Below are 57,671 nucleotides of genomic sequence, written 5' to 3' on the forward strand. Positions count from 1 at the left end.
CCCCAAATACGACGGCGCCTCATGCGCCGAACCGCCCAAACATGGTGTCGGTGGGAACGATGGTGTGGCTCTCCAGCGAGCTCATGTTCTTCGCCGCCCTCTTCGCCATGTATTTCAGCCTTCGGGCTGCCGCGCCCGAACTATGGGCGACTGAAACTGCCAAACTTAACGTGCCGTTTGCGCTGGTTAACACCCTGATTCTGGTTTCCAGCTCGTTCTCGTGCCAGCTTGGTGTGTTCCGTGCTGAAGAATTCAAGCCTCGCCGTTCCGGCGGACTGTTCAACTTCAAGGAATGGGGAATGATCGAATGGTTCATTCTCACCTTCATCCTTGGCGCAATCTTCGTCTCGGTCCAGGCTTATGAATACGTAACCCTCGTTCACGAGGGCGTAGCACTGAACTCGAACTCCTACGCTTCGGCCTTCTACATGACCACCGGCTTCCACGGCATTCACGTCACCGGTGGCCTGATTGCATTCCTGCTGATCATTGGTCGTGCAATGCTGGCTAAGAAGTTTGGCCACTTCGAAGCAACGGGTTCCATCGTTGTGTCCTACTACTGGCACTTCGTTGACGTTGTTTGGATCGCGCTGTTTGCGATTATCTACTTCCTGAAGTAGCAACTTTTAGTCATTAGTTGCCTCAACGAGAAGTACGGCAACACCACACCAAAGAAACTAAGTGAGGAACCAGCAAGTGAAGGCTCTTTCGAAAAAGCGCCGCCACCCGCTCGCCGCTGTGGCCCTGCTTCTGTTTGGATTGCTGATTACCGGCAGTCTCTACACCGCAGCAGGAAACATCAGCGAAGCGAAGGCCGCTGAGACCACCGCAGCATCGCAGACCGATGTTGACGAAGGTCAGAAGCTTTTCGTCGCGAACTGCGCTACTTGCCACGGCATGCACGCTGAAGGTTCGGACTCCGGTCCTTCGCTGATTGGCGTTGGCGCCGCATCTGTTGACTTCCAGGTCGGTACCGGCCGTATGCCAATGCAGATGCAGGGCCCTCAGGCCCAGGTCAAGCCAGTTCAATTCGACGACAAGCAGATCTCCCAGTTGGCTGCGTATGTTGCCAGCCTGGGTGCAGGTCCAGCGATCCCGGATGAGGAATACCTCGATACCACCAAGGGCGATGCAGCTCACGGTGGAACCGTCTTCCGCGTGAACTGCGCAATGTGCCACAACGCGGCAGCAGCCGGTGGTGCTTTGACCCGCGGCAAGTTCGCTCCGACCTTGACCGGCGTAACCGAGAAGCACATCTACGAAGCGATGGCTACCGGCCCACAGAACATGCCAGTGTTCAACGACTCGAACATCACCCCAGAAGAGAAGCGTGATGTCATCACCTTCCTGAAGACCATTGAAGCCAATGGTTCCGCTGGCGGTGCAGCCCTGGGCTCCCTGGGTCCAGTTGCTGAAGGCCTGTTCACCTGGACCGCAGGTCTGGGTATCATCATTGCCTTCACCATTTGGTTGACCTCGCGTCCTTCCTAAGGCAAACCACGGCCACGGCCGTAACCATCACTACGTACATAAATTCCTAACAGAAGGATGAGAGAGAAACATGGGCGACCATAGTCACGGCAGTCCCGAAAACTCGGGCACCGTTGCTAAGGCTGACGATGTAGCTCAGGATCGTTTCCCCGATCCGGGCTTGCCACCCCATCGTCCGCGTCTCGCAGATCGCGATCCGCGCGCAGCCAAGCGACACGAGCGTCAAGTAGCGCTCCTATTTACCATCTCCATCATCGGCACGCTCTTCTTCTTCGTGGCCTACTTCGTCCTGGGCCGCCTGGGCGATATGTCCTTCGCTGAACTGCGTGTGCAGAACGCTGCACTGGGCCTGGGCACCGCATTCGCGATGCTCGGTATCGGTGTAGGTATTGTTCACTGGGCAAAGACCCTGATGCCGGATCACGAGCTCATGGAAATGCGCCACGAGATCCGCTCGGAAGAAGACCGCCAGGATGCAGTCGAGATCGTAGATACCGTTCTTGAAGAATCCGGTATCAAGCGCCGTCCGCTGATCCGCAACACCCTGATCGGTGCCATCGCTTTGGCCCCGATTCCGGCAATCTTCATGTTCCGCGATCTGGATCGCACCGGTAAGACCGCAAACCAGATGATCGATTCCCTGCGCCACACCATGTGGGACAAGGGCATCCGATTGACCCGCGATCCATCCGGCACCCCGATCAAGGCTTCGGACGTCCAGATCGGCTCCGCTTTCCACGTTGTCCCAGAGGGCATCAACGAAACCGAGAACCCGCTGAACGAAAAGGCCAAGGCCGTTGTTCTGCTGATGCGCATGGATCCAGCAGAAATGAACATCTCCGAGGGGCGCGAAGACTGGAACGTCGACGGCATCGTCGCCTACTCCAAGATCTGCACCCACGTTGGTTGCCCGATCGCACTGTATGAGCAGCACACGCACCACCTGCTGTGCCCTTGCCACCAGTCGACCTTCGACCTGACCCAGGAATGCAAGGTCATCTTCGGCCCAGCTGGTCACGCACTTCCACAGCTGCCAATTACTGTGGACTCCGAAGGCTACCTGGTCGCCCAGAGCGACTTCCATGAGCCTGTCGGCCCGGCCTACTGGGAGCGTGGTTAATCATGACGACTGCTAACGAATACCAGGCAACGACCTCCACCGGTCGTATCGCCAACTTCGTGGATTCACGCGTTGGCGCTTCGGCTATCGTCAAGGAATTCGGTCGCAAGATCTTCCCTGACCACTGGTCGTTCATGTTCGGTGAAGTAGCTATGTACACCTTTGTGCTGTTGCTGCTCTCCGGTACCTTCCTGACCTTCTTCTTCGATCCTTCGATGGCGCACGTGACCTACAACGGTTCGTACGTTCCGATGAAGGGTCTGGGAATGTCGACCGCCATGGCTTCGACCATGGACATCTCGTTCGACGTTCGCGGCGGCCTGTTCATGCGTCAGGTCCACCACTGGTCGGCACTGCTCTTCATTGCATCGCTGTCCGTTCACATGCTCCGCGTGTTCTTCACCGGTGCATTCCGTCGCCCACGTGAATTGAACTGGGTTGTCGGCGGCGTTCTGCTGATCATGGGTCTGGCTGCTGGCTTCACCGGCTACTCCCTGCCCGATGATCTGCTTTCCGGTAACGGCCTGCGCATTATCGATGGCGTTATGAAGGCACTGCCAATCGTCGGTACTTACCTCTCGATGTTCTTCTTCGGTGGCGAGTTCCCAGGCGAGCACGTAATCCAGCGTCTGTACTCGCTGCACATCATGATTGTGCCTGCAGTGATCATCCTGCTGATCGTAGTCCACCTATTCATGGTTGTGACCCACAAGCACACCCAGTACCCAGGCCCAGGTCGCACCAACGACAATGTTGTTGGCTTCCCTGTCGGCCCGGTCTACGCTGCAAAGGCCGGTGGATTCTTCTTCATCGTCTTCGGCATCGTTGCTTTCATCGCAGGCCTGTTCCAGATCAACCCGATCTGGAACTACGGACCATACGACCCATCCCCTGTTTCGGCTGGTACCCAGCCTGACTGGTACATCGGTTTCGTTGATGGCGCCCTGCGTTTGATGCCAGGTGTTCTTGGCAACTTCAGCTTCGAGTGGAACATTCCATTCCCATGGGGCACCAACACCCTGGTTCTCTCGGTTCTGCTCCCAGCCCTGGTTCCTGCAGGCGCACTGTTCGCAGTCATGTTCGCATGGCCATGGATCGAGCGTTGGGTGACCAAGGACAACCGCGAGCACCACTTGCTGGATCGTCCGCGTAACGCGCCATTCCGTACCGCTATGGGTGTTGCCGGCGTGATCTTCTACAGCGTGATGTGGGCAGCTGCATCCTCTGACTTGATCGCGACGCACTTCCACGTGGCACTGAATGACGTCACCTACTGGTTGCGTGCACTGTTCTTCCTCGGCCCAATCCTGGGCTTCTGGTTGACCCGCCGCATCTGCCTGTCGCTGCAGCGCAAGGATCGCGAGATCGTGCTGCACGGCCGCGAAGCCGGCATCATCCAGATGTCGCCAGAAGGTGGCTTCACCGAGAAGCACGAAGAGGTCGACGTTTACAAGCGCTACCTCTTGACCAACTTCGAGGATCGCCAGTACATCCCAGCAGAGCCTGACGCCGCTGGCCACATCTCCGGTTCGGAGAAGCGCCGCGCAATGATCTCGAAGTTCTTCTTCGAAGATCGCGTCGCCCCGGTAACCCCATCGGAACTGGAAGCAGCACATGCTGCCCACGGTCACCATGAGGTCGAGGGTGACAAGCAGGACTCGATCGAGAAGTAATTCCGATTCGCGTTAGTCACTAGAACAGGGACACACCACGGTGTGTCCCTGTTCTATTTAAGCTGTTGTACGGAGTCTTCAAGCGAACCTACTCCCCTGCGGAATCAGACTCGAACCCATTGCCAATCCTGCGAGGCCCTCACAGGGCCGTGAGAACGCCGAGAGCGCCACTTGTGTTCAAGGAGTGGCCAATGCAGCTCTAAGCTCCCCTATGCGTCGCCAGTGGCGCCGGAAGCGTCGATGAGAAAGACGGCCGCTCGCTCTGTGACAACTTCTTTAGATTCGGCAGCACTGTGCACTGCGCACAGAACAGCCAATGATGCCTAGAAGACCAGGAGCATCGGACCGGACGCCCAATATTGGGTATGCCGACGCGGCGATTCATATCAGGCTGGTGGAAGATGCCTGCCAAGAAACGGGACAGTTGAAACTGGAATCCTGTCCTCACTGTCCCATAGGTGCAACTAGGGAACGCCACGCCGAAACCGAATCGGTCCAACAGTGCCCGCCAACTTGAAACTAGTATCTGTCCGTCTGGACTGCCTGCGGAGCTGCTGCCATGCTGGCGTGGTCCTAAAAGGCCTCTGTGTAGCGCGGTGTACGAGTGCCAACGCGTTGCAGCGGGACAAAGAGCTTGTAGCGGTCCGAGCGGTAGAGCGAGACAGAGTAGTCGGCCAGCCGTTCGCCGATATAGGCGTAGCGCGTGATCTGCAACAACGGGAACCCTGGTTCAACGCCCAGCAAATGGGCCTGGCTCTTGCTTGCGGCCGTGCTTTCGACCTGATCCTCGCCCCATTCCAGAAGTATGCCGTAGCGCTCGTGTAGGGCTTGGTAGAGCTTGGACGGCGGCTCCGCGTCTACGAAGCCTGGGACCAGATCTGCTGGCATATAGTTCTCGTCCAGGCTCATCGGGGTTCCATCGGCCAGCAGCAGGCGTTTGAACTGCACCACCTGCGTCCCCTCCTCCACCATTAGCTGCAGGGCAAGGTTCGTATTGGCCTTGATTTCGGCAAACTCCAGAACATGCGCGTCCGGCACCATCCCACGGCGCATCATGTCCTCGGAGTAGGAATGCAGCCTGACCCTCAAGTCAAGTTTCTCGGGGACGACAAAAGTGCCGATGCCGACTACGCGCTTGAGCACCTGTTCGTCGACCAACGCGTCTATTGCCTGGCGGATGGTCTTGCGGGCCACCCCGAAATGTTCGGCGAGCTCGCGTTCTGGTGGGAGCTTGTAGCCAGGTTTGCAGGCTTCGCGGGTGTGGGCTTTGAGGATCTCACGGATCTGCCGGTACTTGCTTTGTTTGCTCGCTGGATCAAGATACGCCTCGACCTTGGGCTGGGGTGCGTGGCGCATGGTTGATCTCCTCGGCTGGTACCGGGCCGGCATTTCACTATGGCCCTACTGCTATTAAAAGACTAATGGGGTGACAAGCCAATTGCTTGTCACCCCATTAGGACCACTGCTTAGTGTGCGTGGTCTCCACGGCTGTATTCGTAAACCCAGCCAACCAGACCTACAACGGAAAGTCCTGCTCCGATGTAGAAGACCCACCAGCCAACTGCAATGCCCAAGAAGGCGATTGCAGCGGAACCGGCAAGTACCAGTGGCCACCAGCTCCATGGCGAGAACATTCCGATGTCGCCGGCGTTCTCGTGGATTTCACCGTCGACACGGTCCTCTGGGCGAGGGCCGATGCGCTTGGCGGTGAACAGCAGGTACCACCCAACCATTGCGGACAGGCCTACCAGCATCAGCAATGCCAGGAAGCCAACCCATTCGCTCCAGTTGGTCATGTAACCGTAGATCACGGCGATAGGGGCGAAGAAGAAGACGCCACCCAGGAAGATCCAGGATTCAATTTTCATCTTTACAGGTCCTTCTGATCAGCAGGGCCAAAGATCTTTGCAACCGGAGTTTCTGGGGTAACGCGACCGCTCAGTTCCGGGTGGTGCAGATCCAAAGCTGGACGCTCTGAACGGATGCGAGGAATCGAGTGGAAGTTGTGGCGTGGTGGTGGGCAAGAGGTAGCCCACTCCAGCGAGGCGCCGAAGCCCCATGGATCATCAACTTCAACCTTCTTGCCGTAGCGGAAGGTGATCCATACGTTCCAGAAGAACGGAATCATCGATGCGCCCAAGATGAACGCGAAGACGGTCGAGACCTGGTTCATGGTGGTGAAACCATCTTCAGGCATGTAGTCGGCGTAACGACGCGGCATACCCATGACACCCAGCCAGTGCTGGATCAGGAAGGTTCCGTGGAAGCCAGTGAACAGCATCCAGAAGTGGATCTTGCCCAGACGCTCGTTGAGCATCTTGCCGGTCCACTTTGGCCACCAGAAGTAGAAGCCAGCGAACATTGCGAATACCACGGTACCGAAGACCACGTAGTGGAAGTGTGCCACAACGAAGTAGGAGTCAGAAACGTGGAAGTCCAGTGCAGGAGCGGAGAGGATAATACCGGTCAGACCACCGAACAAGAAGGTGATCATGAAGCCGATGCTCCACAGCATTGGGGTTTCGAAGGTAATCGAACCGCGCCACAGGGTACCGATCCAGTTGAAGAACTTCACACCGGTTGGCACTGCGATCAGCATGGTCATGAAGCCGAAGAACGGAAGCATAACCGAGCCGGTGACGTACATGTGGTGAGCCCACACAGAAACCGACAGTGCAGCGATCGAGATGGTCGCGAAGACCAGACCCTTGTAACCGAAGATCGGCTTGCGGCTGAAGACCGGGAAGATCTCCGAAACGATACCGAAGAACGGCAGCGCGATGATGTAAACCTCAGGGTGTCCGAAGAACCAGAACAGGTGCTGCCACAGGACGGCACCGCCGTTCTCCGGGTCGAAGATGTGTGCACCAAAGCGGCGATCAGCACCCAGCGCGAACAGCGCAGCTGCCAGCGGCGGGAAGGCCATCAGGACCAGCAACGAGGTGATCAAGGTGTTCCACGAGAAGATCGACATGCGCCACATGGTCATGCCAGGGGCACGCAGGCAGATGATCGTGGTGATGAAGTTGACGGCACCCAGGATGGTACCGAAGCCCGACAGTGCCAGACCGAAGACCCAGAGGTCTCCACCGACACCTGGCGAGAAGGTGGTGTTCGACAGTGGAGCGTAAGCGAACCAACCGAAGCTAGCTGCACCCTGCGGGGTGAGGTAGCCGGCCAGAGCGATTACGGAGCCCATGGCGAAGAACCAGAAAGCCAGTGCGTTCAGACGTGGGAAGGCCACATCCGGGGAACCGATCTGCAAAGGCATCATGACGTTTGCGAAGCCAGCGAAGAGCGGGGTCGCGAACATCAGCAGCATGACGGTGCCGTGCATGGTGAACAGCTGGTTGTACTGTTCCTTGGTCTGCAGGATCTGCATACCTGGTTCGAACAGCTCTGCACGGATCAGCAGCGCCATGACGCCACCGATGCAGAACATGACGAACGAAGTGATCAGGTACATGTACCCGATCTTCTTGTGGTCGGTCGAAGTGATGTAGTCGACGAAAAGGCGACCCTTCGACTTCGGCACCACGGCTGGGGCAATCGACTTGACGTCGTCAGTTGCGTATTCAAACGTAGTCATAGTGATTACTCTCCTTCCCCGTGCTCTACTACTACACCGTTAACCGTGTCCGGCTGGCGGTCGTATTCTTCGCCGATGTGTCCATCGTCCATCTTCGCGAGCTGAGCCTTGAACTCTGCGTCGCTGACGACCTTCACGTTGAAGAGCATTTCGGAGTGGTACTCGCCGCAAAGCTCGGCGCACTTTCCGTCATAGCTACCTTCAACCTGAGGAGTCAGGTAGATGTGGTTGGTCTTGCCTGGGATCATGTCCAGCTTCTGCAAGAAGGCTGGGACCCAGAACGAGTGAATTACATCGCGGCTGTTCAGATCCAGCTGTACCGGCTTGCCTGCTGGCAAGTACAAGGTAGGCAGTTCTTCGCGAGCGCCTTCCGAGCCATCGGTGTGCAAGTGGGCCTGGGTGCCGGCGAAATGCTTCTCAGTGCCCTGGTAGGTGTAGTTGAAGTCCCAAGACCACTGCTTGGCTCGAACGTCTACTACGACCTCGGAATCAACAGGCTTGTTGATGCTCTTTTCCAGGGTGTTGTTGAAGCTAAAGAAGACTAGAACAAGGACCAAAGGAATGGCCGTGTAGAAGATCTCCAATGGCATGTTGTAGCTCAGCTGGCGGGGGTAACCGGTGTCGGTCTTGCGGCGACGGTAGGCGATGATGCACCAAAGCATCAAGCCCCAAGTCAAAATACCGATGACTACCACGGCGATCCACGAGTGAACCCAGAAATCCTGGATTGCAGCAGTGTGGTTAGTGGTGTCACGCTCCACGTTTGGGAGCCAACCGCGTTTAGCCTCCGCTGAACATCCCGTCAACAGCAGCGCGCCAGTGCCGACTAAAGCCAGAACTTTGGCTTTAGCAGACCCGCGACTGCCGGTTCGGTCTTGCGAACTCACAGACGGCCCTTCCTCTTTGTTGGTGCAGAATGTGGTCTTCATAAGTCACCTCGTGGTTTAACGAGTTGCACGGTGAGGTGGCTCACGAAGGGAAACATAGTTTTACTACTTAACGTAGAGCTTACCCTCTTCGGGGTCAGAATGCCGAAAAACGCCGCTGTTCTAACGAGAAATTTCTTCAACGTTTGAACAGCGGCGTTAGTTCCCTTGGGCCAGGTGGATCCTAGTGGAAGGAGTCTCCGCAGGCGCAGGAGCCGGAGGCCGAAGGGTTGTCGATGGTGAAGCCCTGCTTCGAGATGGTGTCTTCGAAGTCGATCGAAGCGCCAGCAAGGTAAGGAACGCTCATCTTGTCGACGATGACCTCTACGCCGTCGAAGTTGCGAACAGCGTCGCCCTCGAGCATGCGCTCATCGAAGTAAAGCTGGTAAATCAGGCCCGAGCAGCCGCCTGGCTGCACGGCGATGCGCAGACGCAAGTCGTCGCGGCCTTCCTGCTCCAACAGTGAACGCACCTTTTCGGCGGCCACGTCGGAAATGTTTACCTCGTGGGTTGGCAACTCGGTTGGGTCACCCTTGGTTTGCTCAACAGCTGCAGTCATGATTTCCTCCCATACTGCTCGTTGTGGCATCAGCCTCAAATTAGCTCCGAGACTTCGCCCCTGTTCTTGCTACTATCCTACGTCGCAACCGCGAGGATTTCTCCCCTTATGTCACGGCGTATGACACGCCTCATAGTCCTTCAGCGTTGATCCTGGCCAGCAACAGCGCCTCAGCTTCAATTGCATGCTTGAAGTCGCCCAGATGCAATGATTCATTTGCCGAGTGGGCGCGTGAATCTGGATCTTCAACTCCGGTCACAAGGATCTGCGCCTGTGGGAACACCTCCAGCAAATCGGCGATGAATGGAATCGACCCACCCAGCCCCATATTCACAGGTACAACTCCCCAGGCTTGTTCAAGTGCCCAGCGTGCGGTGTCGTTCGCCGAAGCATCCAAATTGGCCTTGTAGGCATTTCCGGCTTCGGTGGCTTTGAAATCTACCTGCGCACCGCGCAAGTCGACTCCGTTCACGTGCTCCTCCAGCGTTTGCAGTGCCTTAACAGGATCTTGTCCCGGCGCCAAACGCATCGAAACCTTGAACCTGGTTTGCGGAATCAGGGTATTCGACGACTGATCAACGTTAGGGATATCCATTCCAATGACGCTCAACGCTGGTTTATTCCACAAGCGATCGGTGATTTTCCCGGTTCCCGCCAATTCGAAGGAATCCAGTACTCCGGAATCGTTGCGGAACTGGGCCTCGTCGAAGTCGACTTCGGCGGAATCGCTGGCAACTAGGCCCTTGACGGCGACAGAGCCATCCTCATTGTGGAATGTCGAAATGAGCTTTGCTGCAAGCAAAGGGGAATCCAGGACCGGGCCGCCGAACATTCCCGAATGGACTGCATGCTTCAGCGAGCGAACAGTGATTTCCGCGGCGCACATGCCGCGGAGCGAACTGGTGAGTGCCGGAGTGCCAACGGCCCAGTTGCTGGAATCAGCGACAACGATAACGTCTGCAGCAAGCTTGTCCTGATGCGCTTCAAGGAAGTTGCGGAATGACGGTGATCCCGCTTCCTCCTCCCCCTCGAAGAAGTAAGTCACGCCGACGCCGAAGTCCGAGACAAGGTCCAATACTGCGCGCAACGCGGCAAGGTGAACCATGATTCCAGCTTTGTCGTCTGCCGCGCCTCGGCCAAAGAGCCGGTCGCCGACCTGTGTTGCCTCGAAAACCGGGGTGTTCCAATCCTCGGCATTGCCCGGAGGCTGTACATCGTGGTGTGCATACAGGAGTACGGTCGGCTTGCCAGGTGCTGCCTTGCGGCGGGCTACGACCGCGGGCGCGCCCATCGCGCCGTTTTCTGCTGGTTCGCGCAGGATTTCAACGCTTTCCATACCCGCATTCTTAGCCAGTTCAGCTACAGCTTCAGCTGACTTCTCCAGATTCTGCGGGTCGAAGGATTCCCAAGCGATGCTTGGAATGGCGACTAAGGCCTTGAGTTCTTCGAGGATCTGCTCGAAGTTCGCATTGATATGGCCCTTGAGTGCTGAAATATCGACGCCATTCTTAGCGGCGTCGAAGAGTGAATTTGTGCTCATGGTTTCAGCCTAGCAATTCATTGCGTATCGAATGTCACGCGACAAGCTAATTCCGGCTAGGATAGAGGGGTGTTTGGACGTAAGAAGGATGAACCTCAATCCCCCGTAAATGTACAGCCCGTAGAGCAGGCATCGGAATCACCCGATGGTCGCAAATCGGGGCCAACGCCCAAGCGCAGTGCGCAGCAGGCGAACCGTCAGCGACCTCTGGTTCCTACGGATCGGAAGGCAGCCAAGGAGGCCGAGCGGCAGCAGCGTATTGAAGCTCAGAATCGCTTGCGCATTGCCAATGAAACCGGTGACGAACGCTACCTGATGCCACGCGATAAGGGTGAGCAGAAGCGCTACACCCGCAATTTCATCGATGCTCGTTGGATGTTCGGCGAGTTCATGATGTTCATCATCCTGGCCTTCCTCGTGGTCTCGCTGGTCTTCCAGAAGAACCTGCAGGTTCAGATGTTTGTCCAGCTGGCCTTGTGGGTCGTGATTGCCTTGATCATCCTCGAAGCCATCTTTACTTCGATCGTGTTGAAGCGTCGCTTGGTGGCCAAGTTCGGTCATATGGAGCGTGGTGTTCGCATGTACGCGGCGATGCGTGGCATGCAGTTCCGCAAGCTGCGCTTGCCAAAGCCGCAGGTTGCACGTGGAGCAAAGATCGACTAATTTTCCATAGTTGGTTGAAGGAGCAAACCCTGATGGGTTTGCTCCTTTTTCTTATGCCAGTGAACTATCCGGAACAAAAGTCAAAGCTTGTAGAGGCGATTACAACGTTTTTTGTGTGAACGGTTCAAGGGTTTCGGAAAGACTGATTGGCGAGAGCTCTCCCCACGGCCAGCCAGTTCCACTCGGGGTTGTTGACGGTTCTACAAGGCCGGACCATGATCCGAATGGATTTTTTCGTGTGGACGTAAACGAAAGGTGGGGCTGGGGAACCTTGGAGTCCCCCAGCCTCACCATAAAGAGGGTACGCAGTGAGCGTGAGCCACTCGTTTAGAGCATGCGTTCCAAGCCCTTATTGATGGAGCGCGCCCAGAACGGGCCTTCGTACAAGAAAGCGGTGTATCCCTGAACGAGATCTGCACCTGCGTCCAAGCGATCCTTGACGTCTTGCGCATTCTCCACGCCGCCCACAGCGATCAGCGCCATTTCTGCGGGAACAAGAGAGCGCAACTGACGCAGTACAGCCAGGGAACGCTCTTTCAATGGCGCGCCGGACAATCCGCCAGCACCAATTTCCTCGACCTTGGCCGAGTCGCTAGTCAACCCATCGCGGGCGATGGTGGTGTTGGTTGCGATGATCCCGTCGAGCTCAAGCTCGATGGCCAGCTGCGCAACGTCGGCGACGTCCTCATCGCTGAGATCCGGTGCGATCTTGACCAGCAAAGGAATATGGCGACCTGAAACCTTATCCGCAAGCTGGCCGACTTCAGTCAGCAGCGGCCGCAAGGATTCAACGCTTTGCAGCAGCCGAAGACCAGGGGTATTCGGGCTGGATACATTGACCACCAGGTAATCAGCGTGGATAGCCAGTTGGCGCGTGGAAGTCAGGTAGTCCCCCACAGCGTCCTCTAGCTCCACCACCTTGGTCTTGCCGATGTTCACGCCGATCACGGGTCGAGTCTGCGAGTAGTCGCCCTTCAACTGCTGTCGAGCATTGGCAACGCGTGCGGCGACGCGCTCGGCGCCTTCGTTGTTGAAGCCCATGCGATTAATGACTGCACGATCTTCAACGAGACGGAAAAGGCGAGGCTGAGGGTTACCCGGCTGTGCTTGCCCGGTGACGGTGCCGATTTCAACATGGCCAAAACCAATGTCGCTGAGCGCGACAATTCCGGTAGCGCCCTTGTCGAAACCTGCTGCCAAGCCAAAGGGCGATGGGAACTCAATGCCCATGACCGTGCGCTTCAGCTTTGGAGAAGGTGCGAAAAACTTGCGGACCACTTTAGTCAGGCCCGCACGTTGCGCAACCTTGATGGCGTTAAAGGCAAAATGATGAGCCTGTTCAGGATCCATTTTGGTGAATACGTGCTTGAAGACCAATGGGTATATGCGCATGACTTCATTTTCCCGTGAAGGACCCAGAACAGACAACTTGAGATAGGTAGTATTCAACATATGAAGGAGCAGATCATTCTGGGAAGCGACTCGTGGCCTGACTATCTGACTACAACGCCGGCCGGTGAATGGACGCAAGATCTTCTGGGGCCGGGCTTCGAACAGCAAACTTTGGACTTCGGGATGGACGACGAAGGGCCAGCAATCGCGACCCTGGTTCGCTACCGCCCTATAGGATTCCGGAAGAGGCTGGGACGCAAGGCCGAAGGCGTGGTGCTCAGTGTCCATGGGTGGAGCGACTACTTCTATAACCGGGAACTGGCCGCTTTCTGGCACTCACGGGGTTACCACTTCTACGCCATTGACCTGCGCCGGCATGGCAGGAGCCTTCGCGAAGAACACCAACTGCCAGGATATGTTGACGACTTGGCGACCTTCGATCAGGATCTTGACGCTGCGTTGAAGGTCCTCAGAGCGGAGCACCCCCGCCTGCCCGTAGTTGCGCAAGGCCATTCGACAGGCGGACTGATCCTCAGCCTGTGGCTCGCGCGCACGTCCCCGGAAATCAAGGCGCTAGTTCTGAACTCCCCTTGGCTGGAGTTCCAGGGAACAGCATTCTTGCGCATACCCATACATGGGCTCATGGACGCCATTACTCGCACCAATCCGCGCCGTAAACTCATGGGTCCCGAGTTTGACCACTACTGGCAATCCTTGAGCACCCATGCCCATGGGGAATGGGACGTGCACAGGCTCTGGCGGCCGCGATTGGCGTTTCCTAATACTGCTGGCTGGCTCAAGACCATCTTCGAAGGCCATGCCTTGGTAGCGAAAGGACTGGAACTCGACGTGCCGATCCTCGTTATGACTTCGGACAAAACGCGTATCGGCACGAGCTACTCCCCAGAGATGCAGCACTGCGATTCGGTGCTCGACGTGCAGCAAACCCGACTCCGCGCGGGAAAGCTGGGAAGCTTCGTGACCTTGTGCGAAGTCCCCGGAGCCATGCACGATGTCTTCACCTCGGCGGAGCCGGCCAGAGCTACCGCCTACCGCGACCTGGCATTATGGTTGCGCATGATCAGCAGCGCTCGGGCGTAAGGCCTAGGCCTGCGGCTTGTCCACTGCTCCACCATAACGGCGGTCGCGTTTGGCGTACTCCTCCACGGCAGTGAATAAAGTCCGCCGGTCTACGTCGGGCCAGAGCTGGTCGAGGAAGACCATCTCAGCGTAGGCCGACTGCCATAGCAAGAAATTGCTGGTGCGTTGTTCACCACTGGTGCGCAGGAATAGATCAACGTCTGGCAACTCGGGAGCATGCAGATACTTCGCAATGGTTTTCTCCCCCACCGCGTTGGCGCGCAGCTTGCCTGCGGCGACGTCCTTGGCGATGGCACTAACTGCATCGCCGATTTCAGCACGCCCGCCGTAGTTGACGCACATTGTCAGCTGGCAGCCCTGGTTGGCTTCGGTAAGGTCCTCGGCAGCGCGCAATTCGTTGATCACGGACTTCCATAGTTTGGGTTCGCGACCGGACCAGCGAATGCGCACGCCCCATGAGTTCAAGGTATCGCGCTGGCGACGCAGAACATCACGGGAAAAGCCCATGAGGAAGCGAACCTCATCTGGGCTTCGCTTCCAATTCTCAGTGGAGAAGGCATAAACCGACACATATTTGATGCCCATCTCGACGGCTCCTGCCATGACGTCGAGCAGGGCCGCCTCACCGGCGCGGTGGCCTTCGGTGCGAGGCAAGCCGCGCTGGTTGGCCCAGCGTCCGTTGCCATCCATCACAATCGCCACGTGTTCAGGAATGAGTTCACGTGGGATGGAGGGCATTTGGGGATTCGATGGATGAGCGAATGGCGCAACGGGGCCGCGGCGGCCGGTGATCTTCGGAAGTTTCTTCAATTTCTCTCCACGAGACGTAGGGAATTCACTGCACGCTCAAGGTGCCACTGCAAGTAGTTTGCCACGATGTCCGCAGCCTGCTTCCGAGCCCGAGGTCCCGCCTCTGCCGCAACGGCCCAATTGCCTTCAAGCAGCGCTTGCAGGTATTCAATCGTGATCGGGTGCGGCGACAGAGAACCAGATGGCCGGCAATCCGGGCACACGACACCGCCGAGCTGGATGTGCACAGCTTGATGCGGCCCAGGCTTGCCGCAGTTGACGCAATCGGTGAACGAAGGGGCCCAACCTGCTACTGACAGGGCCCGCAAGATATAGGAATCCAAGACGGCACCGGAATCCACGCGTTGCTTGGAGAGTAGGGCGATGGCCCCGTGGAATAGCCGGTATTGCTGCTGGGTAGAGTCGCCTTCGGCTTCGAGAAGTTTTTCAGCAATCTCTGCCATGGCATTGGCCACCGTGTAGCTCGGATAATCGGCCACCAAAAGATGGCCGTAGGAATTTCGAAGTTGCGCCTGGGACACGATATCCAAGTTCCGTCCCATCACCAGCAGGGCTTCAACTTCCATGAACGGTTCAAGGGTTGCGCCCAAGCGTGAGGAAGTGCGGCGGACTCCCTTGGCCACGGCACGAACAATGCCCTTGGGGGTCAGCAGGGTGATGATGCGATCGGCTTCGCCCAGTTTATGGGTGCGCAAAACCAGGCCACGCGTGTGGTAGCTCTTGGAGGCAAAACCCGATCTGGACACGGAGAATATTCTCCCACTATTGCGTTCAAAGTGCGCAATCCGCGCGACGGCGGGTGTCGTGGTGTTTTAAGAAAGCAGTACGCGCTGTGGGGCAGGTCAGGCCTGCCCCACAGCGCGCACGGCTCCGCTGCTTATTGGATTATTCAGGCAGCGTCACGGATGGCACGGTTCACGGCCGAAACAACAGCCTTCAGAGCGGCAATGTTGGTATTGGTATCCATGCCGATGCCCCAGAGGATTCGGTCGCCCACGGCGCATTCCACGAAGGCCGCTGCACTCGCGTTGCCGCCTTCGCTCATCGCGTGCTCGGTGTAATCCAGCACGCGCAGGTCGACGCCGTCATCGTTGAGCATCTTCACCAGAGCCGAGAGCGGGCCGTTGCCCTGGGCGCTGCGTTCGTGGGCTACGCCGTCGATGATCAGCTTGGTGTCCAGTTGGAAGCTGCCGTCTTCAGCGGAAGTGGCCGTCGCAGACGCGATCTCGTAGTAGCCCCATGGCTCCAAGCCGGAATCCTTGGGAGCAGGCAGGTACTCATCCTGGAAGACATTCCAGATGCGCTCCGAGGAGATCTCGCCGCCTTCGGTATCGGTCTTGCGCTGGATCACGCCGGAGAACTCGATCTGCGCGCGGCGTGGCAGGTCCAAGTTGTAGTCGTTCTTCAGCAGGTAGGCGACGCCGCCCTTGCCGGACTGCGAGTTCACGCGGATCACAGCCTCGTAGGAACGGCCGATATCCTTTGGATCAATAGGCAGGTATGGGACAGCCCAGACCAGATCGTTGATGTCCTTGCCCTCGGCACTGGCCTTGGCATCCATCGACTCCAGGCCCTTCTTGATCGCATCCTGATGCGACCCGGAGAAGGCGGTGAAGACCAGGTCGCCGCCGTACGGGCTGCGCTCCGGAACCGGCAGCTGGTTGCAGTATTCGACGGTACGGCGGATGTGGTCCATATCGGAGAAGTCGATCTGTGGATCCACGCCCTGGCCGAACAGGTTCATGCCCAGGGTAACCAGGTCCACGTTGCCGGTACGCTCGCCGTTTCCGAACAGGCAGCCTTCGATGCGGTCGGCACCGGCCAGGTAGCCCAGCTCTGCGGCGGCGACGCCGGTGCCGCGGTCGTTGTGCGGGTGCAGCGAGAGGATGATCGAGTCGCGGTTGGCCAGGTTGCGGTGCATCCATTCGATGGAGTCCGCATAGACGTTAGGGGTGGCCATTTCCACGGTTGCTGGCAGGTTCAAGATCATCTTGTTCTCCGGCGTGGCTTCCAGGACTTCGGCCACGGCTTCGGAGATGCGCTTGGCGAAGGCCAGCTCGGTGCCGGTGTAGGACTCGGGCGAGTACTCGTAGGTGATCTTGGTGCCGGTCATCTGCTCTTCGTACTTCTTGCACAACCGGGCGCCCTGGACCGCGATGTCCACGATGCCGTCTTCGTCCTGGCGGAAGACCACTTCGCGCTGCAGGATCGAGGTCGAGTTGTACAGGTGGACGATAGCCTGCTTGGCGCCTTCCAGCGCCTGGTAGGTGCGCTCGATCAGGTGCTCGCGGGACTGGGTCAGCACCTGGATGGTGACATCTTCAGGGATGCGGTTCTGTTCGATGAGCTGGCGAACGAAGTCGAAGTCGGTCTGGGAAGCCGATGGGAAGCCGACTTCGATTTCCTTGTAGCCCATCTGGACCAGCAGGTCGAACATCTTGTGCTTGCGCTCAGGGCTCATCGGGTCGATCAGCGCCTGGTTGCCGTCGCGCAGGTCGACGGCGCACCAGCGGGGAGCCTTGGTGATGTACTTGTCAGGCCAGGTGCGATCGGGCAGGTTGACTTCGATCTGATCCTGGAATGGAACATACTTGTGGATCGGCATGTTCGAAGATTTTTGCATGTTCTGCATTTCGGTGTGTCCCCTAGACAAAAATAGTGCTTAGTTTGTGGGGCCAGACAAGAGCTACTCCGCGACGAGGGGTCGGCCTGTAGACCACTAACGGTCCTTTGGATCCTCGCAGCGGCTAAGTAGTAGTAGAAGCTCGAAATGCACGACTTGAGCATAACACCGAGGAATCGGCGATGTTCAAACTTATGTCGGCTCCATGTCACATAGTGGACACCGCATTAAAAGCAGGATTCCCCGTGCGCAAGTCCGGAAAATTCGCGCACGGGGAATGGCTGGAAACGGGCTAGAAGCCCAACCGGCCTAGCTGCTTGGGGTCGCGCTGCCAGTCTTTGGCGACCTTGACGTGCAAGTCGAGGTACACCTTGGTGCCCAACAGCTTTTCAATGCCCTTGCGGGCGTTCGAACCGACTTCGCGCAGGCGCGAGCCGCCACGGCCAATCACGATGGCCTTCTGGCTGGAGCGCTCGACAAAGAGCGAAACGTGGATGTCGATCAGCGGGTTGTTCTCGCTGCGGCCTTCGCGTGGGACCATTTCCTCCACCACAACGGCCAGCGAGTGCGGGAGCTCGTCCCGGACGCCTTCCAGCGCGGCTTCGCGAATCAGCTCGGCGACCATCTTGGCCTCCGGCTCATCGGTCAGTTCGCCATCCGGGTACAGCGGCGGGCCCTTGGGCAGCTGCTCCACGAGGACGTTGGCGACTTCCTGGACCTGGAATTCCTTGACTGCGGAAACAGGGACGATGGCGGCGAAACCATTCTCGCCGAAGTTCTGCGTGCCCATTTCGGCGACGGCAATCAGCTGTTGGGCCAATTGTTCGCGGTCCACCAGATCGGCCTTGGTGACCAATGCGACGATCGGCTTGCGCTGCAATTGGGCAAGCTGGGTGGCAATGAACCGGTCGCCCGGGCCGATCTTTTCATTGGCCGGGATGCAGAAGCCGATAGCGTCGACCTCGGACAGGGTTTCTGCCACCAGATCATTCAGGCGCTGGCCCAGCAAAGTGCGCGGGCGGTGCAGGCCCGGGGTGTCCACCAGAATCAGCTGCGCGTCTTCGCGGTGAACGATGCCCCGAATGGTGTGGCGGGTGGTCTGCGGCTTGGCCGAGGTGATAGCCACCTTCTGGCCTACCAGAGCGTTGGTCAGCGTTGACTTGCCGGCATTGGGGCGCCCGACAAAGGAGGTGAATCCGGATCGGAAGTCTTCTGGCCAGCCACTGGCGGCCAGCAGGTTATGGTTTTCGCTCATGAGAGGAATCCTCGTCGTTCTCAATATGGTCGGATGCGTCCGTCTCCAGACGCTCTACATGGATTTTGCCGATTCGATTTCGTCGTCCGGCCAGGGCGACCACGGTCAGCCTCAGGCCGTTGACATCGGCGGTGGACCCGAGCACCGGCACTGACTCCAGCGCCTTGGAGAGCAGTCCGCCAACGGTGTCGACGTCTTCCTCTTCAATGTGCATGTCGAAATGATCGGCGATGTCGTCGATGGCTGCGGTAGCGATCGCAAACAGCGAACCATCAGGGTTCTCGATCAGTTCGGTCCTTGATCGATCATACTCGTCGTCGATCTCGCCGACGATTTCTTCGAGCAGGTCCTCGAGGGTGACAAGGCCCGCGGTTCCGCCGTACTCGTCGATCACCACGGCCAGGTGGATCGATTCCTGCTGAAGTTCTTGCAACAGTTCGGCCGCGGACTTGGATTCAGGCACGAAGCGCACCTTGCGCGCCAGGTCCGAGAGGGTTTCCGCCTGCTGGAGACCGTGGATCTCGCGGATGAGGTCCTTGAGGTAGATGATCCCCTGGATATCGTCGGTGTCCTCGCCGATCAGCGGGATGCGCGAGTATCCGGAAGCGATAAACAGGTCCATGGCGCTGTGCATGCTCTGGTCAGCAGTGAGCACCACCATGTCGGTGCGGGGCACCATCACAGAACGGACGCTGGTTTCCTCGAGGTCGATCACCGAGGAAATCAGTTCTGCGGATTCCTCATCAAGGTCCTGACCTTCTGAAGCGCGGTCCACCAGGTCCCGCAGGCGTTCCTTGCCCAGATACCCTGCTTCGTCGACTCCGCCGGGGCTCAAGGCCTTGGCGATCGAAGCGAGCCAGTTGGTGACCGGGCCGAGCACCACGCGCAGCAAGCGGACCATCGGAGCGGTATTCTGCACAACTCTCTCGGCATTGGACCGGCCGTAGCGTCGCGGCGAAACGCTGACCAGCACGAAGCCGAGGCCGGCCATGGCGATGGTCGAGATCAGCCCGATCAGCCATACATTGTCGATCCACTGGGCTACAAGCAATGCGATGGCTACAGCCGAGGCGGTTTCGAACCAAATTCGCCAGAACTTGATGGCCTGCGCGTGGGTTTCGGTGTCGTCAAGAATCGCCGAGAGCGATTTGCCGTTGGATTCGGCCCGCAGGCGTTCTGCGGCGTGACGGGATAGTGCGTAGAAGGCTGAATCTGCGGCTGTCAGCACGGCGGAAAATGCCATGAAGACGAGGGCGAGAATCAGCAAAAGTATTTCCACGGGGCTATTCCACCGTTTCCTTCGGCGCGGGACGTCCGGTGTAGGACTCGAGCAAACGACGTTGCAAAGTGAACATCTCTTCTTTTTCGTCGGGTTCCATGTGATCAAAACCCATCAGGTGCAGCAGTCCGTGGGTGGTCAGCAACAGGATTTCGTCGTGCGTGCTGTGTCCACCGGCCTTGGCCTGGGCTTCGGCAACGGTTGGGCAGATCACGATATCGCCGAGGATGCCGCCTTCACCCGGAGCGCCGGCGGTGCCTGGGCGCAGCTCATCCATCGGGAAGCTCATCACGTCGGTGGGGCCTTCGAGATCCATCCACTCCACGTGCAGTGCGCTCATGGCATCTTCATCGATGAAGACGACGGACACTTCGGTCCCGGGATGCAAGAACATGGCCCTGAGGACCGAGTCCGCCAGCGCCGAGACGTCTTGGAGGTCAACCTCGTATTCGGTTTCGTTATTTACTTCAATGCTCATTTGCTGCGCCGTCCCCGGTTGTGTTCTTTGCGTCGGGTATCGTCCCAACGGTCGTAAGCAGAGACGATGTCGGCGATCAGTCGATGGCGGACAACGTCGGTTGAATCCAGTCGGCACACCGAGATGTCGTCGATGCCCTCAAGCACCTCGCTGGCCATGCGCAGCCCTGAGGTGGCGTTGCCAGGCAGATCGACCTGGGTGATGTCGCCGGTGACAACCATCTTCGAGCCGAAGCCGAGACGGGTCAGGAACATCTTCATCTGCTCGCTGGTGGTGTTCTGCGCTTCATCGAGAATGACGAAGGCGTCATTAAGCGTGCGACCGCGCATGTAAGCCAGTGGCGCCACTTCGATGGTTCCGGCTTCCAGCAGCTGCGGAATGGTTTCTGGGTTCACCATGTCGTGCAGCGCGTCGTACAGCGGACGCAGGTAAGGATCGATCTTCTCGGTCAAGGAGCCGGGAAGGAATCCGAGCTTCTCCCCCGCTTCGACAGCAGGCCGGGTCAGGATGATCCGGTTGACCTGTTTGTCCTGCAAGGCGGCAACGGCCATGGCCATTGCCAAGAACGTCTTGCCGGTACCTGCAGGCCCGATGCCGAAGGTAATGGTCGACTCTTCGATGGCATCCACATAGCTTTTTTGGTTGACCGTTTTCGGCCGGATGGACCGGCCGCGGCCCGAGAGGATCTTCAGGCCCAGCACATCGGTGGGGGCATCCGGATTTCCGGCGCTGAGCATCTTGATGATCTGCTCGATTGTCTCAGCGCTCATCCGCGACCCACGCAATGCCAGGGATCGCGCCTCTTCGGTGACTCGTTGCGCTTTGCGAACCTGCTGGGGATTTCCCGCGAGTACCAGGGCTTGGCCATTAGGACGGAAATTAACTTGCGGATAGGCGCCAGAGAGGATGCGCAAAAGCTCATCATTCGGGCCCAGGGTAGCAATCATGAGTTCAGCTGTATCAAAACTAATGGTGAGCGATGCAGAATCTAAGTCTGCTTGCGTCTTATTCTGTTCAACCTGCATGCAGTGCTTGGTGCCCCTTTTGTGAGCTTGATGGTGGTGTTACTTTGTCCTTGGTTCCATTCTATCCAGTCAACGAGTTTTCGGGTGGAAATTCAGGCCTCAGCGTAAGTTCAGAACCTGAAAGTAGTCCTAAATGAATCTATTCTCAGCAGGTCGCGAACATATAGATTTGGTTACGGATTAGTACGTGTGGCCATTTTTGGGCAGAATGCGGCAACTCATATGGCAAGCTATGACAGCGGCTCAAAAATGATTTGCGAGCCCTATCCCCAAAAAGATTCACGGATTGGTAAGTAGTGCAGTCAAGGTTCATGCAGAAAATTCCGCGCCGAATAGGCATTGTAGGAATTACTGCTGCTCTCGTCGTCGCTGCAGGCTGTGGCCTGGCGAATCGCGAGAGCTCCTTTGAGATGCCCACGAGCGCCAACGCTGAATCATTGAACCTGCCTAGCGCTACGGACGCTGGCGAACAGATCGGCGTCGCCACCAAGCTTCCGATCTACTGGCTCGAAAATACTGATACGGGAGTCTTCCTGTACCGCGAGTATCTGGACGACACCCGCCACAGCGAACCCATTGGCGACGCCATTTGGACCCTGCTCTCCGCTGATCCCGCTGGACCGAATCGCTACACCCTGCTCAAGCCGGCTGACGAAATCGGTGTATCGATCAGCAACACCAACGTCATCACCCTGGACCTTCCGGCCAAGGTGTTCAGCGCCCACCTCGATGAGGGCCTTTCGGAACGATCTATCCAGCAGCTGGTGTTCACCGCCAGCGCTGCGGCCGCGAGTTCCGGGCTACTTGCGGGAGAATCCTCCCCGACCGTGAAGATCCTGGTCGACGGCCAGCCCAATGCAGATGTCTTCGGCGGCTATCGGATCAAGGACGTCTACGAACGCAACGCCAAGTTCATGGCACCGATCTGGATTATTGATCCGCAGTACGGAACGGTGCTGAAGGAAGGCAAAGTCCGGATCAACGGACGGACCACGAACTTTGATATCGGGACGTTCTATTCCCTGCAGAAAAAGGACGCCGACGGCAAGCTCACAGTGATCACTGCCCAGAAGCAGGTCATCACCGGGAAAATCGAAAAGAGCGGCGCTTTCAGCATCACCGAGCGCCTAACCCCTGGCTCATACAAGCTCACGTTCTGGGGCATGGAATCCGAATCCGAGGCGAAAGTCGGAGAAGTCACTTCAGATTTCACGGTGAAGTAACCACAACTAGGACATTGCCGATCTAATCTGCATACAAGAATTCGCGGGCACCCTTAAACGGGTACCCGCGAATTGCTGGTTAAATCACAGTTCGCCGAGCAGGTGGCGGATCAATACCAGGGCTGCCGGCCCGGCAGTAGAGGCCCTGAGCACGTGCTGTCCGAGCAGTGCGGCCTGAGCGCCGGCTTCTACGAAGGCCTGCAGCTCCGAATCCGAGATTCCGCCTTCCGGCCCCACGATCATTACGACCTTTTGACCTGATTGCGCTGAAGCACGCCACGATGATACGTGCGCGGCGACAGCTTCGGTGGCCTGCTCGTGCAGGACCAGGACCAGTGCGCCGGCTTGGACATCAGCGGCAATGGCCTTGGCCAGCTCCTTGGAATTCGTTGGAGCCAGGACCTCGGGCTCGAAAGCCCGACGGGATTGCTTTTGCGCAGAGCGGACTTGGGCTCGCCACTTGGCCAGGGCCTTTTCAGTCTTAGCCGAGTTCCAGCGCACGATGGAACGGTCAGCCTGCCAGGGCCGGACGGCGAGCACACCGAGCTCGACTGCGGACTCGACAGCCTGCAGATCCCGATCGCCCTTGGACAGAGCCTGCACCAAGGTCACAGGGTGATCGCTGCCGACCTCTTGGGTCCTCTGGATCACCCTCGCGCTGAGCAGGTCCTTGCCCGTGCCCAGAACCTCAACCGTCAGCCGCAGTCCTTGGCCGTCAAGCAAGTCCAGGTGCTCACCGGCGGTGACCCGCTTGACGGTCACCGCATGGTGGGCCTCGGGGCCCGAGAGCTCAAAGGTATCCCCCGGAAGCGAGTTCTGCGCCAGTTCGGGGTCGATGACGAAGCTGTGGTTGCTCATGCTTAGCGCTGGTTCAGCTTGTCGCGCAGCCGGGAGAACATGCCGCCGGAGTGCTCGACTCGGCCAGCGGTCAATTCCTCGCCACGAAGCTTTGCCAGCTGCTCGAGCAGGTCGCGCTGGGCGGCATCAAGCTTGGTCGGGGTCTCCACCTGAAGGTGCACGATGATATCGCCACGCTTGCCGCCACGAAGGCGAGGCACGCCAAGACCTGGCAGGGTCACGGTGTCGCCGTCCTGGGCGCCTGCATCGACATTGATCGGCTGCTCGCCGTCGAAAGTCTCGAGCGTGAGCTCGCAGCCCAGGGCCGCTGCGGTCATCGGCAGGCTCATCTTAGCGTGCAGATCGGTCTGAGCGCGTTCGAAGACCTTGTGGCGGCGCACGTCCACCTCGACGAAGAGGTTGCCATTGGGGCCGCCACCAGGACCGGCTTCACCCTGTCCGCGCAGCTGGATGCGGGTGCCGGAATCAACACCTGCAGGCACGTTCAGCGACTTGGAAACGTGCTCGCGTACGCGGCCTTCGCCGTTGCACTCCAGACAAGGGTCCGGAATGGTGGTGCCGAAACCGCGGCAGGCAGCACAAGTTTCCACGGTCATCATCTGGCCGAGGAAGGAGCGCACTGGGCGCTGCACCTGGCCGGCACCGTGGCAGATGTCGCAGGTTACCGGGCTGGTGCCCTCGCGCGTGCAGGAACCATTGCAGGTCTTGCAGGTGACTGCGGTTTCCATCTCCAGCGGGTACACGGTGCCCTTGACGGCGTCTTCCAGGTCGATGGTGATGGTGATCAGCGCATCGCGGCCTGGCTGGGTGCGCGATGCCGGACCTTGGGCCTGTCCCCCGCCGAAGAACTGTTCGAAGATGTCGCCGAACCCGCCGAAGCCCTGTCCGCCGCCAGCTCCGAATCCTGGGTGGCCGTTGCCGTTTTCGTCGCCGGTGGCATCATAGTTCGAGCGCTTGGTCTGGTCGGAAAGAACCTCGTAAGCGCGGGTCACAAGCTTAAACTGCTCTGCGGCGTCCTCGCTTGGATTCACATCCGGGTGCAGCTTGCGTGCCAGCTTTCGGTAGGCACTCTTGATTTCCTGAGGGGTCGCGTCCTTGGCAATGCCCAAGGTCTCGTAATGCGAGCTCACGTTATTCGCCGTGTCCTTTCCTAAAAATGCAAAATTCAAAAAATGCTAAGCGTATCGCCAGCGTAGTTAGTTCGCCAAAATCTTTGACAGGTAGCGGGCAACTGCCCGCACAGAGGCCATCGAGGTCGGGTAGTTCATGCGGGTCGGACCGAGCACCCCGAGCTTGTTGCGCACATCCGAGCCGTACGTGGTTGCTACCACGGCTGCCTCCGATAGCTGCCCGTAGTGGTGTTCAGTGCCGATCGCCACGGCCACGCCGCGCGAATCGGCCTCAAGCTCGGAGAAGAGCTTAAGCAGCACTACCTGCTCTTCGAGGGCTTCGAGAACCGGGGTAATGCTCAAGGGGAAGTCGCCTTCCACGCGAGCCAGATTGGCTGTTCCAGCCATGATGATGCGCTGCGTATTCGCAGCTTGAGCCATTTCCTCCAGCGCATGCAACACAGCATCGACCAACGGCTCGGCTTGCTGCTGCGGGCTCAAACCGGATCGCGACAGCTTGCCGCCCAGATCGGCCAGCTGCACGCCTTCAAAACTATTGAGCAGCCACAGCTTCAAATCAGCCAGTTCAGTATCCGTATACAGCCGCGGAACAGCCATCATGCGCTGGTCGACAGTGCCGTTGGAGGCGATCATCACCATCAGTACCTGGGTGCTGCCCAGGCTGACCAGCTCAAGGTTCTTCAGCGAAGCGGTGTCATAGTGCGGCACCTGGATCATCGCCACTTGGTTGGTCAGTCGAGCCAGCAGGCGCACGGTGCTCGTGAGCATCTCATCAAGGTCCGTGGAGCTGTCCAGGATCTTGTTGATGGCGTCGCGTTCAGCCCGCGACAGCGGCTTGAGCTCGCCGATCTCATCGACAAAGCGCCGGTAGCCCTTCTCGGTCGGGATCCGTCCCGAAGAAGTGTGGGGAGCCGCGATGAGGCCCTCTTCCTCAAGCAGGGCCATGTCATTCCTGATCGTGGCCGCGCTGACGCCAAGGTTGTGCCGATCAAGCAGCGCCTTGGAGCCAACCGGTTCACGGGACTGGACGTAGTCTTCCACGATGGCGCGCAAAACATCCAAACGCCGAAGCTCACTCACAACGCCACCTCCTTGGAATCCCTTTCAGAAGGGTTTGGCACTCTAACCTGTCAAGTGCCAAGTCTAATACGTTCATCGGTTGCTAGCATTGGTTTTCGAGCGTATTCGATCACAGCGAAAGGCAGTACGTGACTAATTACTCCTGGGGACCGCAGGATCTCAGTGCTCCAGCAGCGAAAAAACTCCGACAGGTACCTATCGAGCGTGGCATGGTCCTGGAGGACGCCACCTCAGGCTGGGTCGGCGAGGTCATACGTACTGAAAAGTCTGGTGGCATGCGCATTATCGTCCTTGAGGACCGGCACGGCAAGACCCGTTCATTCCAGGCCGGATTCGGGTTCTACCTTGAAGGCGAGCCGGTGGAAATGGTTGACCCGGTGGCCAAGGCCGCGCAGCCGAAGACCATGGTCTCCGCTTCGGGATCCCGAGCGGTGTCCGGACTCAAAGCTCGCGAAGCTCGTGCCAGCCGCATCTGGGTGGAAGGCAAACACGACGCCGAACTCGTGGAGAAAGTCTGGGGCCACGACCTGCGCGTCGAAGGCATCGTGGTCGAGCCCCTGCATGGCGTGGATGATCTCGCCGGCGCCATCCGCGACTTCGCGCCTTCTGCGGACCGCAGGCTCGGAATCCTCGTCGACCACCTTGTCTCCGGTACCAAGGAAGCTCGCATCGTCGCCGAAGCCATGAAAGTCCCCGGGGCCGCGCAGAATGTGCTCATCCTCGGCCACCCGTATATCGACGTGTGGCAGGCCATCAAGCCTTCGACCCTCGGGATCAAAGCATGGCCGGTGATCCCGAAGGGAACCGACTGGAAAACCGGGGTGCTGAAAGCCTTTGGCTGGCCGCATGAAACTGCCGAGGACATCGGCATCGGCTGGCAACGGATCCTGTCCACTGTCTCGCACTACGGGCAGCTGGAGCCACAACTGTTGGGAAGAATAGAAGAATTGATCGATTTTCTGACAACCGAAGATTACGGTTTCCTAACAATTGACTAATAGTTGGACTTTAACCCTGTAATCTCACCGCCGGGTGAACCGTCCCGGCTATGATGGAGTTAACACCAGACACAGCAAGACAAGGAAAAATAGTGACTTCACGCCAGACGCAGTCATCGGAGAACTCGCGCTTCGAAGGGTCGCGAACTGCTGCGTTGCCGCTGACTCCTACTGAGGACCGGCAATGGTCAACGATGGCACACTTCGGCGCCATCCTCGGTTGCATTCCATCCGCTATTATTTTTGCTGTCTTCCGCGACCGTGGAGCCTTTACAGCCCAGGAGTCCAAGGAAGCATTCAACTTCACTCTCCCGTTGACCATCCTCGCGATCGTACTGAATGTATGCACGATCCTGCCGGGCATCGGATGGCTTTTCTCCGTGCTCGCAGTGGCGCTATGGGTTTACATGACGGTCTCAGGCGCCCTTGCGGCCATCCAGGCCAACAAGGGACGCCCTCACCGCTACAAGTTCAATCTTCGCCTGATGAAGTAGTTCTACTGAACAGGATCAGAAATCGAGTAATTCTCGCACCACGAGGTCGGCTAAGAGCCGGCCTCGTTGCGTTAACACGATAGTTCCAGCAAAAGCCGCCTGGGCATCGATGAGCTCATCGGCGATCAGCCCGGCAACCTTCCTGCGGCCCGTGTCATCGAGCTCGCTGATCTGCATGCCTGAACTCAGCCGGGTCAGCAGCATGGTCCGCTCCAACTGGGCAGCCTGCGCATCAGGGTATTCGCGACCGTGCCCCGGAGAGATCCCGGCATCGATGCGCTGCTGGTAGGCGGCAGGATGCTTGACATTCCACCATCGCAGGCCGCCAACATGCGAGTGCGCTCCAGGGCCGGCGCCCCACCAGTCGCCGCCCTTCCAATACGCGATATTGTGCTGGCAGGCATTCGCAGGGGTCTTGGCCCAATTGCTCACTTCGTACCACGAGAAACCGGCGGCGGCGAACATGTCATCAGCCAACTGGTACTTCTCGGCGTGATCGTCATCGTCGATATTCGGGACTTCCCCGCGACGAATCTGCGCGGCAAGCTTCGTTCCCTCTTCGATGATCAATGCGTAGGCAGAAATATGATCAGGCTTGTAGCTCAGCGCCGCTTCGATACTCGTGCGCCAATCCTCCAGCGACTCCCCCGGCGTGCCATAGATCAGGTCAACGCTGACATCCAGCCCGGCTTCGCGAGCCCAGGCAACAGCCTGCGGAACGCGCTTGGGATCGTGGGTGCGTTCGAGCACCTTGAGCACATGCGGCACAGCTGACTGCATGCCAAAAGACACGCGGGTAAATCCGCCATTGGCCAATTCCTGCAGGCTTTCACGGGTAACCGAATCAGGATTGGCTTCGGTGGTGATTTCAGCGCCCGGTTTCAGCCCGAAGTCCTTGCGGATCTGGTCAAGAACCGACACCAAATCGCTGGCCGGCAACAAGGTAGGCGTACCGCCTCCGAAGAATACCGTTTCGATCTCGCGGTGCGGCTGGCCGGAACGGTCCATCACCTCGCGCGCGAAACTGATCTCCTTGCCGACCGTGGCAGCGTAGGTCGCCTGGCTTGAGCCCGAGCCGAGCTCGGTGGCGGTGTACGTGTTGAAATCGCAATAGCCGCAGCGAACGGTGCAGAACGGAATATGCACATAAAAGGACATGGTCCGCCCCTCAGCTTCATGCGCACATGAAGCTGGGAGCAGACCATCGGCTGGAGCCGGATCGCCGTCAGGCAGAACTGAAGGCATCTACTTCCTTTTCGGTTCGTCGGTGGACAGAGCCGCGATGAAGGCTTCCTGTGGAACTTCCACACGGCCAACCATCTTCATGCGCTTCTTGCCTTCCTTCTGCTTTTCCAGCAGCTTGCGCTTGCGGCTGATATCGCCGCCGTAGCACTTGGCCAAAACGTCCTTGCGGATGGCGCGGATGTTTTCGCGGGCAATGATCCGCGAACCGATCGCGGCCTGGATGGGAACTTCGAACTGCTGGCGAGGGATCAGCTCGCGCAGCTTCGAGGTCATCATGGTGCCGTAGGAGTAGGCCTTGTCGCGGTGGGTAATGGCGCTGAACGCGTCCACCTGATCACCCTGCAGCAAGATGTCGACCTTCACCAGATCGGCGACCTGCTCGCCATCAGCCTTCCAGTCCAGCGATGCGTACCCGCGGGTCTTGGACTTGAGCTGGTCGAAGAAGTCGAACACGATTTCCGCCAGCGGAAGGTGATAGCGCATTTCGACGCGATCTTCTGACAGGTAATCCATGCCGCGCATGGTTCCACGACGCGACTGGCACAGTTCCATCACCGCGCCAATGAATTCGCTCGGGGCCAGAATGGTCGCAGCGACCATCGGCTCGTGCACTTCGAGGATCTTGCCGTCCGGGAACTCCGAAGGGTTGGTCACGGTGATCATCTGCTTGTCTTCGCCCATGACTTCGTAGACCACGTTCGGCGCGGTGGAGATCAGGTCCAGATTGAACTCCGTCTCCAGTCGCTGGCGAGTGATTTCCAAGTGCAAAAGGCCCAGGAAGCCCACACGGAAACCGAAGCCCAGGGCTACGGAAGTCTCCGGCTCGTAAGTCAGCGCGGCGTCGTTGAGCTGCAGTTTATCCAGTGCGTCACGCAGCACCGGGTAATCGGTGCCATCCATCGGGTACAGGCCGGAGAACACCATTGGCTTGGCTTCTTCGTAGCCGCCCAGCGATTCGCCGGCAGGCTTCAGGTAGTTGGTCACGGTATCGCCGACCTTGGACTGGCGAACATCCTTCACGCCAGTGATCAGGTAGCCTACCTCGCCGACGCCCAAGCCCTTGGTCGGCTCTGGGTTCGGCGAGGAAACACCGATCTCCAATAGCTCGTGGGTGGTGCCGGTGGACATCATCTGGATCTTCTCGCGAGGAGACAGGTTGCCGTCGACGACGCGAACGTAGGTCACCACGCCACGGTAGGTGTCGTATACCGAGTCGAAGATCATGGCGCGGGCTGGTGCCTTGGCATCGCCCACAGGAGGCGGCAGCTGCTTGATGACCTCATCGAGCAGGGCTTCTACGCCTTCGCCGGTTTTGCCGGAAACCTTCAGCACTTCTTCGGGCTCGCACCCGATGAGGTTCGCCAGCTCGGCGGCATACTTTTCAGGCTGCGCATTGGGCAAGTCAATCTTGTTCAGCACAGGAATGATCGTCAGATCGCCTTCGATGGCCAAGTAGAGGTTCGCCAGGGTCTGCGCTTCAATGCCCTGGGCCGCGTCAACCAGAAGGATCGCGCCTTCGCATGCCGCCAGCGAACGCGAAACTTCGTAAGTGAAGTCAACGTGTCCCGGGGTGTCGATCATATTCAGCGCGTAAGCGGTTCCGTCCTCGGATTCCCAAGGCATGCGCACTGCCTGGGACTTGATGGTGATACCGCGCTCGCGCTCAATATCCATGCGGTCCAGATATTGGGCCTTCATGTCGCGGGCCGAGACAACGCCGGTTAGCTGCAACATGCGGTCGGCCAGGGTCGACTTACCGTGGTCGATATGGGCAATGATGCAGAAGTTGCGGATAAGCGACGGATCGGTCGCGGCAGGCACCTGAGCGGTGCGGGCCAATGGAGACACCTAAACAGACCTCACTAGCTGACTAAAAGACGTAGTTGGATTAGGTTCCATTCTGTCATGATTTCCGAGTCATCACGTATTTCGACCGGCGACAGCTGGTAGTTTGTCGTTCATGGCAGTGAATCCAGAGAAGATATTCAGTCTCGTGATGCGCCTGATCAAGCAGATCAATTCGACGCGCTCACGCACATCAGGGAACAACAGCACGAGGAGTTCCGGCCGCCGGAGCCCGCAAGGCGGCTCGCAGCAGCGTGCGGATAACTCCGGATCAACACATTCCGGTGGCTACCCCGGTGATTATCACGGACCCATTAACTTTGAATACCAGCCTTCGATGGACGGCAACGCGGATCCTGGCGAAATCGTATGGGGCTGGGTGCCCTACGAAGAGGACTACTCGCAGGGCAAGGACCGTCCGGTGCTGATCGTGGGGCGTGCAGAGGGGTGGCTTCTAGGTCTGATGCTCACCAGCAAGGACAAGAACAACTCCAACCAGCAGAATCCGGACTACATGGATATCGGCACTGGCGGTTGGGACCGTGAGCGCCGCCCGAGTGAGGTCAAGCTGGATCGCATTATCCGCTTGAACGACCAATCCGTACGCCGCGAAGGCGCCATCTTGGATCGGGAGCGATTCTCGAATGTGGTGAACGCCCTAAACGAACGAGCATAAGTACTCGTTGTTGGGCCCCGCGTCTGATAAAGTTAATCCTTGTGTGTTGCGCAGGTTGGGCAACACGCCCCCTTCGGGTCGCCATAGGTGCCCCACACCGCTCAGTCGATGGCCTGAAGGATGAACCCTCTACCGACCGTATAAAACGATAAACGAGAGAGTTTATTAAAGTGGCTAACATCAAGTCCCAGAAGAAGCGTATCCTGACCAACGAAAAGGCACGTCTGCGTAACGTAGCTGTCCGTTCCGAGGTTAAGACCGTAATCCGCAACGTCAACGAGGCAGTAGCCGCAGGTGACAAGGATAAGGCAACCGAGGCATTGCGCCTGGCTGGCAAGAAGCTCGACAAGGCTGTAAGCAAGGGTGTTCTGCACAAGAACAACGCTGCAAACCGCAAGTCGGCAATTGCCAAGAAGGTTAGCGCCCTCTAAGCCAAGCTTAGACTTCAACAGGCCCCCGGGAACTTCCGAGTTTCCGGGGGCCTGTGCTTTTAACGCCACAACTCCCCCGTCCTCGACGAAGCCTGGGATGGCACGACGATGGCGAAGGAGCTGGAAAAGTAACTGGAGCCCCATCGGGCTCCATATCTAGTTAACGGTTCGGGGCCTTGGCGGCGATGAACATGATGGCGTGTTCAAGAGCGTAGCCAGGAGAACGGCTACCGCCCTTGACCATCCGGTCAGTGTTCGCGATTTCCTCGATGCACAGAGCCAGGTCACTGCGCTTCCAGCCACGAGCTTGCTGTTGCGCTTGTTGCACCTGCCAAGGGGCCATGCCCAGCTCCGACGCCAGCGACGCGGCAGGTTCATTAACACCGAGCACTTTAGCCAGCTGGCGAACTTTCATCGCCAAGGTCGCAACGATCGGAATCGGATCAGTTCCGGTACCCAGGGCATGACGCAAGGTACGCAGCGCGGCCTGCGCATTACCTGAAATGGCAGCATCGGCGACCTTAAAAGCCGTAGCTTCGACACGACCACCGTAGTACCGATCCACGATCTCTTGGTCGATCGTTCCAGTGGTGTCTTGAATGAGCTGGGAGCAACTGGAGCCCAGCTCTGCCAGGGAATTGCCCACAGCAGCGACCAGGGCTTTGACCGCATCATTGGTGATGCGGCGTTTCGCGGCCTTGAACTCGGCCTGGACGAAATCAATCTTTTCAGCATCTTTCTTCACCGGCTGGCAATTCACGATCAACGCGCCGGCAGCCTTGATGGCGTCGATGAGCTTCTTGCCGCGAGTACCGCCGGAGTAGTGCATGATCAGCACATTTTCGGGCGCCTGATCCTTGAGGTAGCTCATGGCATCCTTGAGGAAATACTCATTCATTTGCGCCAGCTCGTGCACCTCGACCAGATTCGCGCTGGAGAACAACGAAGAACTGGTGGCCAGCAGCAACTCGCCGGGCTCATATTTCGCCGCATCCAGTCGTGTGACCTCGATGTCCTCGCGCGCAGCGGCTTGCGAACGAAGCAGCTCGAAAGCGCGGGATGCCAGATAATCTTCTGAACCGGTGAGCAAGATCAGCGGTTGCGGCGTGAGTTCTCGCCATGAGATCCCGGGGTTGGCTTGGGCGCGTGCCATCGAGCTCCTTAGTGCTTCGTACGATATATCGATCCTACCGAACTGGTGAACCTAAGGCGCTACTGTGGACACCTTGCTCAGTAAATGTGAGAAGCACCGTACCTGACTGGTCGGTCCGAAAGACGGTGGCACCCACTTGGTTCGCGGCTCTCAAGGTTTCCGGATGCGGATGGCCATAGGAGTTGTCTTTTCCTGCTGACACCAGGAGAACTTCCGGCGAGAGTTCATCAATGATCTGAGTCCCGCCGTTTCGCGCACCGTGATGCGAGGCCTTGAGTATCGTGGCCGGCGCTTGCGGGAACCGTCGCAGCAACGCGCCCATTGCCTCGGTTTCCATGTCCCCTGCAGAGAAATAATCAACCGCTCCATTGCGCGTATGGAACGTAAACCGGATCACCAGTGACGTGTCGTTAGGTTCAGCCCGCTTGGCTGCCAGAGTATCTGGGCCGATCACTTGGTAGCCGACCGGGCCGCTATCCACGCTGGCACCAGCTTCAATGATCTGGGCGCCGGCCCAGCGATCGAGTTCAAAGCCCGCTGATACCAGGCGCTGGCCTATATTGATGCCGGAGTTCTCCACCGCTTTCATTCCCCCGAAATGGTCGGCATGGGAGTGGGTGACAAACACGATGGGCAATGCCGTGATTTCCAGCCGCCGCAAGCATTGGACGATATTGCCGTCCTCGGGACCTGCATCGATAAGCCACCCCTGGTTCTCCCCCACATGGAGGATGACCGCATCGCCCTGGCCGACATCACACATGGCGATGTCCCATCCATCGTCGATCGGCTCGCGATAGAGCAAGGTAGCGGGAACGACCAGTGCGGCAACAAATACCGGTATGGCCCCTAGCATTGCCAGCGATACCTGCCGCACGCGCAGATGTTCGGTCTCCCGTCCGGCAATGAGAAGGATGCACAGCATCGTAGCCAGCATGATCGCCAAGACAATGCCAGTGGCCCCCGATGGCCACGGCCTTGCCGCGCCAGGCAAGGAAGCGGAAAACCTGGCCACTTGGCCCACGAGCTCCGCCGGGAGCCCCGGGATCCACAACAGCAAGTGCGCCAGCGACGGCAGGGGCGTACAGAGCAGCAGACACACCATCCCGACCGCGGTAATCAGCGGTAGCAAGGGCGCGACCAGCAGATTGGTGGGCAAGGAATACACGCTGAAATTGCTGTTCAAAGCGATAATCACCGGCAAGCACGTGAATTGCGCTGCACAACAGATCGAGGTCAGCTCGGCAAGCCACGAGGGCAGGAACTGACCAAAAATTTCGGTCAATGCTGGCGAGAGCATGATGATGCCAAGGGTCGCCAACACCGATAAGGCAAAGGCTGGTTCTGCGCCCAACCCCGGATCGACCAAGAGCAAGATCGTCGCGCTCAAAGACAAGATCCCCAAGGAGGCCTGCCCGCGCCCGAGCAGCAGGCAAAGCACCGCGATACTGCCCATCAAACTTGCCCGAAGCACGCTGGGATCCGGGCCGACAAACCAGGTGAACATCCCGACGACACCGATCATGAGCAGTGCGCTGGGGACACGGGGTATGGAAAAGAGCCGGAGCATGGTGAGGATTATGGCTGCAAGCAGTGCGATATTCGAACCGCTGACGGCCGTCAAATGGCTTAGCCCGCTGGTTTTCATTGCATCGGAAAGAGCCTGGTCTTGGCCCGAACGATCTCCATAGAGCATGCCCGGCAGCAGGGCCTGGGCATTGCCGGGTAGATGATCCAGCGCCTGCGTGAAACGCCTTTTGAGATGATCCGCCGCATTTGCTTGCGCCTTGGAAAGCACCTTCGGCTCGCTGGCCGCTTGTGCCCACCAGCCAAAGGATCCGGCGCCGGAAGATTCGAGACCTACGATGCTTTCAAAGGAGTCGGCGTCTTCCGGCAGTGCATAGGCAAGGCTCAGATACACCGGGACTTCGCATTGCACCCAGCGGCCCTCATGCCAATAGCGCTCGATTTTCGCGCGGCCCTTGAGCACCCCTTCCTGATCCGGAAGAACCGGCTCATCAAAACTGAGCACTGCGCGACGTTGCTGCGCCTGCTCGCTGGGCAATCCGCAATCGCTGCCGGCAACACCGGTAAACGTGACAGCCAAAAGCCCCAAGAGGAAAACGATCGGGCCAGTGAACCACGGTGTGGAATGGGCGCCATCGTGGCGCTCACGCAGCAAAAGCCCCACCAACAGAGCCAGCAGGGCGGTGAACGCCCAGAGCAACCACGATGGCATGGTGAAGTACGCGGCGATCCACGCCCCGGCCAGCAGCCACAGGCCACGAAAATCCGTGTTCATGGCACCACCAGATCGGCGAGTTTCTCAAGCATGGCCGGCCCGATCCCGGAGACGGCGTCAAGTTCCTCAACACTGCTGAATGGGCCGTTTTCGGTACGGAAATCAATAATCCGCTCGGCCAGGGCAGGACCGATGCCGGGAAGCTCCTGCAGTGTTTGCGCATCCGCGGTGTTGATCGAGATTTTCGCGTTATTGCTGGGCGCCGGCAGGTTCGGATTCTGGGATTGAGTGCTGTCGCCAGGCAGGATGATCTGCTGCCCGTCAATGAGCTTGGCCGCCAGATTCACCAGTTCAGGGTGGGCATCTTCGGCCAGGCCGCCGGCGCTTTTGACCGCATCGGTGATCCGGGAGCCTTCGGGCAGCTCATATACACCAGGCTTTTTCACCGCGCCGACAACGTGCACGGTCACCCGAGGGCCGGAGGGGCTGGCAGATCCTTTGGCGCTCTGGCTGCTTGTGGGCACTGATTCCAGCGGAACTGTTGCCAGTGGTTCGTTGGAAGGCGGCGGGGCGATCAGGATGGAGATCGCGATCCAGCCCAGGACGATGATGACCAGAGCAAGTACCGCCACGCGCGAGACTGCAAACCTGAGACGGCCGGGACGTGGCGCGTACTTGCTGAAAAAATCGTGGCGGCCCATGCGCCACAGTATGGATCAGGAGCCGGAAGGGTTTGGAGAACCGTTTTCCGGCTGTGGATCCAAGGGCGCCACGGCGACGGCAAGCACTCCCATGCCGGTGTGGGCGGCGAGCACTGCGGGCAGCGACTCGATCACCACCGGCTGGCTGCTGAAAGGAGCTAATTCGGTTGCGATTTCGGTGGCGAGCTCGGCCGCGCCGAAATGCATCACGCCCAGGCGGACCGGGCCTTGGGCGCTGCGTGCATCCCGAAGCGCCAGCGCTACGAGCCGTGCCTGTGCCCGGGCGAAGGAGCGCGGCTTTTCAAGGGCGGTGATCGCGCCCTGGTCGATGGTCAGGATCGGCTTCACGTTCAAGAGGCTGCCGAGTACCGAGGACAGCGCGCTGATGCGGCCGCCGCGACGCAGCTGCTCCAGGCTCGGCACGGCGAAGTAGACCGAATTCGCGGTGGCCATCCCGACGATCTGCTCGAGCATCTGCATAGGGGCACCGGCATCCCTGGCATCAAGCACGTCGGCGACGGTGAAGCCCAAGGGCAGGGACACGGTATTCGAATCGAGCACCGTGACCTTGCGCTGAAAATCGGCGGCGGCCAGCCGGGCGGATTCCGCGGTGCCCGAGAGCGCCCCGGACATGTGGATGGAGATGACCTGTTCGCATCCCGCATCGAATAGCTGCCGGTAGGCGCGCGCGAATTCGCCGGGTGCCGGACGGGAGGTTTTCACCGGCTTGCCCATGGCCAGGCCCATCATCAGGGCCTGGGTGTCTGCGCCTTGCACATGGTTGTCCACGATGATCGGGATGTCCACCTCGATCAGGCCGGCACGGTCGCGGAAGGCCTGTGGCAGGCAGGAGGCAGAATCGGTGACGACCCCGATACGGGGACGCGAAAGCCCGCGCGGGGCCAGCCACTTGGGCAGCCAACCCGCACGCGAGCTTTTCTGTCGTTCGTTCATGAGCCGAGCTTACGGGGCAGGAACCACGTTCACCAGTTTCGGCGCACGCACGATCACCTTCAGCGGTGCCTTGCCGTCGAGCATCTTCACCACTGCCTCATGGGCCAGGGCCTGCTCGCGCAGTTCGTCCTCGGAGATGTCCACGGATACCTCAAGGCGCGCGCGCACCTTGCCCTTGATCTGCACGACCGCGGTGATGGTGTCATCCACCAGCAGCGACTCGTCCACTTCTGGCCAGGCACTGGTGACCACGGATGGTGCGTAGCCCAAAGCTTCCCACATGTCCTCCGCGGTGTACGGAGCGAACAGGCTCAGCAGCTGGGCGACGACCGTGGCGGCCTCGCGGACTGCAGGGTCTGCTGCCCCGGCGCCGGAGTCGATGGTCTTGCGGGTGGCGTTGACCAGCTCCATGGTCTTGGCGATCACCACGTTGAACTTGCCCGAATCCAGCAGCTGTGCGGACTCGTGCACGGTGCGGTGGGTGACCTGGCGCAGCGCCTTGTCGCCGGCGGCGTAGTCGACGCCGGCTTCGCTCGTGGTGTCCTGGGCGATGCGCCAAGCGCGGGCCAGGAACTTCTGCGAGCCCGATGGCGACACGTCAGCCCAGTCCACGTCGTCCTCTGGAGGCGAAGCGAAGACCATGGTCAGGCGCACGGCGTCCACGCCGAACTTGTCCAGCTGCTCGCCCAGATCCACGCCGTTGCCCAGCGACTTGCTCATGGCCTTGCCGCCATTGAGCACCTGGCCCTGGTTCAGCAGCGCGCTGAATGGCTCGGTGGCGTCGATCAGGCCCAGGTCGTGGATGACCTTGGTGAAGAAGCGCGAGTAGAGCAGGTGCAGAATCGCGTGCTCCACGCCGCCAACGTACTGGCCCACTGGCATCCAGTCGCGCACAGCCTTCGGATCAAACGGCCCCTCGGTGTAGTCCGGGGAAACGAAGCGCAGGAAGTACCACGAGGAGTCCACGAAGGTGTCCATGGTGTCGGTATCGCGCTTGGCGTCCGCCCCGCACTTCGGGCAGGCGACGTTGACCCACTCTTCGGCGGCGGCCAGCGGGCTGGTGCCCTTTGGCGCCAGATCCTCGCCGCGCAGGTTCTCCGGCAGGCGTACCGGCAGCTGGTCCTCGGGAACCGGGACCTCGCCGCAATCAGCACAGTGGATGATCGGGATCGGGGTGCCCCAGAAGCGCTGGCGGGACAGCAGCCAGTCACGCAGGCGGAAGTTGATGGTGTGCTTGCCGGTGCCGGCAGCTTCCACGATCTCGATCGCCTTGGCGATCGCTTCCTTCTTCTCCAAGCCGGTCAGCTCGCCCGAGTTGATCAGCTGGCCCTCGCCGGCGGTGGCGGTGCCGGTCTCGTTAGGGTCCTCCAAGCCGGTTTCGACGACCACGCGCACCGGCAGGTCGAAGGTGCGGGCGAAGTCCAGGTCGCGCTGGTCGTGCGCGGGCACGGCCATGATGGCACCGGTGCCGTAGTCGGCCAGCACGTAGTCGGCGGCCCAGATCGGCAGCTTCTCCCCCGACAGCGGGTTGATCCCGTAGCGGCCGGTGAAGACGCCGGTCTTCTCGCGTTCGGTGGACTGGCGCTCGATTTCGCTCAGCGCCTTGACCTGCTCCTGGTAGGCTTCCAGCGCTTCGCGGTGCTCAGCGGTGACCAGTTCGCCGGCCAGGTCGGCGTCGGCGGCCACGACCATGAAGGTGGCACCGTACAGGGTGTCCGGACGGGTGGTGAAGACCGGGATCTCCACCGCAGGCTTGGCCTCGGTGGCTTCGATCTCGAAGGTCACCTCGGCGCCTTCGGAGCGGCCGATCCAGTTCTTCTGCATCAGCAGCACGCGCTCAGGCCAGTGGCCCGACAGCTGCTCCATGTCTTCGAGCAGTCGATCAGCGTAGTCGGTGATCTTGAAGTACCACTGGTTCAGGCTCTTTTTGGTCACCGCGGTGCCGCAACGCTCGCAGGCGCCGTTGACGACCTGCTCGTTGGCCAGCACGGTCTGGTCCTTGGGGCACCAGTTGACCGGGTGGTCCTTGCGGTAGGCCAGGCCCTTTTCGTAGAACTTGTTGAACAGCCACTGGGTCCAGCGGTAGTACTCGGGATCCGAAGTGTGCAGGCGGCGATCCCAGTCAGCCGAGATGGCGTAGCGCTTGAAGCTGGCCGCCTGGGTGTCGATGTTCTTGTAGGTCCACTCGGCGGGGTGGCTGTTGCGCTTGATCGCGGCATTTTCTGCCGGCAGGCCGAAGGAGTCCCAGCCGATCGGGTGCATCACGTCATAGCCGCGCAGGCGCCAGTAGCGGGCGACCACGTCGCCCATGGCGAAGGCTTCGGCATGACCCATGTGCAGGTCGCCCGAAGGGTAAGGGAACATGTCTAGCACGTAGCGGCGTTCGCGGCTGCCATCATCGGCGGGCTTGAATACTTCTAGCTCGTCCCATACCGGCAGCCACTTGGACTCGATGTCCTTGAAGTCGTAGGTCCTAGGTTCGTTCGTCGATGATGTCACGCTGCTCTTCTCACACGCTTTGCGGAATATTTCCGATAGGAAAACTTGTTTTTGGTTCCAGACACAACAAAAGCCCCCAAATTTCCACTCGGGGGTACGGCCAATGGCCGTGCTTAAACTAGGTTGCGCTTTGAATGCATATCGCGATTCTATCGCACATCGCCTAGTGGCGCGCATTGGTGAAGAGCTAGATGCGACACAGCCGCCGTCGTGGCCTTTTCACGCGCAAGCCCTCAGGCAGCCAGCGCGTTATCCACAAACGGATGAAGTGTTCGATCCCGGCCTGCGCCGCAGGGGAATCCTAGGTTCATGAACTTCACCGCCCATCTGGCTGCATTGCTCGAACTGTGCCGGGGTCCCTGGAAACTCGGTCCCCAGCTCAGCCATGCCGTGCTCATCCAGCTGGGCGCAATGTGCCTGAAGATCCTCACTGGGATCGGGCAGCTGGTGCATGAGAGCAGGGATGCGCGTCTGGCGCTGATCCAGCTGGAGTTCATCGAGCGCGTCGAGCAGCAGATGCAGTACCAGAAAGCCGTGGTCGCCCTCGATGTCGAATTGAGCGCGGCCCACGCACTGAGCCTGCCTACCTTGGATGCGCTGCGCCGGGTGCCAAGACTGCCGGCCGGTGAAGTCGATGCCTTCTTCGCCAAGCCGCCGGAACTAGCTGCCGGACGGACCTGCTACGGCAACGCGGCAGAGGTGATCGCAGCGTGGCTGGGCATCAGCTACTTTGAAGCGAAACGCCGAATCGACGATGCGCATTTGCTGATCGGCCGGCGTACTCCCAGCGGCGAGCAATGCGAACCGCGTTTCCAGCACCTTGCCGACCTCTTTGCCCGCGGCGGCATTGATCGACACAGAATTGCCCGGGTTTCACGCCAGCTGGAGAAATTGGAACCCGAAGATACGACTTTTGACGGGGTGGGCACCGAGCTGCAGGCCCGTGGAAGCGATGGCCTGCCGCTGGAGGAAAGCGCTGCGCGGATCCTGGCCGAACACGGACCCAACGCAGCCCGAAAACAGATCGACGCCCAGATCAACCAATACAAGGAAGCGCACGGGATGGTTCTCCCGCCGAAGCTCGGCTTCTTCGTTGGCAAGGTGATCGGCGGCGTGCACTGCTTCCACTTGCGCACCGATGCCACCCAAGCCGAGGTCTTCCACTCCATGGCTGCGCAGGCGAGCAATCCCCGCTCCAAGGCCGGCAGGGCAGCACGCAAGAAGACCCGGCTCGATGAAAACCAAGCCAATGAACCAGACACCGGGCACGATGGCGGCACAGGCACCGGCCCGGAGCAAGAAAGCTCTTCCGCTTCAACGCCGGACTGGCTGATCAGCGAGCAGCCGATGCCGGAATGGGCCCGCGGCGAGAGCGAGCAAGAGCGTGATGCCGCCGATCATGGGTCCGCGAGTGATAGCGCTGCCGAACCACCAGCAGACCGGCAAACCGAAGATGTGGCTGAAGAGGGCGATGCTCCCAGCGCCGCCGAGCGCCGGCTCAACGCACTGATGGCCATGCTCGTCGCCACCAGGGCTTCGGGCGAGTCCAAGAGCATCGTTCCCAAGGTATTGGTGTACATGTGGCTCAGCGACTTGCAGAACCTGGCTGAGGCACACGGCGTCAGCGCCCACGGGGTGGACATTCCGCCAGGCGAGCTCAGACGGCTTCTAGCGAATGCAGGAATCATCCCGCTGGTGCTGGGCTCCAATAGCCAGCCCTTGGATATGGGCCGATCCCGGCGATTCCACAAAGGGGCGATCAGAATGGCCATCATGGCCCGGGATCGTGGCTGCATCGTGCCCGATTGCACGACGCCTCCCGATAAAACCGAAACGGACCATTATGAGGTGCCTTGGTCTGAAGGCGGGGAAACCAGTGTCTGGTCGGGCGCCGGGGTGTGCACTACGGGGCATCATCAACGGCATGCGGAGCAAATCAAGATCGTGGATGTCGACGGGCTCCCCCATGTGATCTTGCCCGAGCATCTTGATCCGGAACAAAAGCCGCGTCGCAATACCTATTGGGGCGCCCTGCAGCTTGGCGACGCCCCTGAGCCGTCCCAGCCCGACCTGTCTCCCGAGAACACGCTGGAATCCTCCAACGGCGAGCCCACCGGCGATCAGCCCGGCGAGCCCGAGCAGGACTGAGGATTCACCGTCCTAACGCAACGACGCCCGAACCGTCTAGGGTTCGGGCGTCGTTGTGCGCTCAATTGTTAACGAATATGTCCAGGCTAGGCCTTGGTATCTTCGTCGACCCAATCAAAGGTGCGGGTCACGGCTTTCTTCCACAGGCGAAGGTTGCGTTCACGAGCGTCTTCATCCATGGTTGGCTCCCAGCGCTTGTCCTCGGACCAGTTGGCTTCCAGCTCGCCCAGATCCTTCCAGAAGCCCACTGCCAAGCCAGCGGCATAAGCGGCGCCCAGTGCGGTGGTTTCGGTGACCTTCGGGCGAACTACCGGCACGCCCAGGATGTCGGCCTGGAACTGCATGAGCGCCTCGTTGGCGACCATGCCGCCGTCCACCTTCAGCTCCGTCAACGGAACTTCGGCGTCGGCGTTCACTGCGTCGAGCACTTCGCGCGTCTGGAATGCGGTGGACTCCAACGCGGCACGGGCGATGTGGTTCTTGTTGGCGAACCGAGTCAGTCCCACGATGGCGCCGCGGGCATCCGAACGCCAGTAAGGTGCGAACAGGCCGGAGAACGCTGGCACCACGTACACGCCGCCATTGTCATCCACCTTGGCAGCCAGCTCTTCGATTTCCGGTGCGGAGGAGATCATGCCGATGTTGTCGCGCAGCCACTGCACCAGCGAGCCTGCGACAGCGATCGAGCCTTCCAATGCGTAGACCGGCTTGGCATCGCCGAGCTTGTAGGCCATGGTGGTCAGCAGGCCGTTGGTCGAGTTCACGATCTCGGTTCCGGTATTGAAGATCAAGAAGCAGCCGGTGCCATAGGTGTTCTTCGCGGTGCCTGCGGTGAAGGCTGCCTGCCCGAAGGTCGCAGCCTGCTGGTCTCCGAGGATGCCAGCCACTGGAACTTCGCGAAGCAGCTGCTTGGTATGCACGGTTCCGTACACCTCGGAGGAGGAACGGATCTCGGGCATCATCGACAGCGGCACACCGAAATCAGCGAGGATCTTCTCATCCCACTGCAGGGTCTCCAGGTCCATGAACAAGGTGCGCGAAGCATTGGTCACGTCGGTGACGTGCACGCCGCCGTCGGTGCCGCCGGTCAGGTTCCACAAGACCCAGCTGTCGGTGGTGCCGAAGAGCAGGTCGCCGGCTTCCGCGCGCTCGCGTGCTCCCTCGACGTTGTCCAGGATCCACTTGATCTTGGTGCCGGCGAAGTAGGTGGCCAATGGCAGGCCAACGGTTTCCTTGTAGCGGTCCACGCCACCGTCGGCTGCCAGCTCGTCGACGATGTCCTGGGTGCGGGTGTCCTGCCAGACGATGGCGTTGTATACGGCCTCGCCGGTGGTCTTATCCCATACGACGGTGGTTTCGCGCTGGTTGGTAATGCCGACGACTTCGATGTCGTGGCGGGTCAGATTGGCCTTGGACAATGCCTGGCCGATCACCTCGCGCACGTTGTTCCAGATCTCGGCCGGGTCATGCTCGACCCAACCTGCGGCCGGGAAGATCTGCTCGTGTTCGAGCTGGCCGACCGAGTGCACGTCGCCCGCGTGGTTGAAAACAATCGCGCGCGAACTGGTCGTGCCCTGGTCAATAGCGATCACAAATTTTTCACTCATGATTTACTGCTCTCTTTCTAGAACATTAGCGCGGCGACAAGTCCGCCAAGGATACCGCCGATTGCTGGTCCGGCCAATGGAACCCACGAGTAGGCCCAGTCCGAGGAGCCCTTGCCCTGGATCGGCAGCACTGCGTGGGCCACACGTGGGCCAAGGTCGCGGAATGGGTTGATGGCGTACCCGGTAGCACCGCCAAGGGACAGGCCGATTGCGACAACTAGCAGGGCTACGGCCAGTGGGCCAAGCTGGTGCGGAGTGTGTCCCAGGCCGGCGATCACGAAGACCAGGACGAAGGTGCCGAAGATCTCGGTGACCAGGTTCCAGCCGTAGGAGCGAATTGCTGGTCCGGTGGCGAAAACACCCAGCTGGTTGCCTGCGTTCTGCGGATCATCCAGGTGCTTCTTGTAGGCCAGCCAGGTGCCGGCCGCGCCGAGGAAGGCACCGATGAACTGGGCCAGGAAGTACAGCAGGGTGTTGCCCAGGGTAATGGCAACTCCTGGAGCGTATTCGGTTACGTCAGGGTTGACCAATAGGCCCAAGGTAACTGCGGGGTTCAGGTGGGCGCCGGAAATGCCGGCGATCCATACGCCGCTGTAAACGCCAAGGCCCCAGCCGAAGCTGATGGCTAGCCAGCCTGCGCCGGTTCCCAAGGTACCCTTCAGGGCGACGTTGGCGCAGACGCCGGTACCCATCAGCAATAGTACGAATGTGCCGAAAAGCTCGGCGAAAAACACGTGAGTGGACATCGTTGACCTCTTAGTGATTTCGACTGCCGGCGGCTACCTGCCGCCGGCCACGTGGCAGATCAGCCCAGGATCACTCCATGGCTATCTGCGAGAACCGAGAGCGAATGGTCGATTTCGGTTTGTAGTTGAGACTGGTCCCAACCCATTGGGTCAGCTAGGCAGTTTGCTACCTCGATGACCAAATTCTTTGTCACCAAGCCACGGAAGGCAAGGTTGGTGCGGCGGATGAATACGTCGATCAGGCGGCCGACCTGCTCGTTGCGGGCCAAGTACGCGATCTCCTGGCAGGAGAGCTCATCGGTGTGCTCCAGCATCTGCTCCTTCTCGCCGAGCTGAGTCAGCACGAAGTCGGCGCGGGTGCCGTAGCGCTCGAGCAATACGCGCAGGCGGTCACGCGAAGCCTTGGATTCGCGGGCCGCGTACCAGGCTGCCAGCGCCCCATCGTTGGTCGGGAAATTCTTGCCGCCACCGATAGCCACACCGGCGGTTGACTTGACCTGGCGCTCACCAAGGAACTGAAGGGCCTTGGCACCCAGATTTTCGCTGAGCGCGCGGAACGTCGTCCACTTTCCGCCGATGAGCGAAAGCATCGTGGTCTTGTCGGTCAGGCGGGTTTCCTTCACCTGGTAGTCGCGGGAGACGAAGCCAGGCGCCGTGTCGTCGTGGTTTGGCAGCGGGCGCACGCCGGAGAACTTGTACACGATCTGGTCCTCGGTGGCCTTGATGCCAGGGAAGACATGGTGGATCAGATCGAAGAAGTACTGTACTTCCTCGTCGGTGCATACCGCTGGCTCGTTCATATCGTGCTCGAGGTCGGTGGTGCCAACCAGAACGCGTCCGAGCATCGGGTAGATCAGCACGATGCGGCCGTCTTCGTGCTCGAAGAAGATCTCGCGTCCGCCGGTGGCTTCGAGCAGCTCAGGGTGATCGAGCACGATGTGCGATCCCTTGGTGCCGCCGGTCCACTTGGTTTCGCGGCCCAGTTCCTTGTTGGTCAGGTCGACCCAGGCACCGGTCGCGTTGATGATCACTTCTGCGTCGAAGTCGAACTCGTCGCCGGTGAGCACATCGCGCAGCTTCGCAGTGCCGCCGTCGACTCCGGTGAGTTCCACGTAGTTGCTGGCACGGGCCTTCTCATTGGCGTCTAGGCCTTCGCGCAGCACGTCGAGGGTGAGGCGCTCCGGGTTGTGCACGGAGGCGTCGAAGTAGGTGGCGGTGTACTTCACGTCGTCGCGCAGCTGCGGCAGATCGGCACGGGCTGCCTTGCCGGACTTGAAGCTGTGCCAAGGGGTGTTGCGTCCGCCGATGCCAGCGAACACGTCGTACATGATCAGGCCGGCTTTGATCAGTGCCGCGCCTCGTTCGGTGGGCTTGCCCGACTTATGGGTCAAGAAGCGCATGGGTGCGCTGAGGATCCCGGAGAAGGTGGAGAAGATCGGAATGGTGGTCTGCAGCGGCTTCACGTAGTGCGGAGCGATCTCCAGCAGGGAGTTGCGTTCCTGCACCGATTCGTGGACGAGGCGGAACTCGCCGTTTTCGAGGTAGCGGATGCCGCCGTGGATCATGTGCGAGCTGGCGCCGGAAGCGCCCTGGCTGTAGTCGCCGCGTTCGATCAGCGCAACATCGATGCCCTGCATGGCCAAGTAGCGGAAGGTCGCTACGCCGTTGATGCCACCGCCAACTACCAGTACCCGCGCCTGCGGGCGTTCACGCAGTTTGGATAGCTGTTCCCGAATCACGATTTGTGCCCCTTTGTAACAAATGAATAAGTCTGAGGCTAGTCTTGTTACTGAACGGCAATTCGGTCAAACAAAATGCACAAACGTGCAGAAATGGTCAGATTGATGAAGAAAACTCCGTCCGGGGGACCATATAAGCGCGGCGTGACTGGCACATCCGTGCACACGACGCCCAAGGCCAAGGACGCACTGCGGGCAGCCCAGCTCTATTACCTGCAGGACATGAAAATGGAAGTGATCGCCAAGGAACTGGGTACATCGCGCTCCACGGTCTCCCGGCTGCTCACCCATGCCAAGCGCACCGGCATGGTTTCGATCAGCATCACGCCCAGCGCCAACATGTCTGCCCTGCTGGGCAACCAGCTCTCCGAGCACTACGGGGTGAGCTTCAATGTGGTGCCCACCGACGGGTCCATGGATGATTCCGAACTGCTTGCCCGCGTCTCGGCGCATGCGGCCTACCTGCTGGGCGATATCGTCTCCTCGTCGATGACGGTGGGCGTGGCCTGGGGATCGACGATGCAGGCGGTGTCCTCGGCGCTCACCTCCCATCCGACGCACGACACCAAGATCGTGCAGCTCAACGGTGCGGCCAACCCGGTCACCAGCGGGGTGAGCTACGCCAGTGACATCCTGACCCGGTTCGGCCAGGCCTTCACCGCCCGCACCGAGCAGTTCCCGGTGCCGGCCTTCTTCGATCGCGCCTCGACCCGTGAAGCGATGTGGCAGGAAACGTCGATCAAGCGCGTGCTGACGGTCCAGCAGGAGATGAACCTCGCCGTATTCTCCTTGGGCTCGGCGGGGTCGGCAGTCATATCCCAGGTCTACCGCGGCGGCTACCTGACCAAAAGCGAAACACAGGAGCTTCGGGAGATGGGGGTGGTGGGTGATGTGGCGACCGTCTTTTTCGACAAGGACGGCAACAGCTCCAATATTTCGCTCAACGCACGGTCCACCGGCCCCACCCTTGATTCACTGCGCCGAGTGCCCACGCGCTTCTGCGTGGTCGCCGGGCGCGGAAAGCTCGAAGCGGTGCGCGGGGCGCTGAAGGGCGGGCTGATCACCGACTTGGTCATCGACGAGGGCACGGCATTGGCCCTGCTCGACGGGTAGGATTTGATCCATGCGCCAACGAGAACAGCTCATCACCACGCATCAGCTCTACGGCGCCACCGTGCGCGTCTTCACCACTGTGGCACAAGAGCCATCGCGCGGCGTGATCTTCGCGGTCCATGGCTTCCGCGGGGATCACCACGGGTTGGCCAGGATCGTCGAGCACCTTGAACACTACACGGTGATCGTCCCCGACCTGCCCGGCTTCGGCGCATCCACCTCGATGAGCGAGCTGAAGCATGACGTCGACGGCTACGCGCAATTCCTCGAGGTGCTGGCCAACGAGCTGCAGCTGGATGCCAAGGTCCACTTGCTGGGCCATTCCTTCGGATCGATCGTCGCCGCGAAATTGGCAACCACGCGCCCCTTCGCCTCATTGCTGCTGCTGAACCCGATCTCCGAATTGGCGCTGGACTCCTCCCAGGCGCTGCTGGCCAAAATCACCAGTGCGTACTACGAGGTCTGCGCGAAACTGCCGGCGGCCATCGCCGAACCGCTGCTTCGCTCGCGGTTGTTCAGTGATGCGATGAGCGTGGTGATGACCAAGAGCAAAGACCGGCAAATGCGCGCCTATGTGCGCGAGCAGCACCGCCTGTACTTTGGCGGATTCCACTCCACCAGCACTCTGGCCCAGTCCTACCATGCATCGATCAGCTCCACGGTCGGGCACTACTCCCCCGCAATCAGCCTGCCGACCCTGATGATCGGCGGAAAGCAGGACGAGTTGGGCACCGAGCAAACCCAAGAGGAATTGCGCAGCAGCTTCGGCCAGGCGCGTCTGGTCATGCTCGAACGAGTCGGGCACCTGATCCACTACGAAAAGGCCCCGGAAACCGCCAACGAAATCGACAGGTTCTTGCGTTCGCTGGGCAACCAGCCGCAAGCGGTCTAAAGCACGTTGTCGGGATCGACCGCGATGTTCACCACCGGGTCCTTGGCGGCGGACATTGTCGATCGAAGGTGGCGCAGCGCGCTGGTCACCTCCGGGCCATCGGCATAGGAGAAGAACAGCACATATTTGTGCTCGACCGGCGGGCCGTCGATCACCGTGGGCCCATGGATCTGCACCCGTGCGCGGGTGGCGACATCAAGCGCGGCAATCAGGCGTTGCGCCCCCTGCCCGGTGATGACGGCACTGCGCACCGCTGGCGGCAAGCCCACCTCGCGGCGTTCGGCAAGCTCGCGTTCGGCAAAGCTTGCAGGGTCGTAGCGCACCAGGCTCGCTCCGGCCGGGCTCGGGTTGCCGGTGAGCACCACGACCCCGTCGCTTTGCGCCAGGCAGGCGGCGCTGAACCACCGAGAAAGCACTTCTTCGGCATTGCGCAGGGAGTCATGAGCGAGCATCTTGTCCGCGTCGAGCAGCAGCACCGCGGCATATCCGGCTTCAGCTATCGGTTCGACTCCTGGTGTTGCCACGATCAGGGCCGGTTTAGAGCTGATCTTGTCGACAGGTTTTGCTCCCGTGGAGGAAATAACACTTACCTTCGGGAAGGCCAGCCCCAGCTCTTCGGCCGTGCGTTCGGCCCCGATGCTTGCAGCCCGGATACGCGGCGAACCGCAATTCTGGCAGCGATAGTCGTGGAACTGTTCGCCGCACCATCGGCAGGCCAGATGGGATTGCTTGCCAGCGATATGAAGCGGCCCTTGGCACTGGGTGCAGCGCGCCAGCGTACGGCAGTCCTGGCAGGCTACCGCCGGGACGAATCCGGTGCGCGCGACCTGGACCAGCACCGGTCCGCGCTCCAGGGCCTTGCTCGCCTCCCGCCATGCCACCGAGGGGATGCGGGCGCGGGCCAGCAGCGGATCGCGCTCCAGCTCGAAATCGTTGGTAGTGGCGACAACCCGCGGCGTGTGCTCACGCAACAAGTCGCGGGGCAGCTTCAATTCGGTCGCCCAGCCGGTGGCCACCAGCCTTTGCGCTTCGACGGATCGGGCTGGCGAGGCGATGAGCAGTGAAATCTCCGCCTGCGCGCTGCGCAGCAACGCCACTTCCCTGCTGTGCTGATAGGGCGCGCGCTGTTCGCGGTGTGACTGGTCGCCGTCCTGCCAGATGATCATCAGTTCAAGATCGGGCACATGGCACAGTGCTGCCGAGCGGGTGCCGATGACGATCTGCACGTGGCCGCCGATGGCACGCAGGAAATTGCGGTAGCGCGGGGTGGGGCCGTCGTCGGCTTGCAACCGGGCGTAAGCTTCGGCCCCATATTCGACGTCCAGATAGTCGCCGAGGATTTTCAGATCCCGCGCGTCGGGAACGATGATCAGCACACGGCGTCCGCGTTCGAGCACCGGTCGGGCGGCGTCCATGAGGAATCCTGGCCAGAACCCCTGGACATTCGGCACCCAGGTGGCCACGGCGCGGAGCGTCGCCCCTGTCTCCCAGGCATCGAGGGCTTCGGGACCGTGCTCATAGCGCTCGATCTGGTTGGGCCCTTGCGGCAGGGTCGGTGCAGTGGTGGCGAGCTCTTCCTTTTCGACCTTCGCGGCCCTGGCCGGCACGGCCAAGCGCACAACATCCCAGAGGGTTCCACCGTAGCGCGTCGCTACCTCAGACGCCGCTTCGATGACTTCTGGATAGAGGGCGACCTGGTCGCTGACGATTTTAGCCAGGGGACGCAGTTTCATCGGCGAGGGATGGTCCTCGAGGATCTCGATGATGAAGCCGGCTAATTGCTGCGGGCCAAAGGGAACCTTCACGCGGATCCCGGGAACCGCCTGTTCGGCCATGGAAGCCGGAACCTCATAGTCAAAGAGGCGATCCAGGTGCGGGACGGAAGAATCAATCAGCACCCGGGCAACCCGTTTGATGCGGGTTGGCTCGGGTGCTGCGATGAGGGCATCTTGCTGCACTCTTTGCTTCCTAGGCGTTGAACCAGTTGCGCAATGCGTCGACTCGGTCCAACTTTTCCCAGGTGAAGTCGTTGTCCTCGCGGCCGAAGTGGCCGTGGGCAGCGGTCTTGCGGTAGATCGGGCGCTTCAGGTCAAGATCTTCGATGATGCCCAGCGGGCGCAGGTCGAAGACCTCGTTGATGGCCTTGGTGATCTTGGCGGGGTCCACGGTTTCCGTGCCGAAGGTCTCGACGTACAGGCCCACGGGACGGGCCACGCCGATCGCGTAGGCGACCTGGACTTCTGCGCGACGTGCCAAGCCTGCAGCGACGACGTTCTTCGCTACCCAGCGCATGGCGTAGGCTGCCGAGCGGTCGACCTTCGATGGATCTTTGCCGGAGAACGCGCCGCCGCCGTGGCGGGCGAATCCGCCGTAGGTGTCCACGATGATCTTGCGTCCGGTCAGGCCGGCGTCGCCCACCGGGCCGCCGATGATGAACGGCCCCGATGGGTTCAAGATGATCTTGGTGTTGGACACGTCCAGGCCGGAGCGCTCCAGGATCGGGGTGACGACCTCTTCGTGCAGGTCGGCCTTCAGCGTGGCCAGCTCGTATTCCGAGGCGTGCTGGCTGGAAACCACGACGGTATCCACGGAAACCGGCTTGTCGCCGTCGTAGCCGATGGTCACCTGGGTCTTGCCATCAGGGCGCAGCAACGGCATGCGGCCGTTCTTGCGCACCTGGGTCAGGCGCTCGGAGAGGCGGTGCGAGAGAAAGATCGGGGTCGGCATCAGCGAGTCGGTCTCATCCGAGGCGTAGCCGAACATCAGGCCCTGGTCGCCGGCGCCCTGCAGGTCGCGAGGATCCTTCGCAGTGCCTTCACGCGATTCCAGCGAGTTGAAGACGCCGTCGTGGATCTCCTGGGACTGCTGGCCGATCGACACGGACACGCCGCAGCGGGCGCCGTCAAAGCCGTTGGCCGAGGAGTCGTAGCCGATGTCCAGGATGGTCTTGCGGACGATCTCAGGGATCTCCACGTAGCCGTTGGTGGTCACCTCGCCGGCCACGTGGACCAGGCCGGTGGTGGTGAGGGTCTCGACGGCGACCTTGGAATCCGGGTCCTGCGCCAGCATGGCATCGAGGATCGCGTCCGAAATCTGATCGCAAATCTTGTCCGGGTGTCCCTCGGTTACGGATTCCGAGGTGAAGAGACGAAGTTCAGGGGTTGTTGAAGTCACCTTTTTACTCTATCTGGTCTAGTGGACCGTTAAGCAGTTGTTGCGACGATACGTGACTAAGCACCATATGGCGCAGCTCACGAGATGTCGTCTGCATGTCCTTTTGTTGCGTGGGAAATCTGTTCGATGACGACGCGGGCCACCTCTAATTTGCTTCCGGCGGCCTGCACCGATTCGTGGCCGTCGGCAAACAGCACCTGGATGGCGTTGGTTTCTTCGCCGAAGGTCAGGGTCGCGCCGACCTCATTGACCACCAGCATCTCGCAGCCCTTGCGCTCGAGCTTGGCCCGGCCGTAGTCCAGCACGCTGCCCTGCTCGTCGCCGGTTTCCGCCGCGAATCCAACGATGAACCGCGGCAACTCATCATTGCCGCCGCGGGCCTGGACGATCTCGGCCAAGATGTCGGGATTGCGCACCAGCTCAATCACCGGAGCCGAATGCTCATCGCGCTTCTTGATTTTCGAGTTCTCGATCGTGGCCGGCCGGAAGTCGGCGACCGCCGCGTTCATGATCAGCACATCCTTGCCGGGCGCGTGTTCGAACACTGCCTCCCGCAATTCCAGGGCGCTCGACGCGTGGACCACGTGCACGCCATGCGGCACGGGAACCTCTAGATGCGTGACGATCAGCGTGACCTCTGCCCCGGCCGCGCGTGCGGCTTCGGCGAGGGCAACACCTTGTCGTCCCGAGGAGCGGTTTCCGAGGAACCGCACCGGGTCGAGTGGCTCGCGCGTGCCGCCAGCGGTGATGAGCACCGAGGTGCCAGCGAGGATGGGGTCGGAAAGAAGATCCTGGATGGATGCGAAGATCTCTTCCGGTTCAGGCAGACGGCCGGGACCGGAATCCTTGCCGGTGAGCCGTCCCGAAGCTGGCTCGATTACTCGCACGCCGCGTTCGCGCAATGTGGCGACGTTGTCCACGGTGGCAGGATGCTGCCACATTTCGGTGTGCATCGCCGGCGCCATTACGACCGGTGCGCGGGTGGCCAATAGGGTTCCGGTCAGCAGATCGTCGGCGATCCCCGCTGCTGCCTTGGCCATGAGGTCTGCCGTTGCCGGGACGATCAGGACCAGGTCAGCCATCTGGCCCAGCCGAACGTGATTGACGTTCTCCACTGCATCGAAAACGCTCGAGGTGACCGGATTGCCCGAAAGCGCCTCCCAGGTTGCGTTTCCCACGAAATTTTCCACGTTGCTGGTCGGAATCACGTCGACGTGGTGCCCGGCTTCACGCAGCAAACGCAGCAGGAGAACGGACTTGTAGGCGGCGATTCCTGCCGAGACGCCTAGGACGATTCGCTTCACGAAGTACTTCCTCGAAGTTATCTGTGCGGTGAGAACTGACGATGGGTTGATGGGCCTGCAGCCTCTGGCAGCACGCCAGAGTGCCCGGTTTAAAGGTGCTTAACGAAAAAGAAGGCGCCCGATTAGGGCGCCGACTTTTCGATTAGTCCTCGATGACCTCGGCTGGAGTAACCTTCAGCAGGCTGTCATCCAGTTCGCGCAAGGCGATGGTCAGTGGCTTTTCGTTCAGCTTGGTCTCAACCAGTGGACCAACGTACTCGAAAAGGCCTTCGTTGAGCTGAGCGTAGTAAGCGTTGATCTGGCGTGCACGCTTAGCCGAGTTGAGTACGATTGCGTACTTCGAGTCGTTGGTCTCAAGCAACGAGTCGATCGATGGGTTAATGATTCCCTCTAGGTTGGACACAGGACTCCCTATTTGTCGTTCTTTAGCCCCATGAGGGCTACAAGCTCTTCGGCGGCACGTGCAACATCGTCGTTCACGATGGTCACGTCGAATTCTGATTCCGCCGCAAGTTCTAGTTTAGCGGTTTCCAGGCGGCGCTGCTGTTCCTCGGGCGTTTCAGTGCCGCGTCCCACAAGACGACGCACCAATTCATCCCACGATGGCGGTGCCAGGAAGACGAATTTTGCCTCCGGCATCGACTCCTTGACCTGGCGGGCACCCTGCAAATCGATCTCCAGCAGAACCTTTTTGCCTTCAGCCACTGCATCTTCGACCGTGGAGCGAATGGTGCCGTAGCTGTTCTGGCCGTGGACGACAGCCCACTCCAGCATCTGGCCTTCCTCGACTAGCTCGTGGAAACGTTCCGGACCCACAAAGAAGTAGTGGACTCCGTCCTGTTCCCCTGGTCGAGCGTTTCGGGTCGTCGCGGACACCGAAAGCCAGACATCTGGATAGTTGTCACGGATATAGGTAGAGACGGTGCCCTTACCTACTGCCGTGGGGCCGGCTAGAACAGTTACCGACGCAGCGGTCATTGACTACACTTTCGTTTTTGGCGGGCTTTGCTTGAAGTGTTCGGTGATTGCGGTGCGCTGTTTGCGTCCCAATCCACGCAGTCGGCGGGATGGTGAAATGCCAAGGCGTTCCAGCAAGTTTGCCGCGCGTACTTCGCCTACGCCCGGCACCGATTCCAGAAGGTCCATGACACGCATGCGTCCCACGGCTTCATCTTCGTATACCAAGTCTAGTACCTCGGTGATGGAAATTTTGCCGGCGCTGAACTCCGCCTTGATTTCCGCACGACGTGTGCGTGCGGCAAGGGCTTTGGCGCGGGCCCGGATACGATCTTCGTCAGAGAGTTCTCGCAGTACCATCGTTCAGCCATCCTTAATGTGTAGTTGACTAAGGCTATGTTGAGAAACATAGCGATCAAACGCTGCTTTTGCAAGACTAAACGCGTTGTGGCTACTAGAAACTCTAGTAGCCACAACGCGTTCCTGTCACTAAGCGGAATTTTCGCTAGCCCGCGGCGACCAATTCATCGCGCACCCTCAGCGCTTTCTCACGAAGTGCCACTACATTAGGGCCTTCTTTCAAGATGTCGCGGCTGCTGGTTCCTAGCACCTGCGAGTAGCTAGAAGCGAATGACTTGGCAATATCCTGCGCCGTGGCTCCCTGGGCGCCGAGCCCGGGAGTTAGCAGCGGGGCTTTGCTCGCAGTGAGGTCGATCCCCAGCTTTTCCGGTGCGTCGCCGATGGTTGCGCCAACGACCAAACCCACGTGGCCTAAATCTTCTGCAGCAGCATTTTCCTTGGTGACTTGGTCGATAATAGCTTTAGCAACCGAGTTTTCACCACCAACGTGCTGCACCGAAGGACCTTCAGGATTGGAAGTCAGCCCAAGTACGAACACTCCCCTGCCGGTGGCCGCAGCCAAATCCAAGGCCGGACGCAAGGATTCGTAGCCCAGATACGGGCTGAGCGTGACCGCGTCAGAGGCCAATGGCGAGCGGTCATCGAGCCACGCCGTCGCATAAGCGTCCATGGTCGAACCGATATCGCCGCGCTTGGCATCGGCCAGGGTCAGCAAGTTTGCAGACTTGGCAGCGGCCAGGGTTTCTTCCAGCACCGCAAATCCGGCCGAGCCGAAGCGCTCGTACAGGGCGACCTGCGGCTTGAGGATCGCCGCGGCGCCGGCCATCGCCTCGACAACGGTCAGTGAGAAAGATCGCACGCCTTCGGCCGTGTCGTCCAGCCCCCAGGCTTCCAGCAACGCCGGGTGCGGGTCGATTCCCACACATAGCGGGCCACAAGCCTGCATGGCTGAACGCAGCCGTTCACCAAATGGGATCGGGCTAGGCATTGCGGGCTGCCGTCAGGTTGGCTTCGTGCTCCTGCAAGCTGGTGACATCCCAAGCGTATTCACGCAGGGCGTCGATGGCCTGGACCGAAGCGTTGAATTCTGCCACGGTGGTGATGACCGGGGTGCCGACCGAAGTCGCGGCGGCGCGGATTTCGTAGCCGTCACCGCGTGCGTCGGAACCCGAAGGGGTGTTCAGGATCAAACCGATTTCGCTGGCGTTGATCAGATCGACGATCGAGTCGCCGCCTTCGTGCAGCTTGCCCACCACCTGCGTCGGGATGCCGTTGCGGCGAAGAACCTCTGCGGTGCCACCGGTGGAGATGATCTCGAAGCCGTTATCCGACAGGTGCTTGACCGGGAGGACGATCGAGCGCTTGTCGCGGTTGGTTACCGAAACGAAGACCTTGCCGGAGGTCGGCAGCGGGTTGTTCGCCGCGGCCTGCGACTTGGCGAACGCGGTGTCGAAGTACTTGTCGATACCCATGACCTCGCCGGTGGAGCGCATTTCAGGGCCGAGCAGCGAGTCGACGACCTTGCCCTCCGGGGTGCGGAAGCGGGCGAAAGGCATGACTGCTTCCTTGACTGCGATCGGAGCCGAATCCGGCAGGTGCGCACCGTCGCCTACTGCTGGCAGGTAGTTGCCGCGCAGTTCGGCCAGGGTCTTGCCAACGCCGATCAGCGCGGCGATCTTGGAGAGCTGCACACCGGTGGCCTTCGAGGTGAACGGCACGGTGCGCGAGGCACGCGGGTTCGCCTCGATCACGTACAGGATGTCGCTGGCCAGCGCGAACTGGATGTTGATCAGGCCGCGTACGCCCACGCCTTGGGCGATGGCCAGGGTGGCTGCCTTCACGCGGTCGCGCACATCCGGGCCGAGGGTGATCGGAGGCAGGGTGCAGGCCGAGTCGCCGGAGTGGACGCCGGCTTCCTCGATGTGCTCCATGATGCCACCGACGTAGAGGTCGGTGCCGTCGTACAGGGCGTCGACGTCGATCTCGATAGCGTCTTCCAGGAAGCGGTCCACCAGGACCGGGTGGTCAACGGTGATCTCGGTGGCGTTGGTGATGTAGCGCTCGAGGTTCGCCTCGTCGTACACGATCTCCATGCCGCGTCCGCCCAGCACGTAGGAAGGGCGGACCAGGACCGGGTAGCCGATGGAGTCGGCAATGGCCTTGGCATCGGCGAAGGATACGGCGGTGCCGTTCTTCGGTGCGATCAGCCCGGCGTTATCCAGCACGCGCTGGAAGGCGCCGCGGTGCTCGGCCAGATCGATGGCTTCCGGCGAGGTGCCCAGGATCGGCACGCCGGCGGCCTTCAGCTCGGCAGCCAGCTTCAACGGGGTCTGTCCGCCGAGCTGCACGAAGACGCCCAAAACGCCGCCCGTCTGCTCTTCGGCGTGGATGACCTCCAGCACGTCTTCCAGGGTCAGCGGCTCGAAGTAGAGGCGATCGGAGATGTCGTAGTCGGTGGAGACGGTTTCCGGGTTGCAGTTGACCATCACGGTCTCGTAGCCCTCGGCGCGCAGCGCCATGACCGCGTGCACGCAGGAGTAGTCGAACTCGATGCCCTGGCCGATGCGGTTAGGACCGGAACCGAGGATGATCACAGACTTCTTCTCGTGGGTGGCCAGCTCGGACTCTTCATCGTACGAGGAGTACATGTACGGGGTGAAGGCCTCGAACTCGGCGGCGCAGGTGTCCACGGTCTTGTAGACGGGGCGCACGCCCAGAGCATGGCGGATGCCGCGGATGACTGCCTCGGACTTGCCGGTCAGCTGTGCCAGCTGGGCGTCGGAGAAGCCGTGGCGCTTGGCTTCGCGCAATACTTCCTCGGGCAGGTCCTTGTTCTCCGCGACCAGCTGCGCGGTCTCGTTGATCAAAGCCAGCTGATCCAGGTACCAAGGATCGATGGAAGTCACTTCGAAGAGGCGTTCGATCGACACACCGGAGAACAGCAGGCGCTGGACCAGCGAAAGGCGTTCGGTCGAGCCCTTCACGATCGAGGCCAGCACTGCTTCGTGCTCGGCTTCCGGGATCGGCTCGAAGGACAGCTCCGAACCCTTCTGCTCCAGGGAGCGCAGGGCCTTCTGCAGCGCTTCGGTGAAGTTGCGGCCCAGGGCCATGGCTTCGCCGACCGACTTCATGGTGGTGGTCAGGGTCTTGTCGGCTGCCGGGAACTTCTCGAAGGCGAAGCGCGGGACCTTGACGACAACATAGTCCAGGGCTGGTTCGAAGGATGCCGGAGTCTTCTGGGTGATGTCGTTCGGGATCTCATCCAGGGTGTAGCCCACGGCCAGCTTGGTGGCGATCTTGGCGATCGCGAAGCCGGTGGCCTTGGAGGCCAGTGCCGAGGAACGCGATACGCGCGGGTTCATCTCGATGACGACTACGCGGCCGGTGTCCGGCTCGATGGCGAACTGGATGTTGCAGCCGCCGGTGTCAACCCCGACTTCGCGGATGACGGCGATCGAGATGTCGCGCAGCTTCTGGTATTCGCGGTCGGTCAGGGTCATGGCCGGGGCCACGGTGATCGAGTCGCCGGTGTGCACGCCTACCGGGTCGAAGTTCTCGATGGAGCAGACGACCACGACGTTGTCGTTCTTGTCGCGCATCATCTCCAGCTCGTACTCCTTCCAACCCAGGATGGACTCCTCCAGGAGCACCTCGGTGGTTGGCGAGTACTGCAGGCCGGCACCGGCAATGCGGCGCAGGTCTTCCGGGTTGTAGGCCATGCCCGAACCCAGGCCGCCCATGGTGAACGATGGGCGGACAACGACCGGGTACTTCAGTTCCTCAACGGCGGCGAAGGCTTCGTCGAGGGTGTGCACGATGACGGACTTGGCCGACTCGGCGCCGCAGCGCTCGACGACGCCCTTGAACTTCTCGCGGTCCTCGCCCAGCTCGATGGCTTCGATATTCGCGCCGATCAGCTCGACGTTGTACTTCTCCAAGGCGCCGGACTTATCCAGCGCGATGGCGGTGTTCAGTGCGGTCTGGCCGCCCAGGGTTGGCAGGATCGCATCCGGGCGTTCCTTGGCGATGATCTTCTCAACGACCTCGGGGGTGATCGGCTCGACGTAGGTGGCGTCGGCGAATTCCGGGTCGGTCATGATCGTCGCTGGGTTGGAGTTCACCAGGATGACCCGCAGGCCTTCTTCCTTGAGCACGCGCAGTGCCTGGGTGCCGGAGTAGTCGAATTCAGCGGCCTGTCCGATAACGATCGGGCCCGAACCGATGACGAGTACTGATTTCAGATCGGTGCGCTTAGGCATTACTTGCTGTCCTTTTCTGCGGCGGAATCCAACGCGGTGATGAAGCGGTCAAAGAGGTAGGCGGCATCGTGGGGGCCAGATGCGGCTTCTGGGTGGTACTGCACGGAGAAGGCCGGGATGTCCAAGCAGTTCAAGCCTTCGACCACCTGGTCGTTGAGCGAGTAGTGCGAGACTTCGACCTTTCCGAAGCGTTCCACGGGTGCGGTCAGTTCGCCCTCGATCGGGGCGTCCACGGCGAAGCCATGGTTCTGGCTGGTGATTTCCACCCGGCCGGTGGCCTTGTCCATCACCGGCTGGTTGATGCCGCGGTGGCCGAAGC

At 60.2% G+C, this 57,671-nt stretch carries 50 protein-coding genes (2 of these 50 running past the window's edge); 14 read left to right on the plus strand and 36 right to left on the minus strand.

Annotated elements, in window-relative coordinates; translation table 11 throughout:
• From ctaE to qcrB, 4 genes are all read left to right on the plus strand, one after another.
• Positions 1-620: the 3' portion of an aa3-type cytochrome oxidase subunit III gene (gene ctaE / locus D3791_RS16315; protein ID WP_022875135.1), read on the plus strand. 19 nt of this gene lie to the left of the window's left edge; 620 of the gene's 639 nt are visible here — the last part of the coding sequence; its start codon lies off the left edge, out of view; the stop codon is at positions 618-620.
• A gap of 76 nt (positions 621-696) precedes the next feature.
• Positions 697-1,491: a cytochrome bc1 complex diheme cytochrome c subunit gene (gene qcrC, locus D3791_RS16320; RefSeq protein WP_022875136.1), complete on the plus strand. Its 795-nt coding sequence runs from the start codon at positions 697-699 to the stop codon at positions 1,489-1,491.
• Between the two features lie 70 nt (positions 1,492-1,561).
• The gene (gene qcrA, locus D3791_RS16325; RefSeq protein WP_022875137.1) at positions 1,562-2,611 is read left to right on the plus strand and encodes a cytochrome bc1 complex Rieske iron-sulfur subunit; all 1,050 of its coding nucleotides are present in this window, start codon (positions 1,562-1,564) and stop codon (positions 2,609-2,611) included.
• 2 nt (positions 2,612-2,613) lie between these two features.
• Entirely contained in the window at positions 2,614-4,284 is a 1,671-nt protein-coding gene (qcrB, locus tag D3791_RS16330) for a cytochrome bc1 complex cytochrome b subunit (RefSeq protein WP_022875138.1), read from the plus strand.
• Positions 4,285-4,857: 573 nt separating this feature from the next.
• Here the strand turns inward: qcrB and D3791_RS16335 are convergent.
• From D3791_RS16335 to D3791_RS16360, 6 genes are all read right to left on the minus strand, one after another.
• On the minus strand, positions 4,858-5,640 hold the full coding sequence (locus D3791_RS16335) for a GntR family transcriptional regulator (RefSeq protein ID WP_172512829.1): 783 nt from the start codon (positions 5,638-5,640) through the stop codon (positions 4,858-4,860).
• A 110-nt stretch (positions 5,641-5,750) separates the two neighbouring features.
• Positions 5,751-6,152, minus strand: coding sequence for a cytochrome c oxidase subunit 4 (locus tag D3791_RS16340; RefSeq protein ID WP_022875140.1), 402 nt, complete (start codon positions 6,150-6,152; stop codon positions 5,751-5,753).
• A 2-nt stretch (positions 6,153-6,154) separates the two neighbouring features.
• Positions 6,155-7,873: an aa3-type cytochrome oxidase subunit I gene (ctaD, locus tag D3791_RS16345; RefSeq protein WP_022875141.1), complete on the minus strand. Its 1,719-nt coding sequence runs from the start codon at positions 7,871-7,873 to the stop codon at positions 6,155-6,157.
• 5 nt (positions 7,874-7,878) lie between these two features.
• Positions 7,879-8,760 (minus strand): aa3-type cytochrome oxidase subunit II, encoded by an 882-nt coding sequence (gene ctaC, locus D3791_RS16350; RefSeq protein ID WP_028268523.1) that lies wholly within the window; start codon positions 8,758-8,760, stop codon positions 7,879-7,881.
• A gap of 223 nt (positions 8,761-8,983) precedes the next feature.
• Entirely contained in the window at positions 8,984-9,358 is a 375-nt protein-coding gene (locus tag D3791_RS16355) for a HesB/IscA family protein (protein ID WP_022875143.1), read from the minus strand.
• Between the two features lie 130 nt (positions 9,359-9,488).
• On the minus strand, positions 9,489-10,898 hold the full coding sequence (locus D3791_RS16360) for a dipeptidase (RefSeq protein WP_172512830.1): 1,410 nt from the start codon (positions 10,896-10,898) through the stop codon (positions 9,489-9,491).
• 69 nt (positions 10,899-10,967) lie between these two features.
• Here D3791_RS16360 and D3791_RS16365 point away from each other — a divergent pair, with 69 nt between their 5' ends.
• Positions 10,968-11,561, plus strand: a complete 594-nt coding sequence (locus D3791_RS16365) for a DUF3043 domain-containing protein (protein WP_022875145.1) — start codon at positions 10,968-10,970, stop codon at positions 11,559-11,561.
• Positions 11,562-11,888: 327 nt separating this feature from the next.
• Here the strand turns inward: D3791_RS16365 and D3791_RS16370 are convergent, their stop codons facing one another.
• Positions 11,889-12,953, minus strand: coding sequence for a quinone-dependent dihydroorotate dehydrogenase (locus tag D3791_RS16370; RefSeq protein WP_028268524.1), 1,065 nt, complete (start codon positions 12,951-12,953; stop codon positions 11,889-11,891).
• 60 nt (positions 12,954-13,013) lie between these two features.
• Between D3791_RS16370 and D3791_RS16375 the strand changes: the two genes are divergently transcribed.
• Positions 13,014-14,054 (plus strand): alpha/beta hydrolase, encoded by a 1,041-nt coding sequence (locus tag D3791_RS16375; protein WP_172512831.1) that lies wholly within the window; start codon positions 13,014-13,016, stop codon positions 14,052-14,054.
• Between the two features lie 3 nt (positions 14,055-14,057).
• On the opposite strand, the gene D3791_RS16380 is transcribed toward D3791_RS16375, so the two are convergent.
• From D3791_RS16380 to D3791_RS16410, 7 genes are all read right to left on the minus strand, one after another.
• Positions 14,058-14,864 (minus strand): isoprenyl transferase, encoded by an 807-nt coding sequence (locus tag D3791_RS16380; RefSeq protein WP_172512832.1) that lies wholly within the window; start codon positions 14,862-14,864, stop codon positions 14,058-14,060.
• The gene (gene recO / locus D3791_RS16385; protein ID WP_172512833.1) at positions 14,861-15,610 is read right to left on the minus strand and encodes a DNA repair protein RecO; all 750 of its coding nucleotides are present in this window, start codon (positions 15,608-15,610) and stop codon (positions 14,861-14,863) included. The genes D3791_RS16380 and recO overlap by 4 nt, the downstream gene beginning before the upstream one ends.
• Positions 15,611-15,753: 143 nt before the next feature.
• Positions 15,754-17,496 carry a 2-isopropylmalate synthase gene (leuA, locus tag D3791_RS16390; RefSeq protein ID WP_172512834.1) on the minus strand — a complete coding sequence of 581 codons (1,743 nt, stop codon included), beginning with the start codon at positions 17,494-17,496 and terminating at the stop codon, positions 15,754-15,756.
• Positions 17,497-17,779: 283 nt separating this feature from the next.
• On the minus strand, positions 17,780-18,742 hold the full coding sequence (era, locus tag D3791_RS16395; RefSeq protein WP_022875151.1) for a GTPase Era: 963 nt from the start codon (positions 18,740-18,742) through the stop codon (positions 17,780-17,782).
• A complete protein-coding gene (locus D3791_RS16400; protein ID WP_022875152.1) occupies positions 18,726-20,021 on the minus strand; it encodes a hemolysin family protein in 1,296 nt (431 codons plus the stop codon). Before D3791_RS16400 ends, era begins: the two co-directional genes overlap by 17 nt.
• Before the next feature lie 4 nt (positions 20,022-20,025).
• Positions 20,026-20,499 (minus strand): rRNA maturation RNase YbeY, encoded by a 474-nt coding sequence (ybeY, locus tag D3791_RS16405; RefSeq protein WP_172512835.1) that lies wholly within the window; start codon positions 20,497-20,499, stop codon positions 20,026-20,028.
• On the minus strand, positions 20,496-21,524 hold the full coding sequence (locus D3791_RS16410) for a PhoH family protein (RefSeq protein ID WP_022875154.1): 1,029 nt from the start codon (positions 21,522-21,524) through the stop codon (positions 20,496-20,498). Before D3791_RS16410 ends, ybeY begins: the two co-directional genes overlap by 4 nt.
• Positions 21,525-21,934: 410 nt before the next feature.
• On the opposite strand from D3791_RS16410, the gene D3791_RS16415 reads away from it, so the two are divergent.
• Positions 21,935-22,747, plus strand: coding sequence for a GerMN domain-containing protein (locus tag D3791_RS16415; RefSeq protein ID WP_172512836.1), 813 nt, complete (start codon positions 21,935-21,937; stop codon positions 22,745-22,747).
• A gap of 84 nt (positions 22,748-22,831) precedes the next feature.
• Here D3791_RS16415 and D3791_RS16420 read toward each other — a convergent pair whose 3' ends face one another.
• From D3791_RS16420 to hrcA, 3 genes are all read right to left on the minus strand, one after another.
• Positions 22,832-23,605 (minus strand): 16S rRNA (uracil(1498)-N(3))-methyltransferase, encoded by a 774-nt coding sequence (locus D3791_RS16420; RefSeq protein ID WP_172512837.1) that lies wholly within the window; start codon positions 23,603-23,605, stop codon positions 22,832-22,834.
• Between the two features lie 2 nt (positions 23,606-23,607).
• Positions 23,608-24,735: a molecular chaperone DnaJ gene (gene dnaJ / locus D3791_RS16425; protein ID WP_172512838.1), complete on the minus strand. Its 1,128-nt coding sequence runs from the start codon at positions 24,733-24,735 to the stop codon at positions 23,608-23,610.
• Between the two features lie 66 nt (positions 24,736-24,801).
• Positions 24,802-25,815 carry a heat-inducible transcriptional repressor HrcA gene (hrcA, locus tag D3791_RS16430; protein WP_172512839.1) on the minus strand — a complete coding sequence of 338 codons (1,014 nt, stop codon included), beginning with the start codon at positions 25,813-25,815 and terminating at the stop codon, positions 24,802-24,804.
• A gap of 128 nt (positions 25,816-25,943) precedes the next feature.
• On the opposite strand from hrcA, the gene D3791_RS16435 reads away from it, so the two are divergent.
• Both D3791_RS16435 and D3791_RS16440 read left to right on the plus strand, forming a co-directional pair.
• A complete protein-coding gene (locus D3791_RS16435) occupies positions 25,944-26,813 on the plus strand; it encodes a DUF3097 domain-containing protein (RefSeq protein WP_022875159.1) in 870 nt (289 codons plus the stop codon).
• A gap of 92 nt (positions 26,814-26,905) precedes the next feature.
• Complete coding sequence (locus tag D3791_RS16440; protein ID WP_022875160.1) at positions 26,906-27,307, plus strand: DUF4870 domain-containing protein; 402 nt, start codon at positions 26,906-26,908, stop codon at positions 27,305-27,307.
• Between the two features lie 15 nt (positions 27,308-27,322).
• Here D3791_RS16440 and hemW read toward each other — a convergent pair whose 3' ends face one another.
• Both hemW and lepA read right to left on the minus strand, forming a co-directional pair.
• Complete coding sequence (gene hemW / locus D3791_RS16445; protein ID WP_172512840.1) at positions 27,323-28,552, minus strand: radical SAM family heme chaperone HemW; 1,230 nt, start codon at positions 28,550-28,552, stop codon at positions 27,323-27,325.
• The gene (lepA, locus tag D3791_RS16450; RefSeq protein WP_172512841.1) at positions 28,553-30,400 is read right to left on the minus strand and encodes a translation elongation factor 4; all 1,848 of its coding nucleotides are present in this window, start codon (positions 30,398-30,400) and stop codon (positions 28,553-28,555) included.
• A gap of 112 nt (positions 30,401-30,512) precedes the next feature.
• On the opposite strand from lepA, the gene D3791_RS16455 reads away from it, so the two are divergent.
• Both D3791_RS16455 and rpsT read left to right on the plus strand, forming a co-directional pair.
• Positions 30,513-31,073 (plus strand): type II toxin-antitoxin system PemK/MazF family toxin, encoded by a 561-nt coding sequence (locus D3791_RS16455; RefSeq protein ID WP_172512842.1) that lies wholly within the window; start codon positions 30,513-30,515, stop codon positions 31,071-31,073.
• A gap of 170 nt (positions 31,074-31,243) precedes the next feature.
• Positions 31,244-31,504, plus strand: coding sequence for a 30S ribosomal protein S20 (rpsT, locus tag D3791_RS16460; protein ID WP_022875164.1), 261 nt, complete (start codon positions 31,244-31,246; stop codon positions 31,502-31,504).
• Between the two features lie 160 nt (positions 31,505-31,664).
• Here rpsT and holA read toward each other — a convergent pair whose 3' ends face one another.
• The 5 genes from holA to leuS all read right to left on the minus strand — a co-directional run bounded on the left by holA (position 31,665) and on the right by leuS (position 39,053).
• Positions 31,665-32,657, minus strand: a complete 993-nt coding sequence (holA, locus tag D3791_RS16465; protein WP_172512843.1) for a DNA polymerase III subunit delta — start codon at positions 32,655-32,657, stop codon at positions 31,665-31,667.
• 34 nt (positions 32,658-32,691) lie between these two features.
• Positions 32,692-34,959, minus strand: coding sequence for a ComEC/Rec2 family competence protein (locus D3791_RS16470; RefSeq protein WP_172512844.1), 2,268 nt, complete (start codon positions 34,957-34,959; stop codon positions 32,692-32,694).
• Positions 34,956-35,531, minus strand: a complete 576-nt coding sequence (locus tag D3791_RS16475; RefSeq protein ID WP_172512845.1) for a helix-hairpin-helix domain-containing protein — start codon at positions 35,529-35,531, stop codon at positions 34,956-34,958. Before D3791_RS16475 ends, D3791_RS16470 begins: the two co-directional genes overlap by 4 nt.
• An 84-nt stretch (positions 35,532-35,615) precedes the next feature.
• Positions 35,616-36,554, minus strand: a complete 939-nt coding sequence (locus tag D3791_RS16480; protein WP_172512846.1) for a DegV family protein — start codon at positions 36,552-36,554, stop codon at positions 35,616-35,618.
• A 9-nt stretch (positions 36,555-36,563) separates the two neighbouring features.
• On the minus strand, positions 36,564-39,053 hold the full coding sequence (gene leuS, locus D3791_RS16485; RefSeq protein ID WP_172512847.1) for a leucine--tRNA ligase: 2,490 nt from the start codon (positions 39,051-39,053) through the stop codon (positions 36,564-36,566).
• 309 nt (positions 39,054-39,362) lie between these two features.
• Between leuS and D3791_RS16490 the strand changes: the two genes are divergently transcribed.
• Positions 39,363-41,201 (plus strand): DUF222 domain-containing protein, encoded by a 1,839-nt coding sequence (locus D3791_RS16490; protein ID WP_172512848.1) that lies wholly within the window; start codon positions 39,363-39,365, stop codon positions 41,199-41,201.
• A gap of 86 nt (positions 41,202-41,287) precedes the next feature.
• Here D3791_RS16490 and glpK read toward each other — a convergent pair whose 3' ends face one another.
• From glpK to D3791_RS16505, 3 genes are read right to left on the minus strand one after another with little or no spacing between them, the layout of a single operon-like run.
• Positions 41,288-42,808: a glycerol kinase GlpK gene (gene glpK, locus D3791_RS16495; RefSeq protein ID WP_172512849.1), complete on the minus strand. Its 1,521-nt coding sequence runs from the start codon at positions 42,806-42,808 to the stop codon at positions 41,288-41,290.
• A gap of 17 nt (positions 42,809-42,825) precedes the next feature.
• Positions 42,826-43,554, minus strand: a complete 729-nt coding sequence (locus tag D3791_RS16500; protein WP_022875172.1) for an MIP/aquaporin family protein — start codon at positions 43,552-43,554, stop codon at positions 42,826-42,828.
• Between the two features lie 59 nt (positions 43,555-43,613).
• Positions 43,614-45,293, minus strand: coding sequence for a glycerol-3-phosphate dehydrogenase/oxidase (locus D3791_RS16505; RefSeq protein ID WP_022875173.1), 1,680 nt, complete (start codon positions 45,291-45,293; stop codon positions 43,614-43,616).
• Between the two features lie 144 nt (positions 45,294-45,437).
• On the opposite strand from D3791_RS16505, the gene D3791_RS16510 reads away from it, so the two are divergent.
• Together D3791_RS16510 and D3791_RS16515 are read left to right on the plus strand one after the other, a co-directional pair.
• Positions 45,438-46,406, plus strand: a complete 969-nt coding sequence (locus D3791_RS16510; RefSeq protein WP_321171297.1) for a sugar-binding transcriptional regulator — start codon at positions 45,438-45,440, stop codon at positions 46,404-46,406.
• A gap of 10 nt (positions 46,407-46,416) precedes the next feature.
• On the plus strand, positions 46,417-47,298 hold the full coding sequence (locus D3791_RS16515) for an alpha/beta fold hydrolase (RefSeq protein WP_022875175.1): 882 nt from the start codon (positions 46,417-46,419) through the stop codon (positions 47,296-47,298).
• Here the strand turns inward: D3791_RS16515 and D3791_RS16520 are convergent.
• The 9 genes from D3791_RS16520 to carA form a co-directional block, all read right to left on the minus strand.
• Entirely contained in the window at positions 47,295-49,256 is a 1,962-nt protein-coding gene (locus D3791_RS16520) for a primosomal protein N' family DNA-binding protein (RefSeq protein ID WP_172512850.1), read from the minus strand. The genes D3791_RS16515 and D3791_RS16520 overlap by 4 nt on opposite strands.
• A gap of 10 nt (positions 49,257-49,266) precedes the next feature.
• Positions 49,267-50,472: a methionine adenosyltransferase gene (gene metK, locus D3791_RS16525; RefSeq protein ID WP_172512851.1), complete on the minus strand. Its 1,206-nt coding sequence runs from the start codon at positions 50,470-50,472 to the stop codon at positions 49,267-49,269.
• Positions 50,473-50,549: 77 nt separating this feature from the next.
• Positions 50,550-51,776: a bifunctional phosphopantothenoylcysteine decarboxylase/phosphopantothenate--cysteine ligase CoaBC gene (coaBC, locus tag D3791_RS16530; protein ID WP_172512852.1), complete on the minus strand. Its 1,227-nt coding sequence runs from the start codon at positions 51,774-51,776 to the stop codon at positions 50,550-50,552.
• Positions 51,777-51,918: 142 nt separating this feature from the next.
• Positions 51,919-52,179, minus strand: coding sequence for a DNA-directed RNA polymerase subunit omega (rpoZ, locus tag D3791_RS16535; RefSeq protein WP_022875179.1), 261 nt, complete (start codon positions 52,177-52,179; stop codon positions 51,919-51,921).
• 8 nt (positions 52,180-52,187) lie between these two features.
• The gene (gmk, locus tag D3791_RS16540; protein ID WP_022875180.1) at positions 52,188-52,754 is read right to left on the minus strand and encodes a guanylate kinase; all 567 of its coding nucleotides are present in this window, start codon (positions 52,752-52,754) and stop codon (positions 52,188-52,190) included.
• 3 nt (positions 52,755-52,757) lie between these two features.
• Positions 52,758-53,093, minus strand: coding sequence for an integration host factor, actinobacterial type (gene mihF, locus D3791_RS16545; protein WP_013349055.1), 336 nt, complete (start codon positions 53,091-53,093; stop codon positions 52,758-52,760).
• Between the two features lie 145 nt (positions 53,094-53,238).
• Positions 53,239-54,081: an orotidine-5'-phosphate decarboxylase gene (pyrF, locus tag D3791_RS16550; RefSeq protein ID WP_172512853.1), complete on the minus strand. Its 843-nt coding sequence runs from the start codon at positions 54,079-54,081 to the stop codon at positions 53,239-53,241.
• Entirely contained in the window at positions 54,074-57,352 is a 3,279-nt protein-coding gene (gene carB / locus D3791_RS16555) for a carbamoyl-phosphate synthase large subunit (protein WP_022875182.1), read from the minus strand. The genes pyrF and carB overlap by 8 nt, the downstream gene beginning before the upstream one ends.
• On the minus strand, positions 57,352-57,671 hold the final stretch of the coding sequence (carA, locus tag D3791_RS16560; RefSeq protein ID WP_022875183.1) for a glutamine-hydrolyzing carbamoyl-phosphate synthase small subunit. Its footprint extends 850 nt past the window's final position; 320 of the gene's 1,170 nt are visible here — the last part of the coding sequence; the start codon falls outside the window, past its right edge — the gene reads right to left on this strand; the stop codon is at positions 57,352-57,354. The genes carB and carA overlap by 1 nt, the downstream gene beginning before the upstream one ends.

It is taken from the genome of Glutamicibacter mishrai, from assembly GCF_012221945.1.
Lineage (GTDB): Bacteria > Actinomycetota > Actinomycetes > Actinomycetales > Micrococcaceae > Glutamicibacter > Glutamicibacter mishrai.

What these genes read in the sequence shown, in the direction of transcription:
- qcrA (WP_022875137.1), top strand. Translation starts at nt 1,562, where the DNA reads ATGGGCGACCATAGTCACGGCAGTCCCGAAAACTCGGGCACCGTTGCT.
- qcrB (WP_022875138.1), top strand. Translation starts at nt 2,614, where the DNA reads ATGACGACTGCTAACGAATACCAGGCAACGACCTCCACCGGTCGTATC.
- D3791_RS16335 (WP_172512829.1), bottom strand. Translation starts at nt 5,640, where the DNA reads ATGCGCCACGCACCCCAGCCCAAGGTCGAGGCGTATCTTGATCCAGCG.
- D3791_RS16340 (WP_022875140.1), bottom strand. Translation starts at nt 6,152, where the DNA reads ATGAAAATTGAATCCTGGATCTTCCTGGGTGGCGTCTTCTTCTTCGCC.
- ctaD (WP_022875141.1), bottom strand. Translation starts at nt 7,873, where the DNA reads ATGACTACGTTTGAATACGCAACTGACGACGTCAAGTCGATTGCCCCA.
- D3791_RS16355 (WP_022875143.1), bottom strand. Translation starts at nt 9,358, where the DNA reads ATGACTGCAGCTGTTGAGCAAACCAAGGGTGACCCAACCGAGTTGCCA.
- D3791_RS16360 (WP_172512830.1), bottom strand. Translation starts at nt 10,898, where the DNA reads ATGAGCACAAATTCACTCTTCGACGCCGCTAAGAATGGCGTCGATATT.
- D3791_RS16370 (WP_028268524.1), bottom strand. Translation starts at nt 12,953, where the DNA reads ATGCGCATATACCCATTGGTCTTCAAGCACGTATTCACCAAAATGGAT.
- D3791_RS16375 (WP_172512831.1), top strand. Translation starts at nt 13,014, where the DNA reads ATGAAGGAGCAGATCATTCTGGGAAGCGACTCGTGGCCTGACTATCTG.
- leuA (WP_172512834.1), bottom strand. Translation starts at nt 17,496, where the DNA reads ATGCAGAACATGCAAAAATCTTCGAACATGCCGATCCACAAGTATGTT.
- era (WP_022875151.1), bottom strand. Translation starts at nt 18,742, where the DNA reads ATGAGCGAAAACCATAACCTGCTGGCCGCCAGTGGCTGGCCAGAAGAC.
- ybeY (WP_172512835.1), bottom strand. Translation starts at nt 20,499, where the DNA reads ATGAGCATTGAAGTAAATAACGAAACCGAATACGAGGTTGACCTCCAA.
- D3791_RS16410 (WP_022875154.1), bottom strand. Translation starts at nt 21,524, where the DNA reads ATGCAGGTTGAACAGAATAAGACGCAAGCAGACTTAGATTCTGCATCG.
- D3791_RS16415 (WP_172512836.1), top strand. Translation starts at nt 21,935, where the DNA reads ATGCCCACGAGCGCCAACGCTGAATCATTGAACCTGCCTAGCGCTACG.
- D3791_RS16420 (WP_172512837.1), bottom strand. Translation starts at nt 23,605, where the DNA reads ATGAGCAACCACAGCTTCGTCATCGACCCCGAACTGGCGCAGAACTCG.
- hemW (WP_172512840.1), bottom strand. Translation starts at nt 28,552, where the DNA reads ATGCCTTCAGTTCTGCCTGACGGCGATCCGGCTCCAGCCGATGGTCTG.
- D3791_RS16455 (WP_172512842.1), top strand. Translation starts at nt 30,513, where the DNA reads ATGGCAGTGAATCCAGAGAAGATATTCAGTCTCGTGATGCGCCTGATC.
- holA (WP_172512843.1), bottom strand. Translation starts at nt 32,657, where the DNA reads ATGGCACGCGCCCAAGCCAACCCCGGGATCTCATGGCGAGAACTCACG.
- D3791_RS16470 (WP_172512844.1), bottom strand. Translation starts at nt 34,959, where the DNA reads ATGAACACGGATTTTCGTGGCCTGTGGCTGCTGGCCGGGGCGTGGATC.
- D3791_RS16480 (WP_172512846.1), bottom strand. Translation starts at nt 36,554, where the DNA reads ATGAACGAACGACAGAAAAGCTCGCGTGCGGGTTGGCTGCCCAAGTGG.
- D3791_RS16490 (WP_172512848.1), top strand. Translation starts at nt 39,363, where the DNA reads ATGAACTTCACCGCCCATCTGGCTGCATTGCTCGAACTGTGCCGGGGT.
- glpK (WP_172512849.1), bottom strand. Translation starts at nt 42,808, where the DNA reads ATGAGTGAAAAATTTGTGATCGCTATTGACCAGGGCACGACCAGTTCG.
- D3791_RS16500 (WP_022875172.1), bottom strand. Translation starts at nt 43,554, where the DNA reads ATGTCCACTCACGTGTTTTTCGCCGAGCTTTTCGGCACATTCGTACTA.
- D3791_RS16515 (WP_022875175.1), top strand. Translation starts at nt 46,417, where the DNA reads ATGCGCCAACGAGAACAGCTCATCACCACGCATCAGCTCTACGGCGCC.
- gmk (WP_022875180.1), bottom strand. Translation starts at nt 52,754, where the DNA reads ATGACCGCTGCGTCGGTAACTGTTCTAGCCGGCCCCACGGCAGTAGGT.
- mihF (WP_013349055.1), bottom strand. Translation starts at nt 53,093, where the DNA reads ATGGTACTGCGAGAACTCTCTGACGAAGATCGTATCCGGGCCCGCGCC.
- pyrF (WP_172512853.1), bottom strand. Translation starts at nt 54,081, where the DNA reads ATGCCTAGCCCGATCCCATTTGGTGAACGGCTGCGTTCAGCCATGCAG.
- carB (WP_022875182.1), bottom strand. Translation starts at nt 57,352, where the DNA reads ATGCCTAAGCGCACCGATCTGAAATCAGTACTCGTCATCGGTTCGGGC.